This window comes from Streptomyces sp. NBC_00078 (assembly GCF_026343335.1).
Taxonomy (GTDB): Bacteria; Actinomycetota; Actinomycetes; order Streptomycetales; family Streptomycetaceae; genus Streptomyces.
Window position 1 is genome coordinate 569855 of the sequence record NZ_JAPELX010000001.1, and the last position, 57671, is coordinate 627525.

The 57671-nt window shown below is 71.1% G+C and carries 47 protein-coding genes and 1 pseudogene (1 of these 48 cut by a window edge); 21 read left to right on the forward strand and 27 right to left on the reverse strand.

The window, feature by feature from the left end; translation table 11 throughout:
• Both OOK07_RS02655 and OOK07_RS02660 read left to right on the forward strand, forming a co-directional pair.
• Positions 1-885, forward strand: partial view of an aminoglycoside phosphotransferase family protein gene (locus tag OOK07_RS02655; RefSeq protein ID WP_266794852.1) — the 3' portion only. Its footprint begins 258 nt before the window's first position; only the last 885 of its 1143 coding nucleotides appear in the window; the start codon falls outside the window, past its left edge; its stop codon occupies positions 883-885.
• 287 nt (positions 886-1172) lie between these two features.
• Entirely contained in the window at positions 1173-3143 is a 1971-nt protein-coding gene (locus OOK07_RS02660; RefSeq protein WP_266794853.1) for an N-acetylmuramoyl-L-alanine amidase, read from the forward strand.
• Between the two features lie 6 nt (positions 3144-3149).
• On the opposite strand, the gene OOK07_RS02665 is transcribed toward OOK07_RS02660, so the two are convergent.
• The 7 genes from OOK07_RS02665 to OOK07_RS02695 all read right to left on the reverse strand — a co-directional run bounded on the left by OOK07_RS02665 (position 3150) and on the right by OOK07_RS02695 (position 11414).
• Positions 3150-3647, reverse strand: coding sequence for a hypothetical protein (locus tag OOK07_RS02665; RefSeq protein ID WP_266531438.1), 498 nt, complete (start codon positions 3645-3647; stop codon positions 3150-3152).
• 115 nt (positions 3648-3762) lie between these two features.
• Positions 3763-6645: an ATP-binding protein gene (locus OOK07_RS02670; protein ID WP_266794854.1), complete on the reverse strand. Its 2883-nt coding sequence runs from the start codon at positions 6643-6645 to the stop codon at positions 3763-3765.
• 332 nt (positions 6646-6977) lie between these two features.
• Positions 6978-7220 (reverse strand): DUF397 domain-containing protein, encoded by a 243-nt coding sequence (locus tag OOK07_RS02675; RefSeq protein WP_266676484.1) that lies wholly within the window; start codon positions 7218-7220, stop codon positions 6978-6980.
• A gap of 93 nt (positions 7221-7313) precedes the next feature.
• Entirely contained in the window at positions 7314-8480 is a 1167-nt protein-coding gene (locus OOK07_RS02680) for a thiolase family protein (protein ID WP_266794855.1), read from the reverse strand.
• Positions 8477-9523, reverse strand: coding sequence for a thiolase family protein (locus OOK07_RS02685; protein ID WP_266794856.1), 1047 nt, complete (start codon positions 9521-9523; stop codon positions 8477-8479). Before OOK07_RS02685 ends, OOK07_RS02680 begins: the two co-directional genes overlap by 4 nt.
• Positions 9523-10473: a Zn-ribbon domain-containing OB-fold protein gene (locus OOK07_RS02690; RefSeq protein ID WP_266794857.1), complete on the reverse strand. Its 951-nt coding sequence runs from the start codon at positions 10471-10473 to the stop codon at positions 9523-9525. The genes OOK07_RS02685 and OOK07_RS02690 overlap by 1 nt, the downstream gene beginning before the upstream one ends.
• A 140-nt stretch (positions 10474-10613) precedes the next feature.
• Positions 10614-11414 carry a crotonase/enoyl-CoA hydratase family protein gene (locus OOK07_RS02695; RefSeq protein WP_266676492.1) on the reverse strand — a complete coding sequence of 267 codons (801 nt, stop codon included), beginning with the start codon at positions 11412-11414 and terminating at the stop codon, positions 10614-10616.
• A 187-nt stretch (positions 11415-11601) separates the two neighbouring features.
• Here OOK07_RS02695 and OOK07_RS02700 point away from each other — a divergent pair, with 187 nt between their 5' ends.
• Positions 11602-13248, forward strand: a complete 1647-nt coding sequence (locus OOK07_RS02700) for an acyl-CoA synthetase (RefSeq protein WP_266794858.1) — start codon at positions 11602-11604, stop codon at positions 13246-13248.
• Positions 13249-13375: 127 nt separating this feature from the next.
• On the forward strand, positions 13376-15526 hold the full coding sequence (locus OOK07_RS02705) for an alkaline phosphatase family protein (protein WP_266794859.1): 2151 nt from the start codon (positions 13376-13378) through the stop codon (positions 15524-15526).
• Between the two features lie 35 nt (positions 15527-15561).
• Here OOK07_RS02705 and OOK07_RS02710 read toward each other — a convergent pair whose 3' ends face one another.
• Positions 15562-16431: an alpha/beta fold hydrolase gene (locus OOK07_RS02710; RefSeq protein ID WP_266794860.1), complete on the reverse strand. Its 870-nt coding sequence runs from the start codon at positions 16429-16431 to the stop codon at positions 15562-15564.
• A 179-nt stretch (positions 16432-16610) separates the two neighbouring features.
• Here OOK07_RS02710 and paaK point away from each other — a divergent pair, with 179 nt between their 5' ends.
• Positions 16611-17906 carry a phenylacetate--CoA ligase PaaK gene (gene paaK, locus OOK07_RS02715; protein ID WP_266794861.1) on the forward strand — a complete coding sequence of 432 codons (1296 nt, stop codon included), beginning with the start codon at positions 16611-16613 and terminating at the stop codon, positions 17904-17906.
• Here paaK and OOK07_RS02720 read toward each other — a convergent pair.
• From OOK07_RS02720 to OOK07_RS02730, 3 genes are all read right to left on the reverse strand, one after another.
• Positions 17903-19399: an acyl-CoA synthetase gene (locus OOK07_RS02720; protein ID WP_266676501.1), complete on the reverse strand. Its 1497-nt coding sequence runs from the start codon at positions 19397-19399 to the stop codon at positions 17903-17905. The genes paaK and OOK07_RS02720 overlap by 4 nt on opposite strands.
• A 75-nt stretch (positions 19400-19474) precedes the next feature.
• Positions 19475-21028 (reverse strand): acyl-CoA synthetase, encoded by a 1554-nt coding sequence (locus OOK07_RS02725; protein ID WP_266794862.1) that lies wholly within the window; start codon positions 21026-21028, stop codon positions 19475-19477.
• On the reverse strand, positions 21025-22134 hold the full coding sequence (locus OOK07_RS02730) for a nitronate monooxygenase (protein WP_266794863.1): 1110 nt from the start codon (positions 22132-22134) through the stop codon (positions 21025-21027). Before OOK07_RS02730 ends, OOK07_RS02725 begins: the two co-directional genes overlap by 4 nt.
• A gap of 176 nt (positions 22135-22310) precedes the next feature.
• Between OOK07_RS02730 and OOK07_RS02735 the strand changes: the two genes are divergently transcribed.
• Positions 22311-24095: a serine hydrolase domain-containing protein gene (locus OOK07_RS02735; RefSeq protein ID WP_266794864.1), complete on the forward strand. Its 1785-nt coding sequence runs from the start codon at positions 22311-22313 to the stop codon at positions 24093-24095.
• Between the two features lie 122 nt (positions 24096-24217).
• Entirely contained in the window at positions 24218-24679 is a 462-nt protein-coding gene (locus OOK07_RS02740; RefSeq protein ID WP_266794865.1) for a hypothetical protein, read from the forward strand.
• 15 nt (positions 24680-24694) lie between these two features.
• Here OOK07_RS02740 and OOK07_RS02745 read toward each other — a convergent pair whose 3' ends face one another.
• The 6 genes and pseudogenes from OOK07_RS02745 to OOK07_RS02770 form a co-directional block, all read right to left on the reverse strand.
• Positions 24695-25849, reverse strand: a complete 1155-nt coding sequence (locus OOK07_RS02745; protein WP_266794866.1) for a glycoside hydrolase family 16 protein — start codon at positions 25847-25849, stop codon at positions 24695-24697.
• Between the two features lie 148 nt (positions 25850-25997).
• Positions 25998-26447, reverse strand: a complete 450-nt coding sequence (locus tag OOK07_RS02750) for a hypothetical protein (protein WP_323182916.1) — start codon at positions 26445-26447, stop codon at positions 25998-26000.
• A 50-nt stretch (positions 26448-26497) separates the two neighbouring features.
• On the reverse strand, positions 26498-28066 hold the full coding sequence (locus OOK07_RS02755) for a phytoene desaturase family protein (protein ID WP_266794867.1): 1569 nt from the start codon (positions 28064-28066) through the stop codon (positions 26498-26500).
• Between the two features lie 72 nt (positions 28067-28138).
• Positions 28139-30379, reverse strand: a complete 2241-nt coding sequence (locus tag OOK07_RS02760) for a serine/threonine-protein kinase (RefSeq protein ID WP_266794868.1) — start codon at positions 30377-30379, stop codon at positions 28139-28141.
• Positions 30380-30441: 62 nt separating this feature from the next.
• Complete coding sequence (locus OOK07_RS02765; RefSeq protein ID WP_266801875.1) at positions 30442-31251, reverse strand: oxygenase MpaB family protein; 810 nt, start codon at positions 31249-31251, stop codon at positions 30442-30444.
• 591 nt (positions 31252-31842) lie between these two features.
• Positions 31843-32028: pseudogene (locus OOK07_RS02770) on the reverse strand (AbfB domain-containing protein); the annotation flags it as partial.
• A 2-nt stretch (positions 32029-32030) separates the two neighbouring features.
• Here OOK07_RS02770 and OOK07_RS02775 point away from each other — a divergent pair.
• The 3 genes from OOK07_RS02775 (at position 32031) to OOK07_RS02785 (ending at position 36096) form a co-directional block, all read left to right on the forward strand.
• A complete protein-coding gene (locus OOK07_RS02775) occupies positions 32031-32924 on the forward strand; it encodes a protein kinase domain-containing protein (protein WP_266801876.1) in 894 nt (297 codons plus the stop codon).
• Positions 32921-34309 carry a glycoside hydrolase family 43 protein gene (locus OOK07_RS02780; protein ID WP_266676519.1) on the forward strand — a complete coding sequence of 463 codons (1389 nt, stop codon included), beginning with the start codon at positions 32921-32923 and terminating at the stop codon, positions 34307-34309. Before OOK07_RS02775 ends, OOK07_RS02780 begins: the two co-directional genes overlap by 4 nt.
• 341 nt (positions 34310-34650) lie before the next feature.
• Positions 34651-36096, forward strand: a complete 1446-nt coding sequence (locus tag OOK07_RS02785; RefSeq protein WP_406311225.1) for a glycoside hydrolase family 43 protein — start codon at positions 34651-34653, stop codon at positions 36094-36096.
• Positions 36097-36808: 712 nt separating this feature from the next.
• Here the strand turns inward: OOK07_RS02785 and OOK07_RS02790 are convergent.
• Both OOK07_RS02790 and OOK07_RS02795 read right to left on the reverse strand, forming a co-directional pair.
• Positions 36809-37987: an acyl-CoA dehydrogenase family protein gene (locus OOK07_RS02790; protein ID WP_266794869.1), complete on the reverse strand. Its 1179-nt coding sequence runs from the start codon at positions 37985-37987 to the stop codon at positions 36809-36811.
• Positions 37988-38231: 244 nt separating this feature from the next.
• Positions 38232-38603, reverse strand: a complete 372-nt coding sequence (locus OOK07_RS02795; protein ID WP_266676628.1) for a four-helix bundle copper-binding protein — start codon at positions 38601-38603, stop codon at positions 38232-38234.
• A 120-nt stretch (positions 38604-38723) separates the two neighbouring features.
• Here OOK07_RS02795 and OOK07_RS02800 point away from each other — a divergent pair, with 120 nt between their 5' ends.
• The gene (locus tag OOK07_RS02800; protein WP_266794870.1) at positions 38724-39089 is read left to right on the forward strand and encodes a DUF6479 family protein; all 366 of its coding nucleotides are present in this window, start codon (positions 38724-38726) and stop codon (positions 39087-39089) included.
• Between the two features lie 151 nt (positions 39090-39240).
• On the opposite strand, the gene OOK07_RS02805 is transcribed toward OOK07_RS02800, so the two are convergent.
• Positions 39241-39828: an Rv1733c family protein gene (locus tag OOK07_RS02805; RefSeq protein WP_266794871.1), complete on the reverse strand. Its 588-nt coding sequence runs from the start codon at positions 39826-39828 to the stop codon at positions 39241-39243.
• Positions 39829-40009: 181 nt separating this feature from the next.
• Here OOK07_RS02805 and dhaK point away from each other — a divergent pair, with 181 nt between their 5' ends.
• Genes dhaK through OOK07_RS02820 form a run of 3 tightly spaced genes read left to right on the forward strand, consistent with a single transcriptional unit; the run spans position 40010 to position 42068 of the window.
• The gene (dhaK, locus tag OOK07_RS02810) at positions 40010-41002 is read left to right on the forward strand and encodes a dihydroxyacetone kinase subunit DhaK (protein WP_266794872.1); all 993 of its coding nucleotides are present in this window, start codon (positions 40010-40012) and stop codon (positions 41000-41002) included.
• Between the two features lie 60 nt (positions 41003-41062).
• Positions 41063-41665 carry a dihydroxyacetone kinase subunit DhaL gene (dhaL, locus tag OOK07_RS02815; protein WP_266794873.1) on the forward strand — a complete coding sequence of 201 codons (603 nt, stop codon included), beginning with the start codon at positions 41063-41065 and terminating at the stop codon, positions 41663-41665.
• Positions 41658-42068 carry a PTS-dependent dihydroxyacetone kinase phosphotransferase subunit DhaM gene (locus tag OOK07_RS02820; protein ID WP_266676642.1) on the forward strand — a complete coding sequence of 137 codons (411 nt, stop codon included), beginning with the start codon at positions 41658-41660 and terminating at the stop codon, positions 42066-42068. The genes dhaL and OOK07_RS02820 overlap by 8 nt, the downstream gene beginning before the upstream one ends.
• Positions 42069-42487: 419 nt before the next feature.
• Here OOK07_RS02820 and OOK07_RS02825 read toward each other — a convergent pair whose 3' ends face one another.
• Entirely contained in the window at positions 42488-43183 is a 696-nt protein-coding gene (locus OOK07_RS02825) for a glycoside hydrolase family 75 protein (RefSeq protein WP_266676644.1), read from the reverse strand.
• A 474-nt stretch (positions 43184-43657) separates the two neighbouring features.
• On the opposite strand from OOK07_RS02825, the gene OOK07_RS02830 reads away from it, so the two are divergent.
• The gene (locus OOK07_RS02830; protein ID WP_406311226.1) at positions 43658-44674 is read left to right on the forward strand and encodes a fibronectin type III domain-containing protein; all 1017 of its coding nucleotides are present in this window, start codon (positions 43658-43660) and stop codon (positions 44672-44674) included.
• Positions 44675-44843: 169 nt separating this feature from the next.
• Complete coding sequence (locus tag OOK07_RS02835; protein WP_266794874.1) at positions 44844-45398, forward strand: hypothetical protein; 555 nt, start codon at positions 44844-44846, stop codon at positions 45396-45398.
• A gap of 12 nt (positions 45399-45410) precedes the next feature.
• Here the strand turns inward: OOK07_RS02835 and OOK07_RS02840 are convergent, their stop codons facing one another.
• The 4 genes from OOK07_RS02840 to OOK07_RS02855 form a co-directional block, all read right to left on the reverse strand.
• Positions 45411-45962 (reverse strand): PadR family transcriptional regulator, encoded by a 552-nt coding sequence (locus OOK07_RS02840; protein ID WP_266794875.1) that lies wholly within the window; start codon positions 45960-45962, stop codon positions 45411-45413.
• A gap of 259 nt (positions 45963-46221) precedes the next feature.
• The gene (locus OOK07_RS02845; RefSeq protein ID WP_266676649.1) at positions 46222-48237 is read right to left on the reverse strand and encodes an NADPH-dependent 2,4-dienoyl-CoA reductase; all 2016 of its coding nucleotides are present in this window, start codon (positions 48235-48237) and stop codon (positions 46222-46224) included.
• Positions 48238-48922: 685 nt separating this feature from the next.
• Positions 48923-49291: a hypothetical protein gene (locus OOK07_RS02850; RefSeq protein ID WP_266676650.1), complete on the reverse strand. Its 369-nt coding sequence runs from the start codon at positions 49289-49291 to the stop codon at positions 48923-48925.
• 104 nt (positions 49292-49395) lie between these two features.
• Positions 49396-50286, reverse strand: coding sequence for a hypothetical protein (locus OOK07_RS02855; RefSeq protein WP_266794876.1), 891 nt, complete (start codon positions 50284-50286; stop codon positions 49396-49398).
• A gap of 286 nt (positions 50287-50572) precedes the next feature.
• Here OOK07_RS02855 and OOK07_RS02860 point away from each other — a divergent pair, with 286 nt between their 5' ends.
• Together OOK07_RS02860 and OOK07_RS02865 are read left to right on the forward strand one after the other, a co-directional pair.
• The gene (locus OOK07_RS02860; protein ID WP_266794877.1) at positions 50573-52639 is read left to right on the forward strand and encodes a SpoIIE family protein phosphatase; all 2067 of its coding nucleotides are present in this window, start codon (positions 50573-50575) and stop codon (positions 52637-52639) included.
• Between the two features lie 117 nt (positions 52640-52756).
• A complete protein-coding gene (locus OOK07_RS02865; RefSeq protein WP_266794878.1) occupies positions 52757-53437 on the forward strand; it encodes a hypothetical protein in 681 nt (226 codons plus the stop codon).
• Between the two features lie 27 nt (positions 53438-53464).
• On the opposite strand, the gene OOK07_RS02870 is transcribed toward OOK07_RS02865, so the two are convergent.
• Positions 53465-54313, reverse strand: a complete 849-nt coding sequence (locus OOK07_RS02870) for a putative protein N(5)-glutamine methyltransferase (protein WP_266794879.1) — start codon at positions 54311-54313, stop codon at positions 53465-53467.
• A gap of 172 nt (positions 54314-54485) precedes the next feature.
• Positions 54486-55538: a hypothetical protein gene (locus tag OOK07_RS02875; RefSeq protein ID WP_266794880.1), complete on the reverse strand. Its 1053-nt coding sequence runs from the start codon at positions 55536-55538 to the stop codon at positions 54486-54488.
• Between the two features lie 111 nt (positions 55539-55649).
• On the opposite strand from OOK07_RS02875, the gene OOK07_RS02880 reads away from it, so the two are divergent.
• The 3 genes from OOK07_RS02880 (at position 55650) to OOK07_RS02890 (ending at position 57559) form a co-directional block, all read left to right on the forward strand.
• Complete coding sequence (locus OOK07_RS02880; protein WP_266676661.1) at positions 55650-56087, forward strand: MarR family winged helix-turn-helix transcriptional regulator; 438 nt, start codon at positions 55650-55652, stop codon at positions 56085-56087.
• A 106-nt stretch (positions 56088-56193) separates the two neighbouring features.
• Positions 56194-56799, forward strand: coding sequence for a sulfite oxidase-like oxidoreductase (locus OOK07_RS02885; protein ID WP_266676662.1), 606 nt, complete (start codon positions 56194-56196; stop codon positions 56797-56799).
• Positions 56792-57559: a ferredoxin reductase gene (locus OOK07_RS02890; RefSeq protein ID WP_266676664.1), complete on the forward strand. Its 768-nt coding sequence runs from the start codon at positions 56792-56794 to the stop codon at positions 57557-57559. The genes OOK07_RS02885 and OOK07_RS02890 overlap by 8 nt, the downstream gene beginning before the upstream one ends.
• Positions 57560-57671: the final 112 nt, after the last annotated feature.

Sequence of the window (57671 nt, forward strand, 5' to 3'; positions counted from 1 at the left end):
CTGCGCCGCAGCGGACGATCGGTGCTCCTGGTCGGTACGACCGGACGCAGCACGGCCGTCGCCAAGTGCTTACTGGACCATTCCCCCGCGTGGGCCGAGCGGATCCGCCACGAAATAGCGGCGTACCGCTCGTTCGTCCGGCACCGCCCGCCCGTGCGGGTGCCCAGGCTGATCGCGGCGGACCCGGACAACTGCACACTGGTCATCGAACGGATGCCGGGACGGGTGGCTGCCCTGCAGCGGCACCCGGCCGAGGCCCCACCGCGCGCGGACATCAGGGCGGCACTCGGCGCCATCTGCCGGCTGAACGCGTGGCGGCCCCCGGCCGGCACCTTCGACGCCCCGCTCGACTACGCGGCCCGTATTTCCCGCTACCACGAGCTCGGCCTGCTCACCGACCGCGACATGGGCGACCTGCAGAAGCTGCTGCACGGCATCGCGCACGCCTCGGGCCGGCACGGCATGGGCCAGTTCTGCCACGGCGACGCCCTGCTCTCGAACATCCTGCTCTCACCGGCCGGTCCAGTGCTGGTGGACTGGGAGCACGCGGGCTGGTACCTGCCGGGGTACGACCTGGCGACGCTGTGGTCGGTCCTCGGGGACGCTCCGGTGGCCCGCCGTCAGATCAGCCAGATCGCGCAGACGGCGGGCCCCGCCTCGCGGGACGCGTTCCTGGTGAACCTGATGCTCGTACTGACCCGTGAGATCCGTACCTACGAAACGGCCGTGCAGCGTTCGATGCACGACTCGACCCCGGCGGCACCGGGAGCGGCCCACCCGGGTGCTGCGCCGTCCGGCGAGGAACAGCGGCTGCTGCTGAGGCGGCTGCACGACGACTGTCAGCTGGCCCGACGGGCCGTGCGCGCGGCGGTCGGCACTCGCTGAGGGGACGAAGGTCCGCGGTGCGCCCTGGACAGCGGCGCTCCGCGGACCTTCGTATGTCCGGGGCCGCGCGGCCCGCCCGGAAAATACCTTCGCGGTGGGCCATTGGTGTAAGCCACTGACGCCCCGCAGGCCCGCAGGGCGCCGCCACGAAACTCCGCCATCCTCGTGTTGACATGGGAAATCACCCGCCTCTGGGCATGATTGACGGATCGTCGGCCAGCCGGTAACACAGACCCACCGCTCGGCCCTGCACGCCCCGCCACGCTCGTACGTCTCAGGAGGCTGCATTGCGAGGATCCGTCACCGACCCCACGTCCACTCCCGGCCACAGACGCGCCCGGGCAACCGTCGGCGCCCTTGCCACGGCGGCGCTTGTGCTGCCGCTGCTCGGCGCGGCGCCTTCCGGCGCCGAGTCCTCGACGGACGGGCTCCAAGGGGCGTTCGCCTCGGCCTCCGCCACGTATCACGTGCCGCAGAGCGTGCTGCTGGGCGTCTCCTATCTGCAGTCCCGCTGGGACACGCACAAGGGCGCGCCGAGCGTGAGCGGCGGATACGGCCCCATGCACCTCACCGAGGCCCGTACCGCACTCGCCACCGCCATGCACCACAGCGAGGGCAAGGAGGATGCCCGCGGCGACAGCGCCCGCGCCGCCCTGCACCCGGCCACCAGGGTGCCGGAGAACTCCGAACTCCCCGCCCGGCTCAGGACCTTGCCGAAGGCGGCCGGCCTGACCGGGCTGAGCGCCGGGCAGCTGCGTACGGACCCTGCCGCCAACGTGGCCGGCGGTGCCGCGCTGCTGGCCGCCGCGCAGAAGGATCTGGGCGAGCCGCTCAGCGCCGACCCGGCGGACTGGTACGGCGCGGTGGCGCGCTTCTCGGGCGCGGACGACGCCGCGACGGCGGCCGCGTACGCCAACGACGTGTACGACGTGATCCGCACCGGCGAGCAGCGCACCACGGACAGCGGGCAGCGGGTCGCCCTGGCGGCCCGGCCGAACCTCGCCCCGGACACCGCGCAGATCGGGAAGACCGGCCTGCGCACGGTCTCGGACGAGGGCACCGAGTGCCCGAGGTCGGTGTCCTGCGAGTGGATCCCGGCCCCGTACGAGGAATTCGGCGACAACGACTACGGCAACCACGACCTGGGCGACCGCCCGGCGTCGCAGAGCATCAAGTACATCGTCATCCATGACACCGAGGGTGCCTGGGACGGCGTACTGAAGCTGGTCCAGGACCCCACCTATGTGTCGTGGAACTACACGCTGCGCTCCACGGACGGGCTCATCGCCCAGCATGTGAAGGCCAAGGACGTGGCCTGGCAGGCGGGCAACTGGTACATCAACGCCAAGTCGATCGGCCTGGAGCACGAGGGCTTCCTCGCCTCGCCCGACGCCTGGTACACGGAGGCCATGTACCGCTCGTCGGCGCGGCTGGTCAGGTACCTGGCCGCGAAGTACCGCATCCCGCTGGACCGGCAGCACATCCTCGGCCACGACAACGTGCCGGGTCCGACCACGTCGGCCATCCCCGGAATGCACACCGACCCGGGCCCTTACTGGGACTGGCGGCACTACTTCGCACTGCTGGGCCGGCCCTTCGAGCGCACCGCGGGCAAGGCCGGCGGACTGGTGACGATCCTGCCGGGCTACGCGGCCAACCAGCCCGTGTACACCGGCTGCGTCACCCATGACCAGCCCTGCGCGGCGCACGGCTCCAGCGAGGTGCGGCTGTACTCCGACCACGACGAGGACTCCGCCCTGATCAATGACGTCGGTCTGCATGGAAACACCGTCTCGACGATCGACGTCAATGATGTCGGCTCGCGGGTGTCCACCGGCCAGCAGTTCGCGGTGGCGGGCCACTACCGGAACTGGACGGCGATCTGGTTCCTCGGTCAGAAGGCGTGGTTCAAGAACCCGAAGAAGAACCCGGCCGCGGTGAACGCTTCCGGCTTCGTGGTGACCCCCAGACCGGGCCTGGCCAGCGTCCCCGTGTACGGGCGTGCCTACCCCGAGGCCTCGGCCTACCCGGCGGGAGTGCCCGCGCAGGCGGTGTCCCCGCTGTCGTACCTGCTGCCCGCGGGGCAGCGGTACGTGGTCGGTGACAGGGTGCCGGGCGAGTACTACTACGCGGTCACCTTCGCCACCGGCTCGCACCGGGTGGTGGTCGGAAAGGACCTGTACTACGAGATCCAGTTCGGACACCGGGTGGCGTTCGTACGGGCGGCCGACGTGACGGTGGCGCCATCCCGCCCGTAGCCGCTGTCAGCCCTGCTGGAAAAGCTCCGCCGGGAGTGGCTTCAGCAGGGCGTACAGATCGTCCGTGATGGGTCGGTCCCAGGCGGCGATGGTCACCAGGACGTTGTCGCTGCGGTCGAACTGGACGCAGGAGATCCGGCTCTCGGAGAGCTTGAGGCGGCGCACGATGAGGAGGTTGTCGCCCTGCATGACCGGCATGTCCTCGACGCCGACGACGGTCACCTCCTCCTCGTTCTCCAGCGCGAGCAGCAGCTGGGCCACCTCGAAGGGGATCTCGCCCTCGCCGGTCTCGCGGGCGGGGGAGCCCTCGGGCAGATTGCCGATGACCATCGCCGGGCCCCGGCCACCGAAGAGGTCGTAGCGCAGGAAGACGCCCTGGCAGGTGCCGTCGGGGGCGGGCAGCAGGCCGGCGCCCAGATTGCCGGGCCAGTCACCCGGGTCCATGGCCAGGACGTCGAAGTCGGGCCCGGCGGGAGTGGCGCTGCGGCGGCGGAGGAACGACATGCGCCAATGGTAATGGGGCGCGCAGGTCGTTGTGCGAGTGCGGGCCGGTGGAGGGCGATCGGGCCGGGGCGGCAAAGTCGCGAATCGTTGGCCCCGCGCGCTGGGGCGCCGGACTTCAGGTCGGTTTCAGTGCCGACGTCAGCCCGGTGATCTCCGTGCCCATCTTGCGGTAGACCGCCGAGAGCAGGCGCACGACCGCCGCCTCTTCCGTGTGCAGCTCCTTCGCGATCTCCGCCTCGGTGCAGCCCGCGGCGGCCAGGTTGGCCACGGAGCGCTCGCGGCCGGTCAGGGTGTCCGTCTCGGTGCTGTGCAGGCGGCGCGGGCGCAGACCGGCCGCGGCGAGTTCGTCACGGGCCGTTTCGACGAGTCCGTCGGCGCCGCACTGGACGGCCGCGTCGAGGCCGCGGTAGAGGAGTTCGGCGGCGTCCCCGGGGTGGCCGGTGCGGCGCAGTTCGGTGCCCAGGGCGACGAGTGCGCAGGCCAGCTCGTAGGCGGCCGGGGAGCGCTCCAGGTGGGTGACGGCCTCCTCCAGGTATGTGATGCGGGCCGAGCCCGAGGAGACCTCGGCGGCTGTCCGCAGGGCCTGGCCGATGGCGGACGGGGCGCCGAACTGGCGGGCGCGGGCGAGCGCTTCGAGGGCGGTGGCGACGGCGCGTTCGGGGGTTTCGTAGGCCTCGGCGCGGGCCAGGTGGAGCTGCCAGGGGCACCAGGCGGGGTTCCGGATGCCGCGCGGGTCCAGGCGGCGGCCGGCGGCGGCCAGTTCCTCGGCCGCTTCCTTGGTGCGACCGCGGGCGAGCAGGAGTTCGCCGTGCACGGTCTGGGCGTCGGGGAAGACGACGGCGGCCGGGAAGGGCGCGCAGAAGGAGTAGTGGTCGCCGGTCTGGGCGGCCTCCGTGACCCGGCCGCGAGCGAGGAGGACCTCGATGAGGATGCCCACCGCGTACCAGTGGGCCGGAGTGCCGGGGCCGACCCGCTCGGCGAGCCTGAGTCCGGCGCGGACGAAGTCCTCGGCTTCGGCGAGCCGGCCGCGGCGGTAGCGGACGTAGCCGAGGAGTGTGTACGCGAAGGAGAGGTGGGCGCCGTGCCAGCCCTGGCGCTCGAAGTCGGCGATGCCCGCCGTGAAGAGTTCCTCGGTGCGGCCGGGGCGGTCGGCGTACATGTAGGCCAGGGCGACCAGGACGGGCACCTCGAAGCCGCGGTCGGGCTCGGCCCAGCCGAGGCCGCCGGCCAGGGCGCGTTCGGCGTGGTGGAGGGCGACGTGGGCGGGTTCGCCGCGCAGGACGGCGTCCCAGGTGCGCAGGCCGATCACGTAGCGCTCGGTGAGATCACGGCCGCTCAGCCGGTCCGCGAGCTTGGCGAGGCGGCGGGAGCGGGAGGGGTGGTCGGGTTCGTCGGCCCGGAAGGCGTCCCACATGAACTGTTCGGCGAGCATACGCAGCTTGACCCGGGCGTCGTCGGTGACGCGGATCTCGCGGGCGAGGATGTCGGACGCCTCGGCGAGGCGGTCGCTGTGCGCCAGGACCTGGGAGAGCCGGTAGACGATGTGATGGCGCAGCTCGGCCTCGGCGATGGGCTCCTCCAGGGCGGCCCGCAGATGGTTGACGGTGGTGGCGGGTTCGGTGAGCAGGGATGCCGTGCCCAGTTCGTACAGGACAAAGGCGCGGTCCTCGAAGGGCGGGGGTTCGCGCAGGGCTCGGGCGAGGTAGCTGCGGGCGGCGTCGGGGGCGCCGGCCCGGAGGGTCTCCTCGGCCGCGGCGCGCAGCCGCTGGACGACCCAGTTGTCGCCGTCGGGGTGGGTCTCCAGGAGGTGACGGGCGGCGGCGGAGGGGCCCTGTCCGTCGTTGATCACGCACCAGGCGGCCTGTCCGTGGAGGGCGACGCGGACGCCGGGCGGGATGGCCCGGTAGACGGCGGTGGCGATCAGCGGGTGGACGAACTCCAGGGTCTCGTCGCCGGTGAGGATGCGGGCGCCGCGCAGGGCGTCGGCGGCGTCGGCTGCCTCCTCGTGCCCGAGTCCGGCGACGGCGGCGGCGAGCAGCGGATGGATCTCGGTGCCGAGGACGGCGCAGGCCCAGGCGAAGCGGACGGTCGAGGTGCCGAGTCGTTCGAGGCGGACGACGAGCCCGCTGCCCTTCACCGCCGCGGCGAGGTCACGCAGCAGATGGGCGCCGGACTCGGTCGGGGTGACGCCGCGGTCGCGCACCTTGGCGATGAGCTCGACCGTCTCGAACGGGTTGCCGGCGGTGACGGCCCAGCACTCGCGGCAGAACGCGTCGTCGGCGTGCGCACCGACCGCTTCCCGCACGAGGCGGGCGACGGCGACGGCGCTGAGCGGTTCCAGGTCGAGGGGGCGTCCGCCCGCACGCCCCGGCAGGCCCTTGAACGACTCGGCGTGGTCGGGGAGTTCGTCGGGCCGATAGGCCACCACGACCAGCAGCGGGAGCTGTTCGGCGCGGGGTGCGAACGCGGCGAGCCAGCCCAGGGATTCGGGATCGGCCCAGTGCGCGTCGTCGAGTACGAGGACCATCGGGGCGCGCAGTACGGCGAGATGGGTGAGCACCCAGTCGAGGCCGTCGCGCAGCCCCTGTTGGTCGGGCGGGGCACCGCCGGTGGGCGCGCACAGGCCGAGGGCGGGGCCGACGATGTCGTACCAACTGCCCAGCGAGGCACGCAGATCGGTCTCCGCGGCACCGGCCAGCTGGGGCTGCAGCAACTGTCGGGCGACGTGGAAGGCGACGCGCTGCTCCTGGTCGCCGCCGCGGGCGGACAGCACGGTGCAGCCCCTCGCGCCGGCGCGCCGGCGTACTTCGGCGAGGAGGGTGGTCTTGCCGATGCCGGCGCGCCCGGCGAAGGCGAGGAGGGCGCCGCGGGGGCGGTCGGAGGGTTCGGCTCCGTCCCTGCGCAGGCCGGTGAGCTCGCCCAACGCCTCGTCCACGGCGGCGAGTTCACTCTCACGTTCGAAGATGGTCCTACTGCTCCGCACGATGCGCTGCCCCATGGTGTACCCCCTGCCACGGTGGTGCGCCCGCGCGTGGAGCGGGCGCGCACCGTGACCTACAGGCACCTCAGCGTACGCCTCGCGAGGGTCGCGCGACCCGTTTCGGCCGATACCGGCGGGACCCTCTCAGGGCGCTCTCGCGGCACCGTTCGTGACGCACGGCGACGCCGCCCGACGCTGATTTCACCGGCGACCGGGGCCTGCCGCCCCTCACTCCTCGCCCGGCACCTGCCGCACCACGGCCACGGGGCCGCCGCACGCCCCGGACCGGCCGGTCGGCTCAGCCACCAGCCGTCAACCACCGGCCGCCGGATCAGGCGCAGAGCCCCAGGTCACGTCAGGTCGAACTCTCCCTCCCGCGCCCCCGACACGAACGCGCCCCATTCCGCGGGCGTGAAGATCAGGGACGGGCTTTCCGGGCTACCGCTGTTGCGCATCGCGATGAATCCCTCGACAAAAGCGATCTGGACATCCCCCATGCCACGGCTGCTTGAGTGCCAATCGGCGTTCCTGAGGTCCAGCTCCGGCTTGTCCCAGCCCGCAAGCGGGTGCTGCTGGATGGTGCTCTCGGCCACGTCCGTGCTCCTCCCGACTCGTCGTCCGCGGCCAGCCTAGCGATCGGTTTCTGATGCCGACAGGCCACGTGAGGGGGACCTTTCCGGAGTCGCCTACGAGTCCGGGAGTTCGCTGCCCACGAGCCACATCGAGAAGAACTGCGATCCGCCCCCGTAGGCGTGCCCGAGGACCCGCCTGGCCCCTTCCACCTGGTGTTCTCCGGCCTGTCCGCGCACCTGCAGCGCCGCCTCCGCGAAACGGATCATGCCGGAGGCGCCGATGGGGTTGGCCGACAGGACACCGCCCGACATGTTGACGGGCAGGTCACCGTCCAGCTCGGTCACCCCGGATTCGGTGAGCTTCCAGCCCTCGCCCTCCTCGGCGAAGCCGAGATTCTCCAGCCACATGGGCTCGTACCAGGAGAACGGCACATACATCTCCACCGCGTCGATGTCCCGGCGCGGGTCGGCGATCCCGGCCTGCCGGTACACGTCGGCCGCGCAGTCCTTGCCGGCCCGGGGCGACACGAAGTCCTTGCCTGCGAAGAGGGTCGGTTCGCTGCGCATGGCGCCGCCCAGCATCCAGGCGGGCGGCCGCGGCGCACGTGCGGCCCCCGCCCGGTCGGTCAGCACCATCGCGCAGGCGCCGTCGGAGGACGGGCAGGTCTCCGAATAGCGGATCGGGTCCCACAGCATGGGCGAGGCCTGGACCTTCTCCAGAGTGATGTCATGTTCATGGAGGTGCGCGTAGGGGTTCTTCAGGGCGTTGCGCCGGTCCTTGTACGCCACCAGCGAGCCGACCGTGTCGGGCGCGCCCGTGCGCCGCATGTACGCGCGCACGTGCGGGGCGAAGAAGCCGCCCGCCCCGGCGAGCAGGGGCTGCTGGAACGGGATCGGCAGGGACAGGCCCCACATGGCGTTCGACTCGGACTGCTTTTCGAAGGCCAGCGTCAGCACGGTGGAGTGGACGCGGGCAGCGACCAGGTTCGCGGCGACCAGCGCGGTGGAACCGCCGACCGAACCGGCGGTGTGCACGCGCAGCATCGGCTTGCCCACCGCGCCCAGCGCGTCGGCGAGGTACAGCTCGGGCATCATCACGCCCTCGAAGAAGTCGGGCGCCTTGCCGATGACGACGGCGTCGATGTCGGCCCAGGTCAACTCGGCGTCGTCCAGGGCACGTCGGGCCGCGTCCCGGACAAGTCCCGCGATCGACACGTCCCGCCGCGCCGCCACGTGCTTGGTCTGGCCGATGCCTACGACGGCCACGGGTTCCTTGCTCATAGCGGATCCCCTTCGAGTACGGCGACCAGGTTCTGTTGGAGACAGGGGCCGGAGGTGGCGTGGGCGAGGGCCCGGTCGGACTCGCCACGGTGGACCGCGGCAGCGGCCTCTCCGATCCGGATGAGGCCGGCGGCCATGATCGGATTGGCCGCGAGCGCGCCGCCGGACGGATTCACCCGTACGTCGTCGCCGAGCCTGAGTGCCTTGCGCAGCACGACCTCCTGCGAACTGAAGGGTGCGTGCAACTCGGCGGTGTCGACGGGTCGTTCGAAGGCGCCCGCCTTCTCTGCGGCCAGGCGCGCGGAGGGCGAGTCGGTCAGATCGCGCACGCCCAGACCGTGGGCCTCGATTCGGTGGTCGATGCCGCGGATCCAGGCGGGCCGCGCGCACAGTTCCCGCGCCCGCTCCCCCGCCGCGAGGATCACGGCTGCGGCTCCGTCGCCGATGGGCGGGCAGTCGCCGGTACGGAGGGGTCGTACGAGGTAGTCCCCGTGCGGCACCGAACCCCTCAGCTGGGCATGGGAGTTGGCGGTGGCCTCCGCGCGGCTGCGGGCGGCGACGGAGGCGAGCGCGGGCTCGTCGGTGTCACCCGCGTCGATGAGAGCCTGCGCCTGCAGGGCGGCCAGGGCGACGGAGTCGGGCCACAGGGGTGCCACGTAGTACGGGTCGAGCTGGCGGGTCAGGACGTCGCGCACGGAACCGGGTGAGGACTTGCCGTACGCGTAGACGAGGGCGGTGTCCGCCTCCCCGGTGAGGAGTTTGGTCCACGCCTCGTACAGGGCCCAGGCGCCGTCCATCTCGACGTGCGACTCGGAGATCGGCGGCCAGGCGCCGACGCCGTCGAGGGCGAGGGTGAAGGAGAAGGCGCGGCCGGCCAGGTAGTCGCTGGAGCCGGAGCAGGTGAAGCCGATGTCCGAGGTCTGCAGGCCGGTCTGCGCAAGGACGTCGTGCAGCACCGGCATGAGCATTTCGACCTCGGAGAGTTCGTCGCTGCTGCGCCGGTGGTCGGTCTGGGCGAAGGCGACCAGTGCAATGTCACGCATCACAGCAGCTCCTTGTAGACGTCGTAGTCCGCGTCGGGCTCACCGGTGGGCCGGTAGTGGTCGGGGTAGCGGGCCCCTTCCGTCCACACCGGTTCGACGCGCAGCCCCATGCGCACCTGGTCGTAGGGGATGCCGCCGATACGGCCGTGCAGGGCGAGGCCGGCGCCGTCGAGGGCGATGTGGGCATAGACGTACGGGACTTCGATGTCGAGGTTCCTGGCCTTGATGTTGACGATGCAGTACGTCGTGACCGTGCCGCGCGGGCCGACCTCGACCTGTTCCGACGTGGCGACGCCGCAGGTGGGGCACGCTCCTCTCGGTGGGACGTACACCTTGTGGCAGGACGGGCACCGCTCGCCGACCGTCCGCCGGTCGGACAGGGCGTGGATGTAGGCGGACTGGGCGCGGCCCGGCGAGTAGGTGTAGTCGAGGCGGGCGGCGGCGACGATGCCGGTGATCGGGTCGGCGAACTGGCCGGTGTGGCCTGCCGGTTGGGCGGGTTCGGCCGGCCGGCCCTCGTACGGCTCGAAACAGGCGATGTCGGTGATGGCGCCCTGGCGCGTGGCGGCCCAGCGGACGCGGACGCGCATGCCGGTGCGCACGGCGTCGGGGCCGGGGACGTCGAGGGCGTGCAGGAGAGCGGTGTCGGCGCCGTCGAGGCGGACCAGGACCCAGGCGAAGGGGGTGTCGAGGGGTTGGCCGCGGCGGGGTTCGTGGTTCCAGGCCCAGGTGGTGACCGTGCCGGCGGGGGCGACCTCGACGAGGTCGCGTATCTCCTCGGCGGTGACGGGGTCGTACTCGACGGGCGGCACGAGGATCTGGCCGTCACCGGTCCGTACACCGAGGACGACGCGCTCGCGCAGTCCGGTCAGAAAGGCGCTCTGGACGGGACCGAGGGAGCGGGTGAAGGGGAACTCCACGGCGAGAGGGGCTTTGAGGACTTCGGGCATCGGGAACGTCTCTCCTTCGGAGCATGGTCGGAGGGTCGCGTCCCAAGGGGGGCGCGGGGCGGTGACATGTGCGGCTCCGCCGCGGGGCGCGACCGGTCACGCACGGCCCGCGGTGTCCGGACCGCGCCTTCGGCGGAGCGTCAGGCGCGCTTGTAGAGCGGCGGCCGCTTCTCCGCGAAAGCGCGTGCACCCTCCTTCGCGTCGGCGGTGTCGAAGATGGGCCAGCCGCGCTTGAGTTCGGAGGCGAGGCCGTCCGTCTCCGTCATCTCGGCGGTCTCGTACACGGACGCCTTGACGGCCTCCACCGCCAACGGGCCGCAGGCGTTGATCCGTTCGGCGATCTCCAGAGACTTGGCGAGGGCGGTGCCGTCGGGCACGACATGGCCGACCAGCCCGATGTCGGCGGCCTCGCGAGCGGTGTACGGACGGCCGGTGAGGAGCATCTCGAGCGCGTGAGTGCGCGGGATCTGGCGCTGCAGACGGACCGTGGAGCCGCCGATCGGGAACAGCCCGCGCCTGACCTCGAAGAGCCCGACGGTGGCCGACTCGCCCGCGACGCGGATGTCGGTGCCCTGGAGGATCTCCGTGCCGCCTGCGACACAGTGCCCCTCGACGGCGGCGATCACCGGTTTGCGGGGGCGATGGTGCCGCAGCATCGCCTTCCAGTGCAGGTCGGGGTCGGCCTTGAGGCGGTCCCGGTACTGCTCTCCCTCCATGCCCCTGCCCGCCAGGGCCTTGAGGTCCATGCCCGCGCAGAACACACCGCCGGCGCCGGTCAGCACGACCGAGCGGACGGCGTCGTCCCGGTCCGCCTCGATCCAGCCGTCGTACAGGCCGACGAGCATGGACAGCGAGAGCGCGTTCTTGGCCTCGGGCCTGTTGAGCGTGAGCACCAGTGTGGCGCCTTCGCGCCGCACGGTGAGGTGTTCGGTCCCACCCATTGCCCATCTCCCCTCATCTGGAACGAGAACAGGTTGCAGTAGGCGAGTGGGCACTTCAAGGGTTTTCTGACAGACAGTCAGATTTCTTCGCGCGGGCCCTTCACAGTTACCGCGCCCTTTGCTCTGATGACCGGCGAACCGACGGATGCGCCTTTCTTCGTCATGTCTGCCCGGGTCAGGAGGAGCGGTGGAGTACAACCTTGCCGACCTGTTCGAGTCGGTCGTCGACGTGGTGCCGGAGCGCGAGGCCCTGGTCTACGTCGACCACCCCGGAACGGGCGCCGAACGCCGCCTGACCTACGCGGAGCTGGACGCGGCGGCGAACCGTATCGGCCACCATCTGATCGAGGCCGGGATCCGCCCCGGCGAGCACCTCGGGCTGCACCTGTACAACGGGATCGAGTACCTGCAGACGGTGTTCGGCTGCGTCAAGGCGCGGATCGTGCCGGTCAACGTCAACTACCGTTACGTGGAAGACGAGTTGGTGTACCTGTACCGGGACGCCGACCTGGTGGCCCTGGTCTTCGACGCGGAGTTCGAGGGCCGGGTGGCGGCCGCGCTGCCGCAGTGCCCGCGACTGCGGCACCTCGTGCGGGTCGGCGGCGGGGGCGGAGGGACTGACGCCGTGCCCTTCGCCGAGGCGGAGGCGGGAGGCTCGCCGGACCGTGGATTCCCGGCTCGCTCCGGCGACGACCAGTTCATCATCTACACCGGCGGCACCACGGGCATGCCCAAGGGCGTCATGTGGCGCCAGGAAGATCTGTTCTTCTCGGGGCTCGGTGGGGGCGCGCCGACCGGTGAACCGGTGAAGCGGCCGCAGGAGCTTGCCGAGCGGGTCGCCGCGGGCGGCTCGGGGATCACCTTCTTCCCCACTCCCCCGCTGATGCACGGCACCTCGACGCTCACCTCGTTCATCGGCTTCAACTTCGGGCAGCGGGTCGTGATCCACCGTAAGTTCGTGCCCGAGGAGGTGCTGCGGACCGTCGAGAAGGAGAAGGTCACCAGCATGTCGCTGGTCGGCGACGCGATGCTGCGGCCGCTGATCGACGCGCTGAGCGGGCCCATGAAGGGCACGGACTGCTCGTCGGTGTTCAGCGTGTCGTCATCGGGAGCGGTCATGTCGCAGACGGTGCGCCGGCAGTTCCAGGAACTGCTGCCGAACGTGATGCTGCTCAACAACTACGGCTCCTCCGAGTCCGGCTTCAACGGCACGGCGACGGCCGACTCCGGAGCCGGACAGAGCTTCCGCATCCGCGTCAACTCCCGTACCCAGGTGGTCGATCCGGCAACGGGCGCCACCGTTGCCGTGGGCGAGGTGGGACGGGTCGCGCAGTGCGGTCACGTGCCGCTCGGCTACTACAACGACCCGAAGAAAACCTCCGAGACGTTCTTCGAGAAGGACGGCGAGCGATGGGTGCTGCTCGGCGACATGGCGACGGTGGACGAGGAGGGTGTGGTCACCGTCCTGGGCCGGGGCTCGCAGTGCATCAACACCGGGGGCGAGAAGGTGTACCCGGAGGAGGTCGAGCAGGCCCTCAAGTCCCATCCTGACGTGTACGACGCCCTGGTCGCCGGGGTACCGGACGCGAAGTGGGGCAACCACGTGGCGGCGGTCGTACAGATGCGTGAGGGCGCCCCACGGCCCTCGCTGGAGGACGTCCAGTCCTACTGCCGCACGCACCTCGCCGGGTACAAGATCCCGCGGCAGCTGGTGGTCACGGAGGCCATACGGCGGTCGCCCAGCGGAAAGGCGGACTACCGCTGGGCCCGGGAGGTGGCGGTCGCGGCGGACATCGCACCCGCGCGGGCACCCGGCGGAACCGGCCCGGCGTAGTCTTTGCGCGCGGTTGACCCGGGCTTATTGAACGGAGAGTGAAGCCGGGCCGTACGGAGATTGGCGGCCCGGCTCTGCGGGCCCGGGCCGCCGTGCCATCACGGGCTTCGCACGGAAGGACCTACGGGTGTCGCACCTCACGCCCCCTCGTCAACTGCCGGACACCGAAGCGGGCGTCGACCCTGATGCGCCTGTGAGATCTGATGCTGCGGCGACATCTGGCGATACGGCCACGGCGAAACCGGCGGTGCCGGCCGAGCCGCAGAGCGCCGACGAGGCAGCCGCGTCCACGGACGGGGAACCGGGCGAGGACGAGGGCGTCGCGTCCACGGGCGGACGGCCTGCGGCCGGGGCGACGGACACCCGGGGACCGGAGGCGGGGCCCACGGCCGGGTCGACGGACACACCGGAGCCGGGCGGGAAGCCTGCGGCCGGGCTGGATGCCGGGCAAGCGGCGGCCGAACCGGATGCCGGGCAAACGACGGCCGCCGGCACCGGGGCCACACCGGCATCCGACAGCAAGACCGCACCCGCCCAGGCAGCGGCCGCCTCCGACTCCCACTCCGCCCCTTCCGAAGCACCCCCTTCCGAAACCACCATCCCCGAAACCACCCCGCCCTCCCGCCCCGGCTGGTTCGGCTGGCGCCGTCGTTACCCCCGTGCCGCACGTGCCGTGCGGGTGGGTACGAGTGTCCTGGCCGGAGCCCTGGTGCTCGCCGTGCTTCTGGTGCCCAACCGCCTCGACCGGATCACGGTCCAGTCGTTCTTCCGCCTCCCCGTCGAGGCGGTCTTCCTGGCGGCGCTTCTGCTCGTGCTGCCGTCGAAGGCACGGCGGATCACGGCCGGCGTGCTGGGGGTGCTCCTCGGGCTGACCACCATCCTGAAGTGCCTCGACATGGGTTTTCGCCAGACCCTGGCCCGCCCGTTCGACCTGGTCTTCGACTGGGTTCTGCTGAGCGACGCGGCGGACTTCCTGAAGGACTCGCTCGGTCGCCCGGGTGAGGTGCTCGCGGTGATCGGCGTGATCGTCCTGGTCGTCGTCGTGCTCGCGGTGAGCGCGCTCGCCGTGGTGCGGCTCGCGAACGTGATGGCCCGGCACCGCCCCGTGGCCGTACGCACCACGCTGGTCCTCGGCGTCGCATGGATCATCTGCTTCACCCTGGGGGCGCAGTTCGGCGGTGTCACCCTCGCCACCAAGGGTTACGCCCAGTACCTCGCCAACCGTGTCCAGTACGTCCGTGACGGCCTCGGCGACGCCGAGGTCTTCAAGAAGCAGCTCGCCGTCGACGCCTTCGCCGACACCCCGCCCGACCAGCTGCTGACCGGGCTGCACGGCAAGGACGTGATGTTCACGTTCATCGAGAGCTACGGCCGGGTGGCCATCGACGACCCGGCGATGGCACCGGAGATCGACGCGACGCTCCAGGAGGGCAACGCCAGGCTCAAGTCGGCCGGCTTCGCGGCGCGCAGCGGCTGGCTCAGGTCACCCGTGACGGGCGCCGGCAGCTGGCTCGCCCACTCGACGTTCCTGTCCGGCCTGTGGATCAAGAACCAGCAGCGCTACCGGACCGTGACCACCAGCGACCGCTCCACCCTCACCAGCTACTTCAAGAAGACCGGCGACTGGCGCACGGTCGGCATCGTCCCGGGCGTGCGCAAGGCCTGGCCCGAGGGCAAGTACTTCGGCCTCGACCACATCTACGACTCCACGCACCTCGGCTACCAGGGTCCGTATTTCAGCTGGACGCCGGTGCCTGACCAGTTCAGCCTGGAGGCCTTCCAGAAGCTGGAGCACGGCAAGAAGCACCGCGACCCGATCATGGCGGAGATCATCCTGGCCTCCAGCCACAACCCCTGGTCGCCCATCGCCCACACGATCGACTGGAAGGACCTCGGCGACGGCAAGGTCTTCTACAAGATCAAGAAGGAGGGCACCAACCCCACGGAGGTCTGGAAGAGCGCGAAGCGCGTGCGGACCGAGTACCGCAAGGCCATCCAGTACTCCCTGGACAGCCTGACCCAGTGGATGCAGCGCTACGGCGACGACAACACCGTCCTCGTCTTCCTCGGCGACCACCAGCCCGTCCCGACGGTCACATCGGGCAGCACCAGCAGGGACGTACCGGTCACGATCGTCGCCCGGGACCCGAAGGTGCTCGACAGGGTCTCCGACTGGGGCTGGACGGAGGGCCTCAAGCCCGCCAAGAACGGTCCCGAGTGGACCATGGACAAGTTCCGCGACCGGTTCATGACGGCGTACGGACCGCAGTCGGGGTGAGCTGACGGACACCAGGCGGAGGCTCGCCCGCCGTGTCAGCTCGTCCGCCCGATCAGCAGGTCGCCTCGGGCCCGGTCCAGGAACGTGGCGACGCACCCTGTGAACCACTCGGGGTCGTCCAGCCACGGGTAGTGCCCGGCGCCCGGCTGAACCGCGCACTCGGCGTCAGGAAAGGCCTCAGCGGCGGCCCGCGCCAGCCCTGGGCGCGGGCCGCCGTCGAGTTCACCGGCGAGGACCAGGACGGGTGCGGTGAGGCGGGCGAGGGCTGCGCGGGTCGCCGGAGGGTCGTAGGCGCCGTCGGAGCCGTAGACATCGGCGGCGGCGTCATTGGTCTCGTCGTCGGCGCGGGCGTCGTGCTCGGCTGCCGTGGTGTCCCAGCGGCCGTAGAAGAAGGACGCGAACGCCGGGTCGAAGTCGGCCTTGCCCGCGAGCCACTCCTCGAACGCCGGGAAGGCGTCCCCGAACCAGGGCTCGCCGCTCCGCTGCCGGGCCGCCGCGAGCCGGTCCTCCGGGGTGGCCGGCATCCCCAGCGCCCAGGGCGTGGCGGTGACCAGGACCAGCCGCGCCACCCGCTCCGGATACCGCGCCGCGTAGAGCATGGCCAGGCTGCCGCCCGCCGAGTGCGCCAGCAGGTCGATGCGCTCCGGCCCCAGGTGGGCCCGCAGCGCCTCCACGTCGTCCACGAGCCGGTCGCAGCGGAACGTCGCCGGGTCGGCCGGCGTCGCGGAGTCCCCCGTGCCGCGCAGGTCGAGCAGCACCAGCCGCCGGTGTGCGGTCAGTCCGCCCAGGTCGCCGAGGTAGGCGGAGGCGCGCATCGGCCCGCCGGGCAGGACGACGAGCAGGGCGCCCTCGCCCTTGAGGTGGTAAGCCAGCTCGGTCCCGTCGGGGGCGGAGAAGATCGGCATGGGGCGATCCTGGTGTCCGCCGGCCGGGGCCGCAAGGGAGTTCTCCTGTGCGGCGCCGGACCGAGAAAATGCGGGCCGCCCTCTTGCCTGACCCGACCCGGCCTGAATTACTGATCCCGACGAGCACGACCGAATGATCGGTCGCCCGTAATGATGTGGTTGGCGAGGGAGACGTCCCCATGACGGATGCGACGGGACTGCTGGATGCCGGGGAGCGGCTCGACGCCGGTGCTCTGCGGGCGCTGCAGCTGGAGCGGCTGCGGGCCTCGCTGCGGCACGTGTACGAGCATGTGCCCTTCTACCGGGGGTCCTTCGACAAGGCCGGCGTCCACCCGGACGACTGCCGGTCACTTGCCGACCTGGCCCGTTTCCCGTTCACCACGAAGGCGGACCTGCGCGAGAACTACCCGTACGGAATGTTCGCCGTACCCCAGGACCGCATCCGCCGGATCCACGCCTCCAGCGGCACCACCGGGCGCCCAACGGTGGTCGGCTACACGGACAACGACCTGTCCCTCTGGGCCGACATGGTGGCCCGTTCGATCCGGGCGGCGGGCGGCCGGCCCGGCGACAGGGTGCATGTGGCGTACGGATACGGCCTGTTCACCGGAGGCCTCGGCGCGCACTACGGCGCCGAGCGGCTCGGCTGTACGGTCATCCCCGCGTCCGGCGGCATGACGGCCCGTCAAGTCCAGCTGATCCAGGACCTCGAACCGCAGATCATCATGGTGACGCCGTCGTACATGCTCACGCTGCTGGACGAGTTCGAGCGCCAGGGCGTCGATCCGCGCGGCACCTCGCTGCGCGTGGGCGTCTTCGGTGCCGAGCCGTGGACCGAGCAGATGCGGCGGGAGATCGAGGAGCGGTTCGCGATCGACGCGGTCGACATCTACGGGCTGTCCGAGGTGATCGGCCCGGGCGTGGCCCAGGAGTGCGTGGAGACGAAGGACGGGCTGCACATCTGGGAGGACCACTTCTATCCGGAGGTCGTCGATCCGATCACCGGCGAGGTGCTGCCGGACGGGATGGAGGGCGAGCTGGTCTTCACCTCGCTGACCAAGGAGGCGATGCCCGTCGTCCGGTACCGGACCCGGGACCTGACGCGGCTGCTGCCCGGCACGGCGCGTGTCTTCAGGCGGATGGAGAAGGTCACCGGGCGCAGCGACGACATGGTGATCCTGCGCGGGGTGAACCTCTTTCCCACGCAGATCGAGGAGATCGTGCTGCGGACACCGGGCGTGGCGCCCCACTTCCAGCTCCGTCTCACCCGCGAGGGCCGGCTGGACGCCCTCACGGTCCGCGCGGAGGCCCGGCCGGGCGCCGGCCGGGAGGTCCGGGAGGCCGCCGCGCAGACGATCGCGGCGGCGGTGAAGGACGGCATCGGCGTCTCCGTCACGGTGGAGATCGTCGAACCGGAGTCGTTGGAGCGGTCGGTGGGCAAGATCCGGCGGATCGTGGACCTGCGGTCGCGCTAGCCGGCGAACCGGTCCCGCAGTTCCCTCTTGAGGATCTTCCCGCTCGCGTTGCGCGGCAGCTCGTCCACGAACTCCACCCGCTTCGGTGCCTTGAAGTGGGCGAGCTTCTCGCGGGCGTGGGCGATGAGCTGGTCCCCGGTCACCTCGCCGCGCGGGACGACGACCGCGGTGACCGCCTCGATCCAGCGTTCGTCGGGCAAGCCGATCACGGCGACCTCGGCGACGGCGTCATGGGTGTAGAGGGCGTCCTCGACCTGGCGTGAAGCGACCAGTACGCCACCGGAGTTGATGACGTCCTTCACACGGTCGACGATCGTGTAGTAGCCGTGGGCGTCCCGGACCGCAAGGTCACCGGAGTGGAACCAGCCCTCGCGGAAGGCGGCGGCCGTCTCCTCGGGCTTGTCCCAGTAGCCCTCGCACAACTGCGGGGAGCGGTAGACGACTTCGCCGGGCGTGCCGTCGGGGACGTCCTTGCCGTCCTCGTCGACCACGCGGGCGTCGACGAAGAGGACGGGGCGGCCGCACGAGTCCATCCGGCCCTTGTGCTCGTCGGGTCCCAGGACGGTGGCCAGGGGGCCGATCTCGCTCTGGCCGAAGCAGTTGTAGAAGCCGAGCTTCGGCAGCCGCTCGCGCAGGCGCTCCAGGACCGGCACCGGCATGATCGAGGCGCCGTAGTACGCCTTGCGCAGTCCGCCGAGGTCGCGGGTGGCGAAGTCGGGGCGGTTGGACAGCCCGATCCACACTGTGGGCGGGGCGAACAGGCTGTCCACGCGGCCGGATTCGACGAGGTCGAAGAGCCGGTCGCCGTCCGGGGCGTCCAGGATGATGTTCGTGGCGCCTACCGCGAGGTACGGCAGCAGGAACACATGCATCTGCGCCGAGTGGTAGAGCGGCAGTGAGTGCACGGGGCGGTCGCCGGCGCTGAGGTCGAGGGCGGTGATGGCGCTCAGGTACTCGTGGACCAGGGCACGGTGCGTCATCATCGCGCCCTTGGGCAGGGCGGTGGTGCCGGACGTGTACAGCAGCTGCACCAGGTCCTCGGTGCGCGGCTCGGGCCCGTCGTACGCCTCAGCCGCCGCCAGGCGGGCCAGCAGTGAGTCGTCGGCGTCGCGCAGGGGCAAGGTACGGACGTCTTCGGCGAGTCGGCCGGCCAGGCCGGGATCGGTCAGGACGAGGGAGCTGCCGGACTGGCCGACGATGTAGGCGAGGTCGTCGCCCGCCAGGTTCTGGTTGACCGGGACGTGGACGAGGCCGGCGCGGGCGCAGGCGAGGAAGCCGATCAGATAGGCGTCCGAGTTGTGGCCGTAGGAGCCAACCCGGTCGCCGGGGACGAGATCCTGGGCGAGGAGTACGCTCGCCGCCCGGGAGACCGCCTGGTCGAGTTCCTCGTACGTCCAGGAGCGGTCGCGGTACTCGACCGCGACGCGCGCGGGGGTGCGCCGGGCGCTGCGCCGCAGCACCCCGTCGACCGTGCTGCCCTGTCCCTGCGTCATGACTGATGATCCTCGGCCCGTCGTCGGGTCAGGTCAAGCATGTGGCGCGGTCGGGGTGAGGAAGGGACTGTCAGGTCACACGGGACGTGCGCGGCCCTCCCAGTACGGGTCGCGCAGCCGCCGCTTGTACAGCTTGCCGTTGGGGTCGCGGGGCATCTCGGCGATGAAGTCGACGCTCCTGGGCCGCTTGTACCCGGCGAGTCGCCCGGCGCAGTGGTCGAGGATCGCGGCGGCGAGGGCCGGGCCGGGCTCCTGGCCGGGGGCCGCCTCGACGACGGCCTTGACCTCCTCGCCCCAGTCGTCGTGCGGGATGCCGAACACGGCGGCGTCGGCGACGGCGGGGTGGGCGAGCAGGGCGGACTCGATCTCGGCCGGGTAGATGTTGACCCCGCCCGAGATGATCATGTCGATCTTGCGGTCGCGGAGGAACAGATAGCCGTCCTCGTCGAGGCAGCCGAGATCGCCGACGGTGAAGAAGTCGCCGATGCGGTTCTTCTTCGTCTTGGCCTCGTCCTTGTGGTAGGCGAAGCCGCCGGTGTTCATCTTCATGTAGACGGTGCCGAGTTCACCGGGCGGCAGCCGGTTGCCGTCGTCGTCGAAGACCGCGAGTTCACTGATGGGCCAGGCCTTGCCGACGGTGCCGGGCTTCTTCAGCCAGTCCTCGGCGGTGGCGAAGGCCCCTCCGCCCTCGCTGGCCGCGTAGTACTCCTCCACCGAGTTGCCCCACCAGTCGATCATCGCCCGCTTCACGTGGTCGGGGCAGGGCGCGGCGCCGTGGATGGCGTGCCGCATGGACGAGACGTCGTACGAGCGGCGCACCGGCTCCGGCAGGGCGAGCAGCCGGTGGAACTGGGTCGGGACCATGTGGGTGTGCGTGCACGCCTGGGCGTCGATGAGCCGGAGCATCTCCTCGGGCGTCCACTTGTCCATCAGGACGAGACGGTGGCCGATGTGCAGGGACGCGCCCGCGAACTGGAGCACGGCGGTGTGGTAGAGCGGCGAGCAGACGAGATGGACGTTGTCGTCGTACGGCTTGATCCCGAAGATGCCGAGGAAGCCGCCGAGATAGGCCTCTTCGGGGGTCTTGCCGGGCAGCGGGCGGCGGATGCCGCGCGGACGCCCTGTGGTGCCCGAGGTGTAGTTCATGACCCAGCCCAGCTCCCGGTGCGCGGGCGCCGAGTCCGGTTGTCCGTCGAGGAGTTCGGTGTACGGGCGGAAGCCCTCGACCTCACCGACCGCGTACCGGTGGGTGGCCGGGAGGCCCGCCTCGTCGGCGGCGTGGCGGGCGGGTGCGGCGAACCGCTCGTGGGAGATGAGCACCTTGGCGCCGGAGTCGGCGACGATCCAGCCGATCTCGGGGCCGACGAAGTGGTGGTTGACGGGGACGAGATAGAACCCGGCCTGGCTGGCGGCCAGGTAGGCGGTGAAGAACTCGATGCCGTTGGGCAGGACGACCGCGAAGGCGTCGCCGCGTTCCAGTCCGGCGGCGCGCAGGCCGTGCACCAGACGGTTCGCGGCGGCGTGCAGGCGGCCGGCGGTCCACTGCTCGCCGTCCGGTGCGACGAGCGCGGTGCGGTCCGGTTCGGCGGTGGCCTGGACCCAGAATCCGGCGGGGGGCGTACTCGTCACTTGCCGCTCCTTCCGGCGATACGGATCATGCGGTCGATGGCGTTGTCGAAGCCACGGGTGAGGTCGTCGAAGACGGCCTGGACACTGCGTTCGCCGTTCATCCGACCGACGATCTGGCCGACGGGGGTGCCGAGCAGCGGCTCGACCTCGTACTTCTGGATGCGGGTGAGGGCCTCCGCCACGAGGAGTCCCTGCAGGGGCATGGGGAGCGTGCCGGGTCCGGCCTGGTCGTCCCAGGCGTCGGTCCATTCTGTACGGAGCTGACGGGCCGGTTTCCCGGTCAGGGCGCGGGAGCGGACCGTGTCGCCGGAGCCGGCGGCGAGCAGTTTCCGCGTCACCGCGGGCGAGGAGACATCGGCCTCGGTGCAGGTCAGCCACAGGGAGCCGAGCCACGCCCCCTGGGCGCCGAGGGCGAGGGCGGCCGCCACCTGCTGTCCGCTGCCGATGCCGCCGGCGGCCAGCACGGGCAGCGGGTCCACGGCGTCGACGACCTCCGGGGTGAGCACCATGGAGGCGATCTCGCCGGTGTGGCCACCGGCCTCGTAACCCTGGGCGACCACGATGTCGATGCCGCCCTCCTTGTGCTTGACGGCGTGCCGGGCACTGCCCGCGAGCGCGGCGACCAGCACGTCCTGCTCGTGGGCGCGGGCCACCACGTCGGCGGGCGGGGAGCCGAGGGCGTTGGCGAGCAGCCGGATCGGATAGTCGAAGGCGACGTCGAGCTGGCCCCGGGCGACCTGTTCCATCCAGCCGGTGATGCGCCAGCCGGACACCTCGCCCTCGGCCAGTTCGGGCACGCCGTACTTGGCGAGGGTGTCCTTGACGAACTGCCGGTGCCCCTCGGGGATCATCGCCTCGACGTCGGCCTCCGAGACGCCCTCCACCTTCTTCGCGGGCATCACGACATCCAGGCCGTAAGGCTTCCCCTCGACATGCGCCTCGATCCAGTCCAGGTCGCGTTTGAGGTCGTCGGGGGCGGTGTAGCGGACCGCGCCGAGCACTCCGAAGCCGCCGGCCCGGCTGATGGCCGCGGCGACGGCGGGGAACGGCGTGAAGCCGAAAATGGCGTGCTCGACTCCCAGTTTCTTGCTCAGCTCCGTCTGCATGGGCGCAGAATGCCGCAGTCCTCCGGCCGACGGAAGGCCTTTTCTGATGCTCCGTCAGATTTCTCGCCACAACGGCGGCCCCGCACGCCTCGTTGACACACCGCACACCTGACACGAAAGTTTCACCGCGCACGGTGATTCCCGAAAAATACTTTCAGGCAGCGGGAGGTTCGCCCATGACGGACGACGCAGCGGAACGGCGGGGCGCCATGTCCCGACGCCAACTGGCCCGAAGAGCCCTCGCCTTGGGCGGCGCCCTGGCCGTCGCACCCTTTCCGGCCGGCCCGGCGGCCGTGGCCGCGTCACGCTCCGCGCACACCACCCTCCGCCACGGCTCTCCGGAACGCGCCGGCCTCGTCCCCACCCATCTGCGTCAACTGGTCGCCGACGCGGAGGCGTTCCTCGCCCCCTCCCCCAAGCATCCCTGGTACGCGGGCGCCGTGCTGCTCGCCGGCCGCGGCGACACCGTGGCGCTGCACCGGCCCATCGGGATGGCGGTGCGCTATCAGGCGTACGACGAGAAGAGCGACAACGGCGTCGAGTTCCCGGCCACCCAGCAGATCCCCATGGCCGAGGACACGATCTTCGACCTGGCCTCGGTGACGAAGCTGTTCACCTCGCTGCTGGCCGTGCAGCAGATGGAGCGGGGCGCTCTGGAGCTGGAGCGGCCGGTCGCCTCGTACGTGCCGGAGTTCGACGCGGCAGGCAAGCAGGACATCACGGTCCGTCAGCTTCTCACCCACACCTCGGGCTTCCGTGACTGGATCCCGCTCTACAAGGCGCCGACTCACGAGGCGAAGCTCCAACTCGTCTACGACGAGGCGCCGATTCACCCGCCCGGCACCACCTACCTCTACTCCGACCTGAACCTGATCTCACTCCAGCTGGTCCTGGAACGGATCACCGGCCGCACGCTGGACACCCTCCTCCACAACGAGATCACCGCCCCCCTCGGCCTCCACCGCACCCGCTACAACCCGCCGGCCGCCTGGAAAACGGGGATCGCGGCCACGGAGGACGAGCGCCCGCCGTGGTCGGGCCTGAACCGGGGGCTCGTGTGGGGTGAGGTGCACGACGAGAACGCCTACAGCCTCGGCGGGGTCGCCGGGCACGCCGGGGTGTTCTCCTGCGCCTGGGACCTGGCCGTGCTCGCCCGGACGCTCCTCAACGGCGGTTCCTACGGCCGCGCCCGTATCCTGCGGCCCAAGTCCGTGGAGCTGATGTTCACCGACTTCAACACCGCCTTCCCCGGGGACGAGCACGGCCTCGGCTTCGAGCTCTACCAGCACTGGTACATGGGCGCCATGGCCACCCCTCGCACCGCCGGACACACCGGCTTCACCGGCACCTCGCTGGTCCTGGACCCGACGACCGACTCCTTCCTCGTCGTGCTCGGCAACTCGGTTCATCCGGTGCGCAGTTGGCGCTCCGGCTCCGCTCCTCGGGTCGCCGCGGGGAACCACCTGGCACGCGCCGTCGCGGTGCGCCCGGCACACGGCCGTACGGCATGGTTCTCCGGCATGGCGAGTGCCACGACCGCCACGCTCGCGCTGCCCGCACTGGACACGATGGACGGTGGAGCGCGGCTGGACTCGGCCCTGTGGTGGGACATCGAACCCGGAGCCGACGTCCTCGTTCTGGAGGCCACGACGGACGGCGGAACGAGCTGGCAGCCGCTCCCGTTCACGACCACCGATCACGGCGAGGAACCGCGGGAGCACCCGTCGGGCTCGGTCACCGGCTGGTCGGGACGCGTCTGGCACCAGGTGGCGGCCGGCCTCCCGGCACACGCCCGGCTGGCCCTGCGCTGGCGGTACACGACCGACAAGCTGTACGTGGGCCGCGGCGCGTACGTCGACGGCCTCCGCGTCGAGGCGGCACACGGTGTCCTCTTCGACGAGTCACGCACGGCGGACGCGGCGCGGATCGTGGCGACGGGATGGGCCCGGTCAGCCGACTAGCCCTGTCGTTCGGATAGGGCCGGGATGATCCGAACGCCAGGTCCCAGGCGCGCTCCGCTGCGATCCGACACCGTCCCGCTACCGTGAGTAGCGATCAGTGTACGGAGGATGGGAGACGTGGGATGGCCAGAAGGCTGACGACCCTGCTCGCGGCGGGCGTGGCGGTGATGTGCGCGACCGGCCTGACGGCCGCGCCCTCGGACTCGGACCTGGAGGTGGTCCGGCTCGACCCCACCAGCGCGCAGCCCGGTGGCAGCACCGTGGTGCACGCTTTCGTGGCCAACGGCGGGCCGGAGCAGACCGCCTCGCCGTTCACGGTGGTCGTGAGGCTGCCGTCCGGCTTCACCGCGCAGGGGCCCTACTTCCCCGAGGACTGCCGCGCCGAGGCCCGTGGCCGCGTGGTGCGGTGCACCTTCGGGGCCGGGCTGGCGCCGTTGCGGACCGCCACCGCGCTGGTTCCGGTCCGGGTGGACGCGGATGTGCCCTCCGGCACGAAGGCCGAAGGGCACGTCCAGGTGGTCAGCGTCGACGACCGCGATCCGCGCAACAACCGAACACCGTTCACCCTGTCCGTCGACTGCTGACCGGTCGGCTGCTGGTCAGCGGTACACCTTCACGTAGTCGGCCTGCATGGTGATCGGCGTCGAGCCGGTGGGCGCGGGGTGGTACTGGCCGGCGCTGACCGACAGGTTGAGGATCGGGTACGCCGAGAAGCCGCTGCCCACGCCGTGGCCGTCGGAGTAGACCTTCTTGCCGTTGACGTACCAGTCCACGGAGTCGGCTCCGTAGCGCGTGCCTATGGTGACCCACTGGCCGGGCGCTATCGCGCCGGAGTCGGTGTAGTAGTCGGAGCCGGAGGTGACGTGGTTGGTCAGCTCCAGCAGGTCCGGGTTGTCCGGGTGGTACTCAAAGGAGTCGATCTCGCCGTTGCCGTCCTTCCAGGTCCACAGGGCCGGCCAGGCACCGGAGCCGGAAGGGAGCTTGACCCGGGTCTCGGCGTAGTCGCCGGTCTTCACCTGGAAGCCCTCACTGGAGCCCTCGGTGGTGAGCAGCCCGGTCGTCCACGCCTTCTTGCCGCTCTCCAGGGTGTGCGAGGAGGGCTTGGCTGTGAAGGTCGCGATGCCGCCCGAGGTGGTGACGGCGCCCGGGTCCAGCCAGTCGAGCTTGTTGTCGTCCGGGTTGTGGTCGCCGTAGGCGTAGGACGTGGACTTGCCGCCGACCCACTTCGAGTTCCAGGCGATACCGCCGGAGAAGTCGTCCGACCAGACCACCGACCGGCCGGCCGTCGGCGAGTCACCACTGTCGGTCGACGGCGAAGGCGTCGACGACGGCGGGGTCGTCGTGGAGGGCGCCTTGCTCACCGTCAGCTTGTGGGACGGCAGGTCGTGCCAGGCCCCGCCTGATTCCTGCCAGAAGCCGAAGATCGTGTACGTGCCGGCCGGCAGCGTGCGCGGGGCGCTGGTGAAGTGCGCGCCGCTCGGGCAGATCCGGACGTTCGAGGCGTTGCCCGGGAAGTCCAGGTTGTTGCCGGACGCGTCACGGACGCCGACACCGAGGGTCTTGGCCGTGAAGCAGCTGGACGAGTGCACGGTCAGCTTGGCCGAGCCTGCGACGCCCGCGGTCATGGTGGTCGGGGTGAGCTTGTCCTGGGTGACGGATGTGGCGGCGAAGGCCTGAGTGGCGAGCGGCAGGACCAGCAGTGCGGCGGCTGTGCCGACGACGCCCAGGCGGGCAGGGGAGAGGGCATGGCGCATGGTGGGGGCTTCCTCAACGGCGGCTGCGAGGGAGCTTCTTGTGCGGAGCACGACCCCGTCCCGCAGGACTCGGCGTTCCGGCGGCTGAGGCCCACCGGGACGGACACCCGAAGGCTAGGCAGATGGGCCGTTCGTGTACAACGAGATCTCACTCACACTGAGTGATCAAACTGGAGTCACTTGTTCCGCCCGTGCCGCGGGCCGGTGTGGGCCTGGGCCAGTGGGCTCGCCCCGTGAACACGGGCTGGTAGAAGCCGCTGGTGTCCGGCATGTGCCAGGTCGGGTCGGTGAATCCGGCGGCGCTCGCGGCATCCGTCACCTCGCGCCGGAGCAGTGCCCAGGAGGTGGCGCGGCGGACGCGAACCTCCCACCCCTCTCCGTCGGGCACGAGCTGGAAGTACTCCTGGTCGTAGCGTTCGCCGTCGTCGTGCCAGTGCCACAGCTGGAAGGTGACCGACCGGCCGTCGGAGCCGTGCGACACCTGTGGAGGGGACGCCGCGGGGCGGGTCCGGCGGATCTCGTCGTAGTCCCGGAGCGTGAGCAGGAGCAGCCCGCCGTCTCTCAGTACCCGCCGCATGCCGCGCAGAGCCGCCGCCACGTCCTGCGCGGACAGCAGGTGCGCGAGCCCGTGTGCAGGACGCGGCCATGTCAGTCGCCGGTCGCTTCCAGCACCGCCATCGCCGCGTTGTGTCCCGGAACGCCGCTCACGCCGCCGCCCCGTACCGCGCCCGCCCCGCACAGCAGCAGGTTCGCGTGCCGGGTCTCCACGCCCCAACGGCCGGTGCCGTCCTGGGCGTACGGCCAGGCCAGCTCGCGATGGAAGATGTTGCCGCCGGGCAGGCGCAGGTCGCGCTCCAGGTCGAGCGGGGTCCTGGCCTCGATGCACGGGCGGCCGTCCGCGTCGGTCGCCAGGCAGTCCACGAGTGGCTCGGCGAGATGGGCGTCGAGTTGGGCCAGGGTCGACTTCAGGAGTTCTTCGCGCACGGAGTCGTTGTCCCGCGCGAAGAGCCGGGCGGGTGTGTGCAGGCCGAAGAGGGTGAGGGTCTGGTAGCCCTTGTCGACGAGGTCGGAGCCGAGGATCGACGGGTCGGTGAGGGAGTGACAGTAGATCTCGGAGGGCGGCGCCGCGGGGAGTTCGCCGGAGGCGGCCTGGGCGTGGGCGGCGGCGAGCTGCCGGTAGCCCTCGGCGATGTGGAAGGTGCCGGCGAACGCCTCGCGCGGGTCGACGGAGCGGTCGCGCAGCTTCGGCAGCCGCTTGAGCAGCATGTTCACCTTGAGCTGTGCGCCCTCTGCGGGGGCGGGGAGCGCGTCGCCGGTCAGCTCGGCCAGGGCCTGCGGGGAGGCGTTGACGAGGACGTGCCGGGCCGCGGCGACGCTCTCGCCGTCGGGGGTCCGGTAGGTGATCTCGGCGGTTCGGCCGTCCGTGTCGATACGCACCGCCTCGTGCCCGGTGGCGAGGACTGCGCCCGCGCGCCGGGCGGCGGTGGCCAGGGCGTCGGTCAGGGCGCCCATGCCGCCGACGGGGACGTCCCAGGCGCCGGTGCCGCCGCCGATCACGTGGTAGAGGAAGCAGCGGTTCTGCCGCAATGAGGGGTCGTGGGCATCGGCGAAGGTGCCGATGAGGGCGTCGGTCAGGACGACGCCCCGCACGAGGTCGTCGGCGAAACGGTCCTCGACCGCGACGCCGATCGGGTCCTCGAACAGAACCCGCCAGGCCTCCTCGTCGTCGACGCGGCGGCGGAGTTCGTCGCGGGTGGGCAGCGGTTCGGTGAGGGTCGGGAAGACGCGCTCGGCAACGCGGCCGGTCATGCCGTAGAAACGCTGCCAGGCCCCGTACTCGCGGTCGGAGCCGGTGAGCCGGGCGAAGGCCTCCCGGGTGCGCCGCTCGCCCCCGCCGACCAGAAGGCCGGTCGGCCGGCCGTCCCGCTCCACGGGGGTGTACGAAGAGATGGTGCGGGCCCGGATCCGGAAGTCGAGCCCGAGGTCCCGCACGACCTTCTTCGGCAGCAGGCTGACGAGGTAGGAGTAACGCGACAGCCGCGCGTCCACGCCGGCGAACGGCCGAGTGGAGACCGCGGCGCCCCCCGTGTGGTCCAGCCGCTCCAGAACCAGCACGGACCGCCCGGCCCGGGCCAGGTAGGCGGCGGCGACCAGCCCGTTGTGGCCCCCGCCGACGATCACGGCGTCGTATGTCCGGTGTCCCTCGTGTGCAGCCATGCCTCTTGGTAGCACGCGATGATCGTCAGCGGCCAGGGGTGTACGACGCCCCGGGGGCCCACGACGACGTCGTCAGCCCCCGCCCGACGCCCGCTGCTGCCGCAGCACCGCCACCCTGCGATACAGCTCGACCGCCTCGGCACCACGGCCGAGCTGTTCCAGGCAGTGGGCCTCGTCGTTGCGGCTGGCGAGGGTGTCGGGGTGGTCGGGGCCCAGGACATGCTCGCGGGCGACGGAGACGCGGCGGTACTCGGTGAGGGCGTCGGGCCAGCGGCCGAGCCAGCCGAGGCCGACGGCGACCTCGCGGCGGCTGACCAGGGTGTCCGGATGGTCGGGGCCAAGGACGCGGTCCCGGATCGCGCAGACGTCACGGGATTCGGCGAGGGCCTCCTCCCAGCGGCCCAGGCGACCGAGGTTGACGCCGAGGCCGTGACGGGCGCGCAGGGTCTCGGGGTGGGTGGGACCCTGGACACGGGTGCGGTCGGCGATCAGGTCGCGGTAGAGGGTGAGCGCCTCCGTGCTGCGGCCGAGACGGCCGAGGCTGATACCGACCTCGTAGCGGGCCGCGAGGGTGTCGGCGTGGTCGGGGCCGAGTGCCCGGGCGCGGGCCTCGGCGACCTCGTGGTAGGTCTGCAGGGCCTCCGGCCAGCGGCCCAACTGCCCCAGCGCGTAAGCGACTTCGTAGCGGGTGACCAGGGTGTCGGGATGGTCCGCGCCCAGCACGCGGGCGCGGGCCGCGGCGACGTCGCAGGCCATGCGGTACGAGTCCGCGAGACGGCCGAGCCTGCTGAGGTTGAAGGCGAGGTTGTGGCGGCAGCGCAGGGTGTCGGGGTGGTCGGGGCCCATGCCGCGCTCGCGGGCGGCGAGGACGGACATGTACACCTGGTGCGCATCGAAGTGGCGCCCCAACTGGCCCAGCACGTAGGCCATTTCCTGCCGGGCGGCAAGCGTGTCGGGGTGGTCGGCGCCCAGCGCCCTGGTTCTGGCGGCGGCCACCTGCTTGTACTCCTGCAGCGCGTCGGCGGCGCGCCCGGTGCGGCTGAGGGTGAAGGCGATCTCGTAGCGGCTGGCGAGGGTGTCGGGATGGTCGGGGCCCAGCAGGCGGGTACGCTCGGCGGCCACCGCGCGGTGCACCTCGCCCGCCTCCGCCCAGCGGCCCAGCCGCCCCAGGCTGAGCCCGGCATTGTGCCGCCCGGACAGCGTGGCCGTCTTCTCCGGCGAGGGCGCGGACGGCTGGTCCGACGGGGGCTCCTGCGCCCGGCCGGCCGCGGATCGCGGGATCCACTCGCCGGTGAGGCCGGCCCCGGCGTCCGGTGGTGTGGTGCCGAGGCCTGCGCCGGTGGCCTTGTGGCCGGTGGTCATGCCGCGGGTCCAGGAGGGCAGACGGACCTCGCGCGAGGGCGCCGGCTCGGGTGGCCGGATCGTCGGCTGCGGGGTCACGACGGTCGGCACGTACGCCGGTGTCGTACGCCCCATGCTGATGCGGCGGCTCAACTCACGTGCGTCGTGCGGACGTTGCTCGGGGAGCTTGGCCAGCAAGTCCAGGATGATCTTCTCCAGGTACTCGGGCAGTTCGGCCCGCCGGCTGCGTGGCGGCCGGGGCGGGGTGTCGCGGTGGCCGACGAGGATCGCCCAGGCGTCGTCGAGGTCGAACGGCGGTGCCCCCGTGGCGATCTCGTACAGCACGCATCCCAGCGAGTACAGGTCGCTGCGCTGGTCGACCTCGGATCCGCCGATCTGCTCCGGCGACATGTAGTGCGGGGTGCCCATGGCGATGCCCGTGCCGGTCAGCCGCGAGGTGAAGCCGATGTCGGCGCCGAGGCGGGCGATGCCGAAGTCGCAGATCTTCACCGTGCCGTCGGTGAGCCGCATGATGTTGGCGGGTTTCAGGTCGCGGTGCACGATGCTCTGCTGGTGGGTGTAGGCGAGGGCGGCGGAGACCTGGTCGGCGATCTCCACGACGTCGCCCACCGGCAGCGGGTGCTGCTTGTTGTCCTCCAGGAGCTGGGAGAGGTTGCGGCCCTCCAAGAGCTCCATGACCAGGTAGAGGATGCCGTCGGACTCGCCGAAGTCGTGGACGACGGTGATCCCGCGGTGCTGGAGGGCGGCGGCCACCCTGGCCTCACGGCGAAAGCGTTCCCTGAGAACCCGGGTGAAGGACTGGTCGTGGTGCGGGCCCAGGGGCTTGAGGCACTTCACGGCGACATGACGGCCCAGCGACTCGTCGCGCGCACGCCACACCTCGCCCATACCGCCCCGTCCGATCAGGTCGAGCAGCCGGTACCGGCCCTGGATCAGCCTGCTGTCCCCCATCTGCTGCGATCGCCCCCGTAACTGTTCGCCCCGGCCACCCCTGGCCCGTCCAGTATGGCGACCTATCGTCCGAGTTTGTACGGTGCCGGGCGGGAGCCGGGGCCCAGCCGTGACATGGCGCGCAGGATGTGCTTGGGCGGGAGTTGCCATCGCACACGTGCGGGAACACAGCGCAGCAGGGTGCCCGTGGCACGCAACTGCCGGGTGACGGTACCGGGATGCGGAGCAGGCCGGCCGTACAGCTCGTGGGCGTACGGCGGCAGGGCGGCGTACGCCAGGTGTGCCACATGCCGCCACAGCACCTCCCGAGCCGGGACGAGGAGGGGGTGCGTCGGGGGGCGGAGCAGGAAGTCATCCACTTCGCGCGCCTCGGCTCCGGCGGCGAGTCCGGGCCGCGCCTTCTCGAAGTAGGCCTCCATCTCCGACTGGTTCGCGGGTACGGCGTCGGGGTCGAGGCCCACCAGGCGTGCGCTGACGCGGTGTTCGCCGATGTAACGGTCCACCTGCGCGTCGGTGAGGGGGAATCCGGAGCGGCGGGCGACCTGCACATAGGAGTCGATCTCGGCGCAGTGCACCCACAGCAGCAGGCCGGGTTCGTCGACGCCGTACCGCTCCCCCGTGTCCGGGTCGGTCGCGGACAGCATGCTGTGGATCTTCCGCACGCGGGCGCCCGCCCGTTCGGCGGCCTGAGTCGTCCCGTACGTCGTGGTGCCGACGAAGTTCGCGGTCCGCATGAGACGGCCCCAGGCATCGCGCCGGAAGTCGGAGTTCTGCATGACTCCGCGCACCGCGCGCGGATGCAGGGCCTGGAGGTAGAGCGCACGTACGCCGGCGACCCACATCATGGGGTCGCCGTGTATCTGCCAGGTCACCGAGACCGGTCCGAACAGCCCGGGGTCACCTGCCTTGAAGCCCGTCACCCCTTCAGATGTGACCACAGACGTTAGGTGTCTCTGGAACAGCACGTCGACCTGGGCTTTTGCCAACCAGCTTCAGTAGTACGGGGAGCGGTCTGCCGAGGATTCTTGGCACATTGGTACAGATTCATAGATCCTCCTGCCCTGCACCGCAAGAAGGTCCCCTCCCCCTGCGGCTGCCTGCATAGGCACATCCTCGATCACAAGCGTCACCCCTGATCCTCCCCAGAGCGCCGCTGGTTCATTCCCTCGAAGGCGGGTCCGCGGTCAGGGCGGCGTCGTTCATTGAGTCTGTCCGGTTTGACCATGTGATGCCGAGGGTGGCGAGGGGTCGGGTGGCGTTGCGTGTGTGGTGGCTGAGGTCGGCGGCGATGCCTACTGGGTCCAGTCCCTTGCGTGCCTGCTCGTCCAGGAGCCCTACGGTGATAGCACGGGCATTTCACCGAGACAGCACACCAGCCCTGCTGATCAGCTCCGGCGCGGGTGGCGGCCTCGGCCTGGTAGGTCGTGGCGCCCGTGGTGTCGACGCCGCTCGTGACGGTGGCGTCAGCTGGTCACGCGGAAGGTGGCGTCGCCGCGCCCCAGCGTCGTGGTGATCGGGTCGAGGCGGAGTTGGTGGGCGTAGTGGCGGATGTAGTGGCCGGGGTGGCTGTAGGACTCGAACGACGACCAGGTGGAGTCGGCGAGTCCGGCGACCTTGCGGAAGGTGGCGTCGGCGGCGAACTGGCTTGAGGATCATCCCCACGCCATGCCGATTTCTCGACTTCGGCGCCGACCACACCTGGTTCGTGATGCTCTGGGTCCAAGCAACCGCCGCCCAACGCCAAGAACTGCTGCGGGAACCGGGCGAGCTGCGCGCCCTGGTCGACGCTCTGGTATCGGTGCCGGCCGCCGCGCACAAGGACGGCTGGCTGCACCGCGACATCAAACCGTCGAACATCCTGCACTTCGACAGCCGCTGGACTCTTGCCGACTGGGCATCGTCCCGGCCGCGCGGCCAGACCACCAAGGTGGGCCGCACCGGCCGCTTCATCGGCACCGAGGGCTTCGCCGCCCCCGAACTGCCGTGTCGACGACTTATGAACCGCACGGTGCCGAGGAATCCCCGCTCGGCACATAGCACGTGCGCCGTGGCCAACGTGGCATGGCCGCACAGTCTGGCTCGACATCCGGCCGAGCCGATCCCCGCCTTCGACCTCCCCTGCCGCCACAACTCGTGGGCGGCAGCTTGTTGTTCATGGAGCCGGGTCACGATCTTCACCCCTGTCGGCAGCTGGACTACCCGCGGTTCGTCGGGGGTGTCTGCTGGTTCCGAAGGCGGTTCGACCAGACGGGGCGATGACCGTTCACTGTCTTCTCGATCGCCCGTCCGAGATTGGCCCACAGGTGGTAGCGGCAGCCGCTGCAAAGAATCTCGCAGCCTCGCCAGAGTGATTGACGAGCAGGGTGGGGTGATCTACTTTCTGATCGACTTTCCGAACCTAGTTCGAAATTTCGGCCATCTCGCTTGTCTGGCTGCGCCTTTCACGTCCCCGCTCCCCCACTCCCCCTCACTCACAGGTCACGCGGCCGCTCGCTCCGCTCCCAAAGCCGCACTCGCGCCCGCACCCGCTTGGAGATCACGATGAGCGCAAGACCCCAGCCGTCCCGCCGCCTCTTCCTCGGCATGGCCGCCACCACGCCTCTCGCCCTGTCCGGCGTGATGACCCTCGGCGCCGGCACCGCCCACGCGGCCGACTCGGCGTACGTCATGTGCTACTTCACCGAGTCGACGAGCCTCGGCGCGGGCACCGACTACGGCCTCCACCTGGCCGTCAGCACCGACTCGCTGAACTGGACGCCGCTGAACCAGAACAACCCCGTGGTCACCCCCACCGCGGGCGCCCTCGGCCTGCGCGACCCGTTCCTCATCCGCAAACAGGACGGCACGTTCGTCGTCCTCGCCACCGACCTCAAGGGCACGGACTGGGGGTACAACAGCCAGTACATCCACGTCTGGGACTCGGCCGACCTGCGCACCTTCACCGGCTACCGCCGCCTCAAACTCCACGACATGGCCACGCACAGCTGGGCACCCGAGGCGTTCTGGGACGCGGGCCGGGGCCAGTACGCGGTGATCTACTCGGCGGTCAACTCCAGCGGCCACAACGTCATCATGGTCAACTACACCAGCGACTTCGTCACGGCGTCGGCCCCGCAGGTCTTCTTCGACCCCGGGTACGACGTGATCGACGGGGACATGGCGGTCGGCGTCAACGGCTACAACTACCTGTTCTTCAAGAAGAACGAGACACTGGTGTCCGCGCGCTCCACCACCCTCAACCCGGGCAGCTTCACCGAGTACAGCGCGGGCGTGTCGCACGGCGGCACCGAGGCGCCGACGGTGGTCAAGTCGCTGACGTCGGGCAACTGGTACCTCTGGGGCGACTCGTACACGCCGAACGGCGTCTTCTATGCCTGGCAGACCAGCGACCTGGCCTCCGGCACGTGGACCGCGCTCGACCAGAAGACGTACACCCAGCCGGTCAACTCGAAGCACTGCGGCATCACGACGATCACGACAACCGAGTACGACAACCTGCTCACCAAGTGGGGCGCCCCGGCCTGGAACCGTCTCAAGTCGTACAACTTCCCGGCCCGTTACGTCCGCCACGCCGACTACGTCGGGCGCATAGACGAGTACCCCTTCGACCTGTACACCGACTCGGAATGGAAACTCGTCCCGGGCCTGGCCGACAGCACCGGCATCTCCTTCCAGTCGGTCAACTACCCGACCCGCTATCTCCGGCACTACAACTACGCCCTCCAACTCGACGTCAACGACGGCACATCGACGTTCGCGGGCGACGCGACGTTCTATCGGACGGCGGGGCTGGCGGACAGTTCGTGGTCGTCCTTCCGGTCGTACAACAATCCGACGCGCTATATACGGCACTTCGACTACGTCCTGCGCATCGACCCGATCTCCACGACTACCGAGCAGCAGGACGCTACGTTCCGGGTGGGGTACTGAGTCGGGGCTGTCCTGAACTGACGTGGCCGTAGAGGAACTTCGGGGTCAGGTCTCTGTGCCGGCCGCCGACATCCACCCCGGCGCCTCCCGTCCGGGAACCTTCTCCCACAGCACCGACGGAACCAACTTCACCCGCCCGGGGCCGCGTTCACCATGGGCACCACCTGGCAGTTTCTTCACGGGCTACCGCTTCGCCCTTCCAGCTGCGCCACGCAGACACTCGGCGGCGCCATCCGCATCGCACGGTTCGCACTGACCACACCCCGAGCACAGCAACGTCCCTCCCCCACATCTGACCAGCTGCTCAGTCACCGGCCTGCAGCACCAGAAAGGACCACTCCATGGCCAGTACCGCCGTCCACAGGCCAACGGCTCACCCGACCGCAGTGAGATCACCCGCCACCGGTACGAGACTCGCCCGGGCAACCTGGGTGCTGATCCTCATGTTGGCGTTCGCCGTCCTTCCCGCCGCGATGCATCCCACGGCGGCCAGGGCCGACAACCCGATCGTGCAGAACGTCTACACCGCCGACCCGGCCCCGCTGGTCTACAACGGACGGGTCTACCTCTACACCGGGCACGACGAGGACGGCTCCAACTCCTCCTTCGTGATGAAGGATTGGCGGGTGTGGTCCTCCGCCGACATGGTCAACTGGACCGACCACGGCTCGCCGCTCAGCCTGGCCACCTTCAGCTGGGCGTCCACCGACGCGTGGGCGGGCCAGGCCGTCGAACGGGGCGGCAAGTTCTACTGGTATGTGCCGGTGACGGCCCGGGCGACCGGCCGGATGGCCATCGGCGTGGCGGTGTCGGACAGCCCCACTGGACCCTTCCGGGACGCCCTCGGCCACCCGCTGATCGAGAACAGTGAGATCGACCCGACCGTCTTCATCGACGACGACGGCCAGGCGTACCTGTACTGGGGAAATCCGAACCTGTGGTACGTCAAGCTGAACGCGGACATGACCTCCTACGCAGGCAGCCCCGTCCAAATTCCGCTCACCACCGCGGGCTTCGGAACCCGCACCGACAACCCTGACCGTCCCACGCTGTACGAAGAAGCACCCTGGGTCTACAAGCGGAACGGCCTGTACTACATGGTGTACGCGGCCAAGTGCTGCTCGGAGTTCATCGCCTACTCCACGGCACCCAGCCCGACCGGGCCGTGGACCTACCGTGGAACAGTCATGCCCGCCCAGGGCAACAGCTTCACCAACCACCCGGGCATCGTGGACTTTCAGGGCAACTCGTATTTCTTCTATCACAACGGCGCCCTCCCGGGCGGCGGCAACTTCACCCGCTCGGTCGCAGTGGAGAAGTTCTCCTACAACGCTGACGGAACGATCCCGACGATCAACATGACGACCACCGGTGCTCCCCAGGTCGGTGCACTTGACCCGTACGTACGCCAGGAGGCCGAGACGATCGCCTGGGGTTCCGGGATCGAGACCGAATGGACCAGTGACGGCGGAATGGACGTCGGCTGGATCGAAGACGGCGACTACATCAAGGTCAAGGGAGTGGCCTTCGGGGCGGGTGCGTCCTCCTACACTGCGCGCGTGGCCTCCGCCGCCAGCGGCGGCACCGTCGAGCTGCGCCTGGGCAGTCCGAGCGGGACGGTCGTGGGCCGGTGCACTGTGCCGAACACCGGCGGCTGGCAGGCCTGGACCACGGTGACCTGCCCGGTGAGCGGCGCGACCGGAACCCAGGACCTCTACCTGCGGTTCGCCGGCGGCAGCGGCTACCTGTTCAACATGAACTGGTGGCAGTTCACCCGCGCCGCGTAACCGCACCGCGTTGACCTGCTCCTCGGGCTGAAGCCCCAGGATTCCGGCCTTCCCGTCCGTTGCTGTGCCGCTACGCGCCGGTCTTCGGACGGGAATCCGTGGTTTCCCGCTTCGTCGCGCCGCGCCGGGACGAGTCCTGGCCGGACCTGCGCTCCACGGGCTGTAACCGCCAGTCGTGCGGCCGTTTTCACGTCCCCCCGCCGACGATCACGGAGGGTGAGCGGACCGCTGACCGATGACGAACGCGCCGCGGTCGACGACGGCCAAGCCGCCGTCGAAGCGCGCCTGGCCCGGCTCACCGTGATCGGCCCTGGCAACGGCGAACCCATGCAGCCGCGCCTAACCGGACGACGTGCACCTGGCCACGCCCGAACACCCCTGCCTCGCCGCCGGGTACGAGGAACTCCTGCCGGCGCACTCAACGCCGAAGTTCGTCAAGGCCGCCTATTCCGCTTGCCTCAACGTCCAAGTCTCTTTGCGGCGCGACTCTGCAGGTCTGTGACCAGAATCTGCCGCTTGGCACCTCTGCGGCCTCCAACATCGCCGAGGGGACTCACGCACACCACTTCAGCACGATAGACAGCCCGCCGAAAGCAACAGGTCAGAGTGGGTGGGCACAAACGGAGAGGCTTGGTGCCGATCAGACCGAGCGGCCATCGCCAGTGCCAACTATCCCTCTTTTGTGCCAACTATAAATCCTCGTCACAGCGGGCTAACGCCGTACCCGCGGCATCCCCAGACCGATCCACGAGATGATCTCCCGCTGGATCTCGTTGTTGCCGCCGCCGAAGGTGAAGATCACGGCGGAGCGGTAGCCGCGCTCCAGTTCACCGTGGAGCAGCGCGCCGGCCGAGCCCTCCTTCAGCACGCCCGCGGCGCCGACGATCTCCATCAGCCAGGCGTAGGCGTCCCGGCGGGCCTCGGAGCCGTAGACCTTGACGGCGGAGGCGTCCTGCGGGGTCAGGGTGCCGTTGTGCACGGCGTTCACCATCTGCCAGTTGAGGAGCTTCATCGCGTCGAGCCTGGTGTGCGTCTGGGCGAGGCGTCGGCGCACCCAGGGCAGGTCGACGACGCGGCTGCCGTCGGCGAGCTTGGTCTCGACGGCCCAGCGCTGCACGTCCTGGAGGGCGCGGATCGCCATGGTGCCGTGGGCGGCGAGGGTGACGCGTTCGTGGTTGAGCTGGTTGGTGATCAGCCGCCAGCCCTGGTTCTCGGCGCCGACGCGGCGGGAGACGGGGACGCGGACGTTCTCGTAGTAGCTGGCCGTGGTGTCGTGCGAGGCGAGAGTGTTGATGAGCGTCCAGGAGTAGCCGGGATCGGTCGTCGGGACGAGCAGCATGGTGATGCCCTTGTGGGGCGGGGCGTCCGGGTCGGTGCGCGTGGCGAGCCACACCCAGTCCGCGGTGTCGCCGTTGGTCGTCCAGATCTTCTGCCCGTTGACGACGTACTGGTCGCCGTCGCGCACCGCGCGCGTCTTCAGCGAGGCCAGGTCGGTGCCCGCGTCAGGCTCGCTGTAGCCGATCGCGAAGTCGATCTCGCCGGAAAGGACCTTGGGCAGGAAGTACGCCTTCTGCTCGTCCGTACCGAACTGCATGATCGTCGGTCCGACCGTGTTCAGCGCCATCAGGGGCAGCGGTACGCCTGCCTGGGCGGCCTCGTCGAAGAAGATGAACTGCTCCATCGCCGTCAGTCCGCGCCCGCCGTACTCCTTGGGCCAGCCCACGCCGAGCCATCCGTCCGTGCCCAGGCGCCGGATCGTCTCGCGGTAGAAGCGTTTCTGCGTGGCCGGGTCGCCGTGCCTGGCGTACGCGTTGTCGGGCACCAACTCAGCGAAGTAGGCGCGCAGTTCACTGCGCAGTCGCAGCTGTTCGGGCGTGTATTCGAGGTGCACGGCGCCTCCAGGCTTCGCAGGCCGGTCCTGACGGCGCACACCGTAGAACGTGTTCCAGAAATTGGGAATGCCGAGACGTACGGAAAGGGGCCCGCGGTCACCGTCCGGGGCCCCTTCGTCTCGAACCGGTCGGTGCGCGACGGAAGTTGCCCGCTGGGCCCGGCCGCTCCCGCCTCCCTCGGGGCGAGGCCCCGGTCCGCGAGTACCCCCTCGACCGCCCGGCGCTGTGCCTCGCCTCGCGTCGTCAGTTCAGCGTGGCGAGGAAGTCCGTGCACGCCCGTGCGCAGTCCCGGCCGGCCTTCGCTCCGTCCTCCGCGCCCGGCAGCCGGTCGAAGACGTGCGCGCACTCCAGGCACACGGCGCGGCACCACTCCACCTGGATGCGGATGCCGGCCTCGTCCAGCCGGTTCTGCTCGGTCAGCACCCGGCAGGTCGCGTCACACACCTCCGCGCACATGATGCCCTTACGTCGTACGAGTTCCTGCTCCTGTGTGCCGTCCGGGTCCACGAGGCTCGCGCGCAGAGCGCAGGCGCGCGCACACTCGGTGCACGCCTGAGCGACGGCGAAGCGGTCCTCCAGGAACCGGAAGAGCTCCTGCTGGGTCGTCGAAGTCACGTCGGCCGGGTTGCCGGAGCCGATCGCGCCAAACACCGGGAAGCGCGGGCTTCTGGCGCTCGCCGGGGCGGATCGCCGGGAGGGCTGGTTCACCTCGGGCCGCTCGGGTACCCGCGGCCCATGAGTTCCGCATGGATGGACATCGCCGCAGGCCGCGGCGCACTCGGGATCGGCCTGGTCGTGACGGGTGTGGTGGTCGTGGCACTGCTGATCGGCGCCTTCTGGCTCGGCGCACGTATCCGGGGCCGCGAGCCCGGTCCGCCGCGCCCCGAGGATCAGCCGCGGCTGCCGGACGAAGGCCCGGTCCGCGAGGTGCTGGAGAACCGCGAGCCCGACGAGGTGCCGCACAGCGACCACCGGCTGACACCGCACGAGATTCCCGGCCACGGCAATGCGCCGACCCGGACGAGTCCGTCGCAGGACCGGCCGCGCTGGCGCGACGGCGGCAGCGGTTCCTTCGGCAGCGGCGGTCCCGGCACCGGCTGACGTCGGCGCCGTCCGCGTCGACACCGGACGGGCGGCCCCGCGGTAAGCACGGGCGCCTGCCGCAGGACCGGCCTTCGGTTCGCCCTGCGGGAACCCGCGGCGGCGCCCCCCGCGCCCGTCGCCCCGGTGGAAGCGTCGCGCGGCGGACGCGTCACCCCGTCGTGTGCCCCCACCGTCGGCCGACCCGCTCCCACTCGGCGCCCCACCGTTCGGTGGCCCGGCGCTCCACCCGTATGCGCATCAGGCGGCCGCCGACGAGGACCAGGGCGCCGGTGACCAGGGCGACGCCGGTACCGGCCAGCACCGCCCGCGCCGTCGCCTCCGTGGAGCTGACGGGCGGCGTCACCAGGTGGCCGCGCCCGTCCGTCCACGCCGCCACCGGGCTGCCCGACCTGGTCGCGGCTTTCACCTCGGTCGAGCCCGTGCGCACGGTGCCCTTCTCGTCCGTCCAGCGGACCTTCGCGAGGACACGGTCGTAGCGCGCACCGGTGACCACGTCCCGTCCGCTGCCGGACACGGTCTTGATCAGTACGGCGGTCACGGGCCGGCGTTCCGCCCGGTCCCGCTCCACCGCGCGCTGTGCGGCCTGGGCGCCGACGACACCGGCGGCGACCGCCCCCAGGGTCGCGACGGCCCAGGCGGCCAGCACTATCCACGCCTCCAGCAGGTCGCTGCGCCGCCTCAGCGGATTGCTCCGCCAGCGCCACCCCAGGACCCTCACCCGTCTGACCTTTCGCATCGGTCACACCTCCTCAAAGGGCGCAATGAGGACGGACACACCTAAAAGGTCTCACTCCGCGATCCCGAATGGGAGGGTCGACCTGTGGGGAGCAGTCGTACAAACGCCCTGCCGGTCCACGTGACCGCCGCGGTCGCAAGGTCGATACTGCCCAGAGGTGCCAGGCTCATCAGGAGGAACCATGAAGATGTTGATCAACGTCCCGGAGTCCGTGGTCGTGGATGCGCTTCGCGGCATGGCGGCGGCCCATCCCGAGCTGATCATCGACGTGGAGAACCGGGTGATCGTACGGCGGGACGCCCCCGTGGCGGGGAAGGTCGCCCTGATCTCCGGGGGTGGCTCCGGACACGAGCCGCTGCACGGCGGATTCGTGGGCCCCGGCATGCTGTCGGCTGCCTGCCCCGGCGAGGTGTTCACGTCGCCGGTTCCCGATCAGATGGCCCGCGCGGCGGCCGCCGTGGACAGCGGGGCGGGCGTGCTGTTCATCGTGAAGAACTACACGGGTGACGTGCTCAACTTCGACATGGCGGCCGAGCTCGCCGAGGACGAGGGCATCCAGGTCGCCAAGGTGCTGGTCAACGATGACGTGGCGGTCACCGACAGCCTCTACACGGCCGGACGCCGGGGCACCGGAGCGACGCTGTTCGTGGAGAAGATCGCGGGTGCCGCGGCGGACGAGGGGCAGCCACTGGAGCGGGTGCAGGCGATCGGCCGGCAGGTCAACGAGAACTCCCGCAGCTTCGGCGTCGCGCTCAGCGCCTGCACCACCCCGGCCAAGGGCAGTCCGACCTTCGACCTGCCGTCCGGCGAGCTGGAACTCGGCATCGGCATCCACGGCGAGCCCGGCCGGGAGCGGCGGGCGATGATGACCTCGGGTGAGATCGCCGAGTTCGCGGTGAACGCGATCCTCGAGGACATGCCCGCGCGCAACCCGGTCCTCGTGCTGGTCAACGGCATGGGCGCGACGCCCCTGCTGGAGCTGTACGGGTTCAACGCCGAGGTGCAGCGCGTGCTCACCCAGCGTGGCGTGGCCGTCGCCCGCACCTTGGTGGGGAACTACGTCACCTCGCTCGACATGGCGGGCGCCTCGGTCACGCTGTGCCAGGTCGACGAGGAACTGCTCCGGCTGTGGGACGCACCGGTGAAGACGCCGGGGCTGCGCTGGGGGATGTAGGCCGGCCTGCGGGCCGCCCGGGTGTCAACGGTCAACGTACCTACCACGCAAGGAGATCCAGTGCTTGACGCCGACTTCTTCCGCCGCTGGCTGACGGCGGCCGCCGCGTCCGTGGACCGCGAGGCGGAACGGCTCACCGCTCTCGACTCGCCCATCGGGGACGCCGACCACGGCAGCAATCTGCAACGCGGGTTCCGGGCCGTGACCGCGACGCTGGACAAGGAGGCACCCCCGACGCCGGGTGCGGTCCTGACACTCGCCGGACGACAGCTGATCTCGACCGTCGGCGGCGCGTCGGGGCCCCTGTACGGCACGCTGCTGCGCCGTACGGGCAAGGCGCTCGGGGACGCCGGTGAGGTCAGCCAGGCACAGTTCGCCGAGGCGTTGCGGTCCGGGGTGGACGCCGTCATGGCGCTCGGCGGCGCCGCGCCGGGCGACAAGACCATGATCGACGCGCTGGTGCCCGCCGTGGACGCCATGGGCGACGGCGGCTTCGCCGCGGCCGGGGCCGCCGCCGAGCAGGGCGCGCTCGCGACGACGCCGCTGCAGGCCCGCAAGGGCCGGGCCAGCTATCTCGGGGAGCGCAGCATCGGGCACCAGGATCCCGGCGCCACCTCGTCGGCGCTGCTCATCGGAGCCCTCGCGGAGGCCGGCGGTGAGTGACGACAAGCAGGTCGGGATCGTGCTGGTCTCGCACAGCGCCGAGGTGGCCGCGTCGGTGGCGGAGCTGGCGAAGGGGCTTGCGGGCGGCGGGACTTCGGTGCCCGTCGCCCCGGCGGGCGGCACCGAGGGCGGCGGGATCGGCACGAGCTCGGAGCTGATCGCCGCGGCTGCCGCGTCCGTTGACCGGGGCGCCGGGGTCGCCGTGCTCACCGACCTCGGCAGTGCCGTGCTCACGGTGAAGGCACTGCTCGCCGAGGGCGACGAACTCCCCGACAACACCCGGCTGGTGGATGCCCCCTTCGTGGAGGGAGCGGTGGCCGCGGTGGTCACAGCGGCCACGGGCGCCGACCTCGCGGCGGTGGAGGCGGCGGCCGCGGACGCGTACACCTACCGGAAGGTCTGAGCGGACGGTCCAGCCCAGCCCTTCCGCCGCGGCGATGGGGGCCGAGCACATGGTCTCCATGAGCCGGGCCTCCGCCGTCGCGGAGGGCCGGCTCCCCGTCCGCCTGCACCGTGCGCAGTGCTCGACGGCAGCGCGCGGGGCGGGCGCCGGAGCGATCGTGAACACGACGTCCGAGGCGGCCTCCGGGACGGTGCCACGGTGCGCCAGGCGCGCTGCTCTCGGTCCGTGCCTCAGCCACGGGGGCTCCGGCCCCCAGCCCCCGGGAGGCGGCCGGGGGCGGACCGGTGAGCCTCAGGAGCGGGCCGCCTCGATGGTGTTCCTCGCCCGGTCAGGACGCGGCGAGCGACGTCAACGGCGGATCCGGCCGGTCGGCGACGGGCCGGCGCCGGGTGAGCGGCGTCCGAGCACCTCCCGGGGGTTCACCGGTCCTGTACGAACTGCCGCGCCAGCCGCCGCCCCGCCGTGACGGCGGCCTCATGGCTCTCGATCGGCTCGGCCTGCGAGTACTTGAAGACGATGTAGGTGACCCCCGAGGGCGTGCCGCCGCTGCGCGGAGCCGGGGCGATACCCAGGCCCTTGGCGGTGGCGTAGGACGCCTCCCCGATGGTGTCGCGCGGGCCGATGTCGCCCACCACCGCGTACTGCACACGGTCCCGGTAGACGACGGCGACGACCGAACCGCCGCGGACGCCGTAGTCGCGGGGGTTCCAGATGCGGCTGGCGGCGGGCACGACGATGTACGGGAGGCGTTCGGCGCTCAGGTGGCGTCCGTCGGACTGCTGGAAGGCGGTGGCGCGGGAGAACTGCGGATCGCTGCGGCGGTTGCAGCGCGGGCCCGGCTGTCCGTCGCAGTCGATGTCCATGTCGGCCTTCCAGAAGACGGCGCGCCGGGTGCCGCACACCGGGATGGTGGCCGGTTTGCCGGCGTCGCCGCGGAACCTGCCGTGGGAGACCTGGGTGCAGTCACGCACCTTGGCCAGCAGGCTGGCGGCCGGGACGTCGCCCTCACGCCAGGACACCGGCTCCGCCCGGCCGCCGGGTCCGGCGCCGGACAGCATCGACGGGGCAAGCAGCACGGCTCCGGCCACGGCCAGGGTCAGCGACTGGACACGCACGATGAGGGCCCCTCTCCTCCGGGAAACTGACGGGCATTCGGCCCGATCTGGTGCCGTAACGATCATGCGGCCACCGTAGGCGGGCAGGACGGCGCACGGCTTCAGGCAGGTCACGGCGTGGCGCGTCGCGGAATGTCCGGCAGGGGCCGGGCGTCTGAGCCTGCGTCGGCTCCGGCCGCCCGGCCACCCGTGTCCGGCGCGGGAACAGCGACGACAGCGCCCACGCCACCGGCATGAACTCACAAGCCCTCAAGGAGAGTTCAGCCGCGAGGAGCTTCGGCATACGTAACTTCCGCGGGCGGCCACCGACGCAGCCGCCTCCGGGGCTGCACCGAACACCGCCCTCTTGATACGGCCACGCCAGGACCCCATATTGGTACGGACCATTGCCGCCGTGCCGTCCGGGGAGGCTGAGCCGTGCGTCGCGACACCGTTCTCGTGTACCGATCCGTTCTCGTGTACCGATCCGTTCTCGTGTACCGATCCGTTCTCGTGTACCGGTCCGTTCTCGTGTACCGGTCCCTGGCCCTCTGCGCGGCACTGGCCTCGGCCGGGGCCTGCGCCGGGAGCGGCAACGGGAGTGGTGACGACGGCCTGGCGCCGGGAGCACCCTCGGGCGTGACCGCGGCGGCGGGCAGTTCGTCGAGCGTGCACGTGATGTGGAACGCGGTGTCCGCGAACCCTCGCGTCAGCGTCTACGAGGTGTATCGCGGCACCACAAAGGTCGAGGAGGTGCCCGGTTCCGAGCACATGGTGGACGTCGTCCGGCTCAGACCCTCCACCGTGTACGTCTTCACCGTGCGGGCGCGGAACACCGAGGGCCGGCTCGGGCCGCCCGGGCGTGGGGTGCGGGCGACGACTCCCGCGGCCGCGGCTGCGGACGACACGGCGCCCACCCGTCCGGGGAAGGCGCGGGGCCGGGTGGCCGGCAGCAGGGCCGTCGAGCTGTCCTGGTCCGCGTCGACCGACGACCGGGCCGTGGTGTCGTACGACATCCACCAGGGCTCCTCCAGGATCCACAGCGTGGGCTGGGCGCAGACGGCGACGGTGGTCACGGGGCTGCGGCCGGGCACCCGGTACGCCTTCACCGTCCGGGCCCGCGACGCGGCCGACAACGTCTCGCCTCCCAGCGGCACCGTCCGCCTCACCACCCCCGGTTCCGACGACGGGCGGAACACGGCGCCCACCGGCTTCGGTGCGACGAGCCACCGCACCGACGGGGCGTACTACCTCGACCTCCGTTGGGTCCCGCCGCGAACGGACGGCGTGGTCACGGAGTACCAGATCCGCCTCGACGGCCGGACGGCCACCTCCTTGGTCTATGGCGGGGACGCGCCGCGCGCCCGGGCGTCGTACTCGTTCTACGTCGGCCGGGAAGCCGGCGTGACCCACCGTGTGCGGATCCGGGCGAAGCTACCCGACGGCAGCTGGGGCGGCTACTCGGCTCAGCGGAGCGTGACGACCGGGGCGGGCGGCGGCTCCCGGCCGTGACGGCGCTCCGCGCATGGGCCGGACGAAGGAATCCGTCACCTGCCCGGCGGCCGTCCGCATGCGGGGCGGGCCGTGAGGACGTTGGCTGCCCCTGAGGCAGCACGGGTGATTCCCGACCCTCGGCGGCGCAAGGGATGTACCGCCAACCGTGCCGTCGGAGGGCAGACCAATGCGCAACTCCCAGCCACTCCTCCGCTCCGCCCTGACCGCGGCAGCCGCCGCCGCGCTCCCTGTCGCCCTCGCCGCCGTGCCGGCCGCGGCGCAGGGGGCGGGGATCTCGGTGAGCACCAGCGGGACCACGGTCTCGGTGACGACCAGCGCCTGCTCGCGGACCACCAGCAGCGGCAGCTGGGGCACCGCCTCGCTGCTCAACAGCAGTCAGACGAACTTCGCCCAGGGGCGGCAGGTGTCACTGTCCGGGACCACCGCGCTGCAGTCGGCGGCCTGGTCGAACGTGAGCCCGGGCACCTACACGGTGGTGGTCATGTGCTCGTTCAACAACAGCACCGCGGGCACCCAGTCGGTCATCGTCGCCCCCGCCTCCACTCCCACCATCTCGGCTACGGCCAAACCCTCGCCCTCGCTCGGTGTGATGGGCGGACTCGGCGGCGCCGTCAAGGACTACGGCCCGGTCACGCTCGGAGTGGGTGCCGCCCTGGTGGGCTCGGGCGTCATCGCGACGGGCTGGTACCTGCGCCGCCGTGCCAAGCCGAACCGGCTCTGAGGGCGGCCGCGCTCACGCCGTCGCGGGACCGGGCAGTTCGGCGAACTCCTCCAGGGCGTGGGTGAGCCACTGGGTCCAGAAGGTCTCCAGGTCGATGCCCGCCCGCAGCACGAGGTGCCGCAGCCGGTCCTGGGGAGCGTCCTTGCCGGGCGGGAAGTCGCGCTTCTCGATCTCCTGGTACTCGGCCAACTGCAGCCGGTGCAGCTCCAGATGACGGCGCAGGTCGGTCTCCAGACCGTCCGTGCCCACCACGGCCGCCGCGCGCAGCCTCAGCAGCATCACATCGCGGTGCGGCTTGGGGTCCTGGGACGCGGCGGTCCAGCGGGCCAGTTCGGCACGGCCCGCGGGCAGGACCTCGTAGCTCTTCTTCTGCCCCCGGGCCGGCTGCTCTGACGGGAGGGCCCGGATGTGGCCCTCGGCCTCCAGTTTTCCCAGCTCGCGATAGATCTGCTGGTGCGTCGCCGACCAGAAGTAGCCGATCGACCTGTCGAACCTGCGGGTCAGCTCCAGCCCCGAGGACGGCTTTTCGAGAAGGGCGGTGAGGATCGCGTGCGGGAGGGACATGGAGTCATCCTAGGAACGGCGGCCAGGGCCTGTCGTCAAAGAGGCGTCGCCGCCCCAGGGGCGGCCGCGCGGCGTCCGGTCCGTGCTCCGGGGCCCCGGCCGGAGGCTGGACGGAGTACCGCCCGGGAACCCTCCTACCGGGAGTACGCGGGCTTTCGGGCGGCGGCGAGTGCGGGCACACCTCCCCCACCCTGAAGGCAGTGGGAGAGCGTGCCGGGCGTCGCGCGGCAGACGCCGCTTTCGCGACAGGCCCTACCTGCTAGAGGGCGGCGGCGATCTCCGTGCCCTGCTTGATGGCCCGCTTGGCGTCGAGTTCGGCGGCCACGTCGGCGCCGCCGATCAGGTGCGCGCTGCGGCCCGCGGCGACCAGTTCCTCGTACAGGCCGCGGCGCGGCTCCTGCCCGGTGCACAGCACGATCGTGTCGACGGCCAGGACCGTGCTCTCCTCGCCGACGGTGACGTGGAGTCCGGCGTCGTCGATACGGTCGTAGCGGACGCCGGGGACCATGGTCACGCCGCGGTGCTTGAGCTCGGTGCGGTGGATCCAGCCGGTGGTCTTGCCGAGGCCCGCGCCGACCTTGGTGGGCTTGCGCTGCAGGAGGTGGACGGTGCGCGGCGGGGCGGGACGCTCGGGAGCGGCGAGTCCGCCGGGCGCGCTGTAGTCCATGTCGACGCCCCACTGGCGGAAGTACGTCTCGGGGTCCTCGCTCGCCTTGTCTCCGCCGTCGGTGAGGAACTCGGCGACGTCGAAGCCGATGCCGCCCGCGCCGAGGATGGCGACGCGATCGCCGACCGGTGCGTTGTCGCGCAGGACGTCGAGGTAGCCGACGACGCTCGGGTGGTCGACGCCCGGGATGTCCGGGGTGCGCGGGGTGACGCCGGTGGCAACGACGACTTCGTCGTGGTCCGCCAAGTCCCCTGCTGTCACAGGCGTGTTGAGGCGTACGTCCACGCCGTGCGCGTCGAGCTGGTGACGGAAGTAGCGGACGGTCTCGTCGAACTCCTGCTTGCCGGGAACCCTGCGCGCGACGTTGAGCTGGCCGCCGATCTCGCTCGCGGCGTCGTACAGGGTGACCTCGTGGCCGCGCTCGGCCGCCGACACGGCGCAGGCGAGTCCGGCCGGTCCCGCGCCGACGACGGCGACGCGCTTGCGCAGCCGGGTCGGCGAGAGGACCAGCTCGGTCTCGTGGCAGGCGCGCGGGTTGACCAGGCAGGAGGTGATCTTGCCGCTGAAGGTGTGGTCGAGGCAGGCCTGGTTGCAGCCGATGCAGGTGTTGATGGCCTCCGGTTTCCCGTCCGCGGCCTTGGCGACGAAGTCCGGGTCGGCGAGCATCGGGCGGGCCATGGAGACCATGTCCGCGTACCCTCCGGCGAGCAACTCCTCGGCCAGTTCGGGGGTGTTGATGCGGTTGGTGGTGACGAGCGGGACCGACACCGCGCCCATGAGCTTCTTGGTGACCCAGGTGTAGGCGCCGCGCGGCACGGAGGTCGCGATGGTGGGGATGCGGGCCTCGTGCCAGCCGATGCCGGTGTTGATGATCGTCGCGCCGGACGCCTCGACGGCCTTGGCGAGCGTGATCACCTCGTCGAGGGTGGAACCGCCCGGGACCAGGTCCAGCATGGACAGCCGGTACACGATGATGAAGTCCTCGCCGACGGCCTCACGGACACGGCGGACGATCTCGACGGGCAAGCGCATGCGGTTCTCGTACGAGCCGCCCCAGCGGTCGGAGCGCTGGTTGGTCTGCGCGGCGATGAACTCGTTGATGAGGTAGCCCTCGGAGCCCATGATCTCGACGCCGTCGTAGCCGGCCTGCCGGGCCAGGCGGGCGGCGCGTGCGTAGTCGTCGATCGTCTGCTCGACCTCGGCGTCGGTGAGCTCGCGAGGCGGGAAGGGGCTGATCGGGGCCTGGAGGGGGCTCGGGGCGACGAGGTCCTGGTGGTAGGCGTACCGGCCGAAGTGCAGGATCTGCATCGCGATCCGACCGCCCTCGCGGTGTACGGCGTCGGTGATCTGCCGGTGCTGCTCGGCCTCCGCGTCGGTGGTGAGCTTCGCACCGCCCTCGTACGGCCGTCCGGCGTCGTTGGGCGCGATGCCGCCGGTGACGATGAGGCCCACTCCCCCGCGTGCCCGGGCGGCGTAGAACTCCGCCATGCGCTCGAAGCCGCGCTCGGCCTCCTCGAGACCGACGTGCATGGAGCCCATGAGGACGCGGTTGGGCAGCGTGGTGAAGCCCAGGTCGAGCGGGTTCAGCAGGTGCGGGTAACGGCTCATCAGGGTCCTCCGTGCACGGTGTGGTGCCTCTGTTGTAGAGGACCCCGGCCATCTTTTGCAACTAGTTGCACAAGCGGGAGAGGGTGACTCGGGCCACCCAGGGGCACAGGGGCCCCATGAGCCCCGAAGACGCCGAAGTGGTCGCCCCCGCGGTCGCGCTCGCCCAGGAGTTGATCCGCCGGCCGAACCGGGCCGGGATCGACGACCACGAGCCGGTCCTCGCCGTCCTGGAGGACCGGCCCGGAGCCCGTGACCTGCCGTGCCGTCGTCCGTCTCCACGACGGCGCGGGCCGGCCGGTCGCACTGCCGGTGGAGGTCGCGGGCGGGCGGCCGGGGGTCCTGGTGGGCACTCGACGCCTGCGTGGACACCGCCCCGTACGGCGACGAGGGCGCGACTGGTCGTTCCCGCCGGACCGCGGGGACATGGTGAACGCGTGGGCTGCGAGGGCGGGGAGCGGCCGACGCCGAGCCGGCGGCAGCGGCGGAGGTTCTGCCGGATCGCGGCCAAGCTGGGTGGCCGGGCCTCGGACCCGCACGTCGGGCTCGCGGCCCTGATGGACGTCGACGAGCACCCGCCTCACCGGCCTGCCCGCGGTCCGCGCCGTCTGCCTGTGTGCCGTGCCCGGCCTGCCGACCGGCCAGGCCCTGCCGCCGGAGCCCGTTCTTCCGGATCAGGCCGGCCGGGTCAGCGGCTTTCCAGACGTACGTGCAGTTCCCGCTCCTGGTCGCCCGAGGCCGAGGTGAGGTCACGCACCGAGAACAGGGGGTCCAGCGTGGTACGCAGGCGCTCGATCGCCCAGTAGCCGCCCTGGGCGTCGACCTCGACCGAGGACGAGAGCCGGGCGGGAGCCGGGCACTCGTGGGCGTCGGTGACCTCGAAGGTGCCGAGCCACACCATCGGACGGGTCTCGTGGAGCTGCTGCGGCACCTCGTCCGGGCCACGGTCGGACTCGAAGCACGCGCACAGCGTGTCGAAGACGATCCGGGCGTCCTCCTTGCTGCATCCGCTGATCTCGAGCGCTACGGGCTCCTCGTGCGGTCGCACACGGTCCATCGTGATCGCTCCTCTCGTGGCGATGGCGCGGCCGTGCGGGTTCCCCGCGAACCGCGCCACATCCCCAGAAAAGCACCACTGTCCGGGGCAGACCAGCGAGAGGCTCAGCTCCGTGTGAACCGGTAGGTCTTGCTGTCCGTCAGCACACAGAAGCCCGGCGACACGACGATCACGCGCAGGGTGGCGTTCCGGCGGTCGTAGTCGATGCCCTCCACCTCGAACGTGCCGGAGCAGGAGCTGCGCAGCGGAAGCTGCCGCAGGGCGGTGACATGGCCGAAGACGTCCGAGGTGCCGTTCGGTTCGGCGGACAGGTCGATCTGCAGCAGTGGCCTGGTCATGCCGAAGAGCGAGCCCTCCGGGTCGTCGGAGGAGCACAGGAGCGTGGTCGGGCCGGAGAAGTCGCAGCCCTGCACATCGCGTACGGCATGGTCGAGGGTGACGGTGGAGGCCTGCGGGAGGTTCGCCGACGGTGAGGTGCCTGCGTTGACGCCGGGGGTCGGGAAGACCAGCAGGCGGCTCATGGTGCCGTACTCGCCCGACAGCATCCACGGGCCGCCGGAGATCGCGACCCACGAGTTGTTGAGGGCCTCGCCGGGACTGAGCGTGTGGACGTATTCGGACCAGGTGCCGTCCGGCGCCTGTACGCGGAACATCTTCGCGTTGCCCGAGTCGGCCTGGTACGGCTCGACGTAGTAGCCGTCATAGGAGGCGTCGGGGTCGCCGACGTGGTTCCAGCCCCGGCTGCTGACGTCGGCGGGGATGGTGCCGATGCCGGTGTAGTGGTTGGGGCTCCCGGCCGGGACCTCGACCGAGGTCAGGCCCTGGCTCTCGGTGAGCGGATCGGCGCGGTCGGAGCCCACTTCGTTCCAGGTGTCGGCGGCCGACGCGGGCGGGGCGGCCGACAGGACGGCGGCGGTGGCGAGGACGACGGCGGTGGCGAGGACGACGGCCGCGGCCAGGGCCGTCTGACAACGTTGCCGGGCGCGCAGGGGCATGGGAGGGCTCCTCCATGGGGGGTGGGCATGCTCGGCGGAACAGTGCGGACAGTCTGACGCGACCGGGTGGTCATGTACAGACCAATTCAGTGACGGAGGCTTTCGGCTCGGCGACGCTCCGCCCCGGGTTAGTGTCGTCACGATTCCGGCGGGACGGCCCCGGCTGTGTTGAGGGATGGTGGAGGTGGGCGACGGGGTCGTCACAGGGACGGTTGAGCGCGGTAGAACATGGGGAGTCGGCACAGGGGACGGCGTGCCGCGTGAGCGGGCGAAGGCGGTGCGTGGAATGAGTGCACCCGGGTTTCCGGTGGCCGACGACGAGGAGCCGGTCCGGCCGAGCGGGCTGCTCGACGTGCTCCGCGTGGCCTCCGTGGTCCTGGATGCCGAGGGACGCATCGCGCTGTGGAGCCCGCAGGCCGAGGAGCTGTTCGGCTATCCGGCCCAAGAGGCCCTCGGCGAGTACGCGGCCCGGATCATGGTGCACGAACAGCACCTCGACCTGGTGGTCAAGCTGTTCGCCGACGTCATGGTCACCGGCCAGAGCTGGGCCGGGGCCTTCCCCATCCGGCGCAAGGACGGCACCACGCGTCTCGTGGAGTTCCGCAACATGCGGCTGCTGGACGACCACGGCGACGTCTACGCGCTGGGGCTGTGCGCAGACCGGTCGACCGTACGGCGGCTGGAGCGGGACGTGGCCCTGTCCACCCGGATGATCGCCCAGTCCCCCATCGGGCTGGCCGTCCTGGACACCGATCTGCGCTACGTGTCGGTCAACCCTGCGCTGGAGGAGATCAACGGGCTGTCGGCCGAGGACCACGTCGGCCGCTCGCTCCGCGAGGTCCTGCCGTATCTCGACGTCGCGGCCATCGAGGCGGCCGCGCAGGAGGTGCTCCGGACCGGGCGCCCCCTGGTCGACCGGCAGACCGTCGGCCGGACCATGGCCGACCCGGACGACGAGCGTGCCTGGTCGATCTCGCTGTACCGCCTGGACGACGCGGTCGGAACGGTCCTGGGCCTGGCCAGTTCGGTCGTGGACGTCACCGAACAGCACCGGGCGGGCGTGGAGGCGGAGGCCGCGCGGCGACGGCTCCAGGTCATCGCGGACGCCTCCGCCCGGATCGGCACCACCCTGGAACTGGACCGCACCGCCCGTGAACTGGCCGACGTCGCCGTGCCGGAACTCGCCGACATCGCCGCCGTCGATCTGCTGGACGCGGTGGTGGCCGGCAGGCGCAGCAGCCTGGGCCCCGCGGAGTCGGCGGTGATCCGGGCCCTGGCCGTGCAGGCGGAGGGCGCCCCGGAGGCGCTGCGGGCGGCCGACCCGCCCGGGCAGGTGGCCCGGTACGGTCCCGACCGTCTCGTCACCGAGTGCGTGCGCACCGGCCGGCCGGTCATGGTGACGCAGGTCGAGGCCGCGGACCTGCCCCGCATCGCCCGCTCGCCCGAGGCGGCGGACCTACTGGCCCGTGCGGGCGTCCACTCCTATCTGGCCGTGCCGCTGATCGCCCGGGGCGAGGTGCTCGGCGCCCTCGACCTCAAGCGCACGCGCAACCCGCTCCCGTTCAGCGAGGACGACCTGCTGCTCGCCCGCGAGCTGGCGGCCCGCGCCGCTGTGCAGATCGACAACGCCCGCTGGTACCAGAACGCCCGCGACACCGCCCTCACCCTCCAGCGCAGCCTGCTGCCCAGCCACCCGTCCGTGACCGGCGGCCTGGAAGTCGCCTCCCGCTACCAACCCGCGGGCGCCACCGCCGAGGTCGGCGGTGACTGGTTCGACGTGATCCCCCTGGACGACGGCAAGACGGCCCTGGTGGTGGGAGACGTGATGGGCAGCGGCATCAACGCCGCCGCGACGATGGGCCGGCTGCGCACGGCGACCAACACCCTCGCCTCCCTCGACCTCGATCCGGCCCGGCTCCTGGAACACCTCGACAAGATCACCGATGGCCTGGACCACTCCATCGCCACCTGCGTGTACGCCGTCCACGACCCCGAGCTGCGGCAGTGCCGGATCGCCAACGCGGGACACCTGCCGCCGGCCAGGCTGCGCGCCGGGCGTCCCCCGGAACTGCTGGACCTGCCCACCGGGGTGCCGCTGGGCGTGGGCGGGGTCGCGTTCTCGACCACCATGGTCGACCTGGAACCCGGCGACCGCCTCGTGTTCTACACCGACGGCCTGGTGGAGACCCGGCAGCATCCCCTCGACGAGCGCCTGGACGCACTCCTGGCCCTCCTCGAAGGCCCCGACCGCCCCCTGGAGGAGGTCTGCGACCTCCTGCTGCGCACCCTGCACCAGCCCGACAACTCCGACGACGTGGCGCTTCTCATCGCCCGGGTGCAGAAACCGGACTGATCATCCGGGGCGCCCGTTCTCACAGGTATTGATTACCTGCTCCTTATCGTCCACAGCCGACAATCACAGTAAGGCGTGGCATAGAGATGCCGGTGCCGTGGCCGATGGGAGCGAGCGGTGACGCACGAATCGGACGACTGGGAAGTGATGACGGGGCCGGGCGGGGCGGACCACGAACCGGGGCTCTGGCGGCGGCGGTCCCGCCGGTCGCGCGCCGTGATCGCGGCGACCACGGTCGCCGTCCTCGCCCTCGGCGGCACCGTCGCCTACGCCGCCACCTCGGGCGGCTCGGGCCGGAGCGGCACGCCCTCCGCGTCCGGATCCGCGTCACCCTCGCCGGACGGGCCGGGCGTCCGGCACGGTGGAGGCCACCGGTTCGGGTTCGGCGTCGGCGGCATGGGGGTGCACGGCGAGGCGACGGTCAAGGACCAGGACACGGGCAAGTGGATCGTACGGATCTGGCAGCGCGGCACCGTCGAGAAGGCCGACGGCGACCAGGTGTCCGTCAAGAGCGACGACGGCGCCGTGTGGACCTGGACCGTGAACTCCGGCACCACCGTGTTCCGGGACGGGACGAAGGGTTCCGGCGCCGGCGACCTCAAGAAGGGCGAGACGGCTGTCGTCGTCGGCACCCGTTCCGACGACGGCACCAGGACCGCGACGCGCGCGATCTCGGGCACCTGGGACGACAGGGGGCCCGGCGGCGGCCGGCACGACAGGTTCCCGGGCCCGGGCAACAGGGACTGGCGCGACCATGCACCGTCGCCGAGCCCGTCGGGCAGCGGCGCCACGACCTGACGCCGCTACCAGGACCCAAGACCGGTCCTACGGTCCGACACCGATCACGACGTTGGCGTACAGCTCCTCGGAGACTGCCAGACGTGCCCTCAATCCACTGCCGGTGAAGGCGTCGAGGGCAGCGGTGGCCTGCCGTTCGCTCGTCTCGACCAGGAGGCAGCCGCCGGGGGCGAGCCAGCGGGGCGCCTCGGCGGCGACCCGGCGCAGGACGTCGAGTCCGTCCGCACCGCCGTCGAGCGCGACCAGCGGTTCGTGGTCGCGGGCTTCCGCGGGCAGCAGGCCGACCTCGCTCGTGGGGACGTAGGGCACATTGGCCGCGAGGATGGCGATCCGGCCGCGCAGATCGCCGGGCAGCGCCGCGAAGAGGTCGCCCTGGTGGACCTGGCCGCCGACCGCGCCGACATTGCGGCGGGCGCAGCGCACCGCTGCCGGGTCGATGTCGGCGGCGTGCAGTTCCACCTGTCCGAGCCCGGCGGCCAGGGCGGCGCCGACCGCGCCCGAGCCGCAGCACAGGTCCACCACGACAGAGGCGTCCGGAACCTGGGCGAGGGCCTGCTCGACGAGGAACTCGGTGCGGCGGCGCGGCACGAAGACACCGGGCTCCACGGCGATGCGCAGCCCTCTGAACCCGGCCCAGCCGACGACGAGTTCGAGAGGCAGTCCGGTGACCCGGCGGTCGACCATGGCGGCCAGTTCCCCGGGCGTGCGGGCGGTGGCCAGGATCAACTCCGCCTCGTCCTCCGCGAAGACACAGCCCGCGGTGCGCAACTCGGCGACGACGCGGGCACGGACGTCGGGTGCGGCCGGGCAAATCGACAAAGAGGGAGCAGAGGGAAAGGAAGGGGAAGCAGAAGAAGCAGAAGAACCTGAGGGCATGGAGGCCGAGAGCCTTTCGGTGATGCGAAGGGCGCTCTCGCTGTCGCCTACCGGCGACCCACGTCGACTCGAGGAGAGAGCACCCGACCTGACACTGCGGTAATGGGTCTCACCTCCTCGGTCTGCGAGGGCCGGGATGTTCCGCGGCCGGACGGCCACATTACCCCAACGCTCAGACGCCGACGGTCTCCTCGACCTCTTCCTCGATCTGCTCCTCCTCCTCGACTTCGTGACGGTCCGCGCGTACCGGGGTGGCGGCGGCCACGGGCGCCTTCGACCGCTCATGTACGGCGGCGACCGCCGTGATCACGAGGCCGAGCAGCAGCCAGGCCGCCAGCGTCCCTACGTTGCGGGACAGGCCGTCGCTGTGGAAGTACAGGAGGCTGCGGGCGCCCTCGACGAATCCGGCGCCGTTCCAGAAGGCGTGCAGGGCGCCGAAGAAGCCGTTCTGCAGGTCGGGGCGGAACAACCCGCCGGAGCTGGTGAAGTTGAGCATCACGAACAGCACCATCATGGTGAGGGTGGTCCAGCGCTTGAGGAACGTGTGCAGGCCCACGCCGACGAAGAGGATGCCCGCGGAGTAGAGCCAGGCCATGCCCCACAGCTCTGCGAGGTCGTGGTGGGCGAGATGGAAGACGGGCCCGGCGAGCAGCGCGCCGATGCCGCTGACGACGGCGGAGACACCGAGCGCCAGCAGGGCGCGTACCCGCATCGGCAGGGTGCCGCCGGCGGCACCGAGCGCGGCGACGGAGGCGTAGGAGCCGATGCTCAGCGCGATCAGCAGGAAGAACAGGCCCTGCCCGGTGGGGTCGTCGTCGACCGGTGCGGCCACGTCGGTGACCTTCAGCGCGACACCCTGCTCGGCGGCGACGGGCGTGAAGACCTTTTCGACCGCCGTGGCGTCCATGTCGGAGGCGGCGGAGGCGACCACGAGCTCAGGCGCCCTCGCGCCGGGCACGTAGGCGCCCGTGATGTCACGGGAGTCGAGCAGGTCGACGGCTTCGGAGCGGGTGGCGACCGTACGCACGTCGAGCTTGTCCCCCGCCTCGTCCTTGACGGTCTGCGCGAACACCTTCGCCTGCGGACCGGAACCGACGACGGCTACGGGCAGGTGGTGGGGCTCCGGCGTCACGAACGCCCCCATGTACGCGAATCCCATGCCGAGGCACATCAGCAGCGGGGTGATCAGGTGCGTGATCACATGACGCAGGGACGGCGACCTCATCGCTCGCAACCTCCAAATGGTTGGCTTATACAACTCTCACTAAAGTTGTACTATACAACCAAACCGTCGGTGAAGCCACAGGGAGGTCCGGTGGGACGTGAGGGAGGTCCGGTGGAGGAAGACGAGGCCGTGGAGACGATCCAGCGGGAGATGACGGTCTTCGCCCGGCGCGCCCGTGCCTCGGCCGGCCGCATGCACCCCGAGCTGTCGCTGGTCTCGTACACGCTGCTCGGTCACCTGGAGGAGAGCGGTGGCTGCCGGGCGACCGATCTGGCAGCGCACTACGCCCTGGACAAGTCCACGGTCAGCCGTCAGGTGTCGGCACTCGAACGGGCCCGGCTGATCGAACGGCGCCTGGACCCGGACGACCATCGCGTCCAGGTCCTGCACCTGACCGACACCGGGCGCCAGATCCTCGCCCAGGTCACCGACAGTCGCCGGGCGGCCTTCCGCGAGCGGCTGGCGGACTGGCCCAGCGAGGACCTGGAGCGGTTCGCCGACTATCTCGTGCGCTACAACGCGTGGGCGCGCCCCGCGGACGAGGACTAGCGGACGGGCGGACGAGGTGTCCGCGCACCCGGCCGGGGCGGGAGCACCGCCGACGAGCACGTACGGTTGAATGCGTAGGCAATCACTTCCGTCCCGCTGGATCCACATGAACGTCACCCGAGGCTTCACCGGACGCGCCCGCGTCGACAATCCCGGCCTGCCGCCCGGCCAGTACGACGCGGGCGACGAATGGCCCGTCCTGTCCGCGGAGGTCACGCCCGAACTGGCGCCCGCCGACTGGACCTTCCGCGTCGACGGGCTCGTGGAGCGGCCGCGGACCTGGGACTGGGAGCAGGCGCACACGCTGCCGGAGTCGGCGTACGAGGGCGACATCCACTGTGTGACGAGTTGGTCGAAGTTCGGGGTGCGCTTCGGGGGTGTGTCCCTGGACGCCTTTCTCGATGTGGTGCGCCCCCATGGGTCCGCCACCCATGCCGTCGCCCATGCACACACCGGGTACACCACGAACCTGCCGCTCACGGACCTGACCGGCGGGCGTGCCTGGATCGCCTGGGAGTACGGCGGGCAGCCCCTCACACCCGAGCACGGCGGGCCCGCCCGGCTGCTGGTGCCGCACCTGTACTTCTGGAAGAGCGCCAAATGGATCGCGGGCCTGACGCTCCTCGACCACGACGAGCCGGGCTTCTGGGAGCAGAACGGCTACCACGCACGCGGCAACCCCTGGCAGGAGCAGCGGTACTCCGGTGACTGAGACGTTCACACCCGCGGCCACTCCTCCGACGCGCTTTGCCGTGCCCGGCCGGATCGCCGTGAGCAACCGGACCGCCACGGTCTGGCAGACGGCCACACTGACCGAGGTCCGGCGCGAGACCGCGTACGCCTCCACCTTCCGGTTCGCGGTGCCCGCCTGGGCGGGGCATCTGCCCGGCCAGCACCTGATGCTGCGGCTGACCGCCAAGGACGGATACGTGGCCCAGCGCCACTATTCGATCGCGTCCGCTCCCGACGACCCGGGTCACATCGAGCTGACCCTGGACCATGTCGAGGACGGCGAGGTCTCGGGCTGGTTCCACGACGTGGCCGAGCCGGGCGACCAGGTCGAGGTGCGTGGCCCGCTGAGCGGGTTCTTCGCCTGGCCGGGCGACCGTCCCGCGCTGCTGATCGGCGCCGGCTCGGGTGTCGTGCCGCTGATGTCGATGGTGCGCCACCACCGGGCACGGGATCTCGACGTACCGCTGCGGCTCGTCGTGTCCGCGCGCAGTCCCGAAGCGCTCATCTACGCGCGGGAGTTCGGCGCGGAGACAACGCCGGTGTTCACGCGGAACGCGCCGGCGGGTGTGCCCGTCGGGCGTATGGCGGCCGCACATGTGGCGCCACTCCTGGCCGAGCAGCCTCCTGGTGGGTGGGAGGCCTATGTGTGCGGCTCGAACGCCTTCGCCGAGCACGCTTCGCGGCTGCTCGTCGAGGCCGGCCAGCCCGTGCACCGGATCCGGATCGAACGCTTCGGCTGACGAGCGGGCGCCACGGCTTCCTCCCGGCCTCGTCCCGACCTCCTCGCGGCCTGCTCCCGACCTCCTCGATGCCTGCTCGCGGTCTCCTGACGGCCTGCTCGCGGTCTCCTGA

Coding starts and splice junctions, on each gene's coding strand:
- OOK07_RS02740 (WP_266794865.1), top strand. CDS start 24,218: ATGGCCAGAAGGCTGACGACCCTGCTCGCGGCGGGCGTGGCGGTGATG.
- OOK07_RS02845 (WP_266676649.1), bottom strand. CDS start 48,237: ATGAGCCGTTACCCGCACCTGCTGAACCCGCTCGACCTGGGCTTCACC.
- OOK07_RS02745 (WP_266794866.1), bottom strand. CDS start 25,849: ATGCGCCATGCCCTCTCCCCTGCCCGCCTGGGCGTCGTCGGCACAGCC.
- OOK07_RS02875 (WP_266794880.1), bottom strand. CDS start 55,538: ATGAGGTCGCCGTCCCTGCGTCATGTGATCACGCACCTGATCACCCCG.
- OOK07_RS02870 (WP_266794879.1), bottom strand. CDS start 54,313: ATGCCCTCAGGTTCTTCTGCTTCTTCTGCTTCCCCTTCCTTTCCCTCT.
- OOK07_RS02720 (WP_266676501.1), bottom strand. CDS start 19,399: ATGACGCAGGGACAGGGCAGCACGGTCGACGGGGTGCTGCGGCGCAGC.
- OOK07_RS02735 (WP_266794864.1), top strand. CDS start 22,311: ATGACGGACGACGCAGCGGAACGGCGGGGCGCCATGTCCCGACGCCAA.
- OOK07_RS02805 (WP_266794871.1), bottom strand. CDS start 39,828: ATGCGAAAGGTCAGACGGGTGAGGGTCCTGGGGTGGCGCTGGCGGAGC.
- OOK07_RS02860 (WP_266794877.1), top strand. CDS start 50,573: ATGAGTGCACCCGGGTTTCCGGTGGCCGACGACGAGGAGCCGGTCCGG.
- OOK07_RS02855 (WP_266794876.1), bottom strand. CDS start 50,286: ATGCCCCTGCGCGCCCGGCAACGTTGTCAGACGGCCCTGGCCGCGGCC.
- OOK07_RS02785 (WP_406311225.1), top strand. CDS start 34,651: ATGGCCAGTACCGCCGTCCACAGGCCAACGGCTCACCCGACCGCAGTG.
- OOK07_RS02685 (WP_266794856.1), bottom strand. CDS start 9,523: ATGCGTGACATTGCACTGGTCGCCTTCGCCCAGACCGACCACCGGCGC.
- OOK07_RS02680 (WP_266794855.1), bottom strand. CDS start 8,480: ATGAGCAAGGAACCCGTGGCCGTCGTAGGCATCGGCCAGACCAAGCAC.
- OOK07_RS02800 (WP_266794870.1), top strand. CDS start 38,724: ATGAGTTCCGCATGGATGGACATCGCCGCAGGCCGCGGCGCACTCGGG.
- OOK07_RS02835 (WP_266794874.1), top strand. CDS start 44,844: ATGCGCAACTCCCAGCCACTCCTCCGCTCCGCCCTGACCGCGGCAGCC.
- OOK07_RS02690 (WP_266794857.1), bottom strand. CDS start 10,473: ATGCCCGAAGTCCTCAAAGCCCCTCTCGCCGTGGAGTTCCCCTTCACC.
- OOK07_RS02850 (WP_266676650.1), bottom strand. CDS start 49,291: ATGGACCGTGTGCGACCGCACGAGGAGCCCGTAGCGCTCGAGATCAGC.
- OOK07_RS02780 (WP_266676519.1), top strand. CDS start 32,921: ATGAGCGCAAGACCCCAGCCGTCCCGCCGCCTCTTCCTCGGCATGGCC.
- dhaK (WP_266794872.1), top strand. CDS start 40,010: ATGAAGATGTTGATCAACGTCCCGGAGTCCGTGGTCGTGGATGCGCTT.
- OOK07_RS02695 (WP_266676492.1), bottom strand. CDS start 11,414: ATGGGTGGGACCGAACACCTCACCGTGCGGCGCGAAGGCGCCACACTG.
- paaK (WP_266794861.1), top strand. CDS start 16,611: ATGACGGATGCGACGGGACTGCTGGATGCCGGGGAGCGGCTCGACGCC.
- OOK07_RS02730 (WP_266794863.1), bottom strand. CDS start 22,134: ATGCAGACGGAGCTGAGCAAGAAACTGGGAGTCGAGCACGCCATTTTC.
- OOK07_RS02760 (WP_266794868.1), bottom strand. CDS start 30,379: ATGGGGGACAGCAGGCTGATCCAGGGCCGGTACCGGCTGCTCGACCTG.
- OOK07_RS02710 (WP_266794860.1), bottom strand. CDS start 16,431: ATGCCGATCTTCTCCGCCCCCGACGGGACCGAGCTGGCTTACCACCTC.
- OOK07_RS02885 (WP_266676662.1), top strand. CDS start 56,194: ATGAACGTCACCCGAGGCTTCACCGGACGCGCCCGCGTCGACAATCCC.
- OOK07_RS02755 (WP_266794867.1), bottom strand. CDS start 28,066: ATGGCTGCACACGAGGGACACCGGACATACGACGCCGTGATCGTCGGC.
- OOK07_RS02665 (WP_266531438.1), bottom strand. CDS start 3,647: ATGTCGTTCCTCCGCCGCCGCAGCGCCACTCCCGCCGGGCCCGACTTC.
- OOK07_RS02670 (WP_266794854.1), bottom strand. CDS start 6,645: ATGGGGCAGCGCATCGTGCGGAGCAGTAGGACCATCTTCGAACGTGAG.
- OOK07_RS02840 (WP_266794875.1), bottom strand. CDS start 45,962: ATGTCCCTCCCGCACGCGATCCTCACCGCCCTTCTCGAAAAGCCGTCC.